Origin of the sequence: Microbacterium sp. Clip185 (assembly GCF_028743715.1) — a bacterium.
GTDB lineage: Bacteria > Actinomycetota > Actinomycetes > Actinomycetales > Microbacteriaceae > Microbacterium.
Map to the genome: position 1 here is coordinate 963,787 of NZ_CP117996.1, position 56,130 is coordinate 1,019,916.

General features: G+C 70.4%; 55 protein-coding genes, 1 tRNA gene and 1 riboswitch (2 of these 57 cut by a window edge). Of the genes, 31 read left to right on the forward strand and 25 right to left on the reverse strand.

Features of this window, described 5'->3' with window-relative positions:
- Positions 1-1,476, reverse strand: partial view of a multifunctional oxoglutarate decarboxylase/oxoglutarate dehydrogenase thiamine pyrophosphate-binding subunit/dihydrolipoyllysine-residue succinyltransferase subunit gene (locus PQV94_RS04535; protein ID WP_274287605.1) — the beginning only. The gene continues 2,208 nt to the left of window position 1, outside the view; only the first 1,476 of its 3,684 coding nucleotides appear in the window; it begins with the start codon at positions 1,474-1,476; its stop codon lies off the left edge, out of view.
- A gap of 157 nt (positions 1,477-1,633) precedes the next feature.
- On the opposite strand from PQV94_RS04535, the gene PQV94_RS04540 reads away from it, so the two are divergent.
- Complete coding sequence (locus tag PQV94_RS04540) at positions 1,634-3,091, forward strand: GuaB1 family IMP dehydrogenase-related protein (protein WP_274287606.1); 1,458 nt, start codon at positions 1,634-1,636, stop codon at positions 3,089-3,091.
- Positions 3,092-3,213: 122 nt separating this feature from the next.
- On the opposite strand, the gene PQV94_RS04545 is transcribed toward PQV94_RS04540, so the two are convergent.
- Positions 3,214-4,179: a hypothetical protein gene (locus PQV94_RS04545; RefSeq protein ID WP_274287607.1), complete on the reverse strand. Its 966-nt coding sequence runs from the start codon at positions 4,177-4,179 to the stop codon at positions 3,214-3,216.
- 372 nt (positions 4,180-4,551) lie between these two features.
- On the opposite strand from PQV94_RS04545, the gene PQV94_RS04550 reads away from it, so the two are divergent.
- The gene (locus tag PQV94_RS04550) at positions 4,552-5,883 is read left to right on the forward strand and encodes a hemolysin family protein (RefSeq protein ID WP_274287608.1); all 1,332 of its coding nucleotides are present in this window, start codon (positions 4,552-4,554) and stop codon (positions 5,881-5,883) included.
- Positions 5,880-6,932, forward strand: a complete 1,053-nt coding sequence (locus tag PQV94_RS04555) for a hemolysin family protein (protein WP_274287609.1) — start codon at positions 5,880-5,882, stop codon at positions 6,930-6,932. The genes PQV94_RS04550 and PQV94_RS04555 overlap by 4 nt, the downstream gene beginning before the upstream one ends.
- A gap of 7 nt (positions 6,933-6,939) precedes the next feature.
- Here the strand turns inward: PQV94_RS04555 and PQV94_RS04560 are convergent, their stop codons facing one another.
- Complete coding sequence (locus tag PQV94_RS04560; protein ID WP_274287610.1) at positions 6,940-8,004, reverse strand: NADH:flavin oxidoreductase/NADH oxidase; 1,065 nt, start codon at positions 8,002-8,004, stop codon at positions 6,940-6,942.
- A 28-nt stretch (positions 8,005-8,032) separates the two neighbouring features.
- On the opposite strand from PQV94_RS04560, the gene PQV94_RS04565 reads away from it, so the two are divergent.
- The 4 genes from PQV94_RS04565 to PQV94_RS04580 all read left to right on the forward strand — a co-directional run bounded on the left by PQV94_RS04565 (position 8,033) and on the right by PQV94_RS04580 (position 11,822).
- Entirely contained in the window at positions 8,033-8,872 is an 840-nt protein-coding gene (locus PQV94_RS04565; protein ID WP_274287611.1) for an NAD(P)H-hydrate dehydratase, read from the forward strand.
- Between the two features lie 38 nt (positions 8,873-8,910).
- A complete protein-coding gene (locus tag PQV94_RS04570; protein WP_274287612.1) occupies positions 8,911-10,179 on the forward strand; it encodes a hypothetical protein in 1,269 nt (422 codons plus the stop codon).
- 13 nt (positions 10,180-10,192) lie between these two features.
- Positions 10,193-10,522, forward strand: a complete 330-nt coding sequence (locus tag PQV94_RS04575) for a thiamine-binding protein (RefSeq protein ID WP_274287613.1) — start codon at positions 10,193-10,195, stop codon at positions 10,520-10,522.
- Positions 10,523-10,610: 88 nt separating this feature from the next.
- Positions 10,611-11,822 (forward strand): MFS transporter, encoded by a 1,212-nt coding sequence (locus PQV94_RS04580; RefSeq protein WP_274288218.1) that lies wholly within the window; start codon positions 10,611-10,613, stop codon positions 11,820-11,822.
- Positions 11,823-11,831: 9 nt separating this feature from the next.
- Here the strand turns inward: PQV94_RS04580 and metX are convergent, their stop codons facing one another.
- Entirely contained in the window at positions 11,832-13,037 is a 1,206-nt protein-coding gene (metX, locus tag PQV94_RS04585; protein ID WP_274287614.1) for a homoserine O-acetyltransferase MetX, read from the reverse strand.
- A 113-nt stretch (positions 13,038-13,150) separates the two neighbouring features.
- Complete coding sequence (locus PQV94_RS04590) at positions 13,151-14,473, reverse strand: bifunctional o-acetylhomoserine/o-acetylserine sulfhydrylase (protein WP_274287615.1); 1,323 nt, start codon at positions 14,471-14,473, stop codon at positions 13,151-13,153.
- Positions 14,474-14,631: 158 nt separating this feature from the next.
- On the opposite strand from PQV94_RS04590, the gene PQV94_RS04595 reads away from it, so the two are divergent.
- Positions 14,632-15,411 carry an SDR family oxidoreductase gene (locus PQV94_RS04595; protein ID WP_274287616.1) on the forward strand — a complete coding sequence of 260 codons (780 nt, stop codon included), beginning with the start codon at positions 14,632-14,634 and terminating at the stop codon, positions 15,409-15,411.
- A gap of 4 nt (positions 15,412-15,415) precedes the next feature.
- The gene (locus PQV94_RS04600; RefSeq protein ID WP_274287617.1) at positions 15,416-16,276 is read left to right on the forward strand and encodes a hypothetical protein; all 861 of its coding nucleotides are present in this window, start codon (positions 15,416-15,418) and stop codon (positions 16,274-16,276) included.
- 9 nt (positions 16,277-16,285) lie between these two features.
- Here the strand turns inward: PQV94_RS04600 and PQV94_RS04605 are convergent, their stop codons facing one another.
- Entirely contained in the window at positions 16,286-17,773 is a 1,488-nt protein-coding gene (locus PQV94_RS04605) for an MFS transporter (RefSeq protein ID WP_274287618.1), read from the reverse strand.
- A gap of 60 nt (positions 17,774-17,833) precedes the next feature.
- On the opposite strand from PQV94_RS04605, the gene PQV94_RS04610 reads away from it, so the two are divergent.
- From PQV94_RS04610 to PQV94_RS04620, 3 genes are read left to right on the forward strand one after another with little or no spacing between them, the layout of a single operon-like run.
- Entirely contained in the window at positions 17,834-18,334 is a 501-nt protein-coding gene (locus PQV94_RS04610) for a phosphoribosyltransferase (RefSeq protein WP_274288219.1), read from the forward strand.
- A gap of 3 nt (positions 18,335-18,337) precedes the next feature.
- Complete coding sequence (locus PQV94_RS04615) at positions 18,338-19,030, forward strand: uracil-DNA glycosylase (protein ID WP_274287619.1); 693 nt, start codon at positions 18,338-18,340, stop codon at positions 19,028-19,030.
- A gap of 10 nt (positions 19,031-19,040) precedes the next feature.
- A complete protein-coding gene (locus PQV94_RS04620; RefSeq protein ID WP_274287620.1) occupies positions 19,041-19,649 on the forward strand; it encodes a GNAT family N-acetyltransferase in 609 nt (202 codons plus the stop codon).
- 5 nt (positions 19,650-19,654) lie between these two features.
- Here PQV94_RS04620 and PQV94_RS04625 read toward each other — a convergent pair whose 3' ends face one another.
- The 6 genes from PQV94_RS04625 to PQV94_RS04650 all read right to left on the reverse strand — a co-directional run bounded on the left by PQV94_RS04625 (position 19,655) and on the right by PQV94_RS04650 (position 25,620).
- On the reverse strand, positions 19,655-20,446 hold the full coding sequence (locus tag PQV94_RS04625) for an ABC transporter ATP-binding protein (protein WP_274287621.1): 792 nt from the start codon (positions 20,444-20,446) through the stop codon (positions 19,655-19,657).
- Positions 20,443-21,237, reverse strand: a complete 795-nt coding sequence (locus tag PQV94_RS04630; RefSeq protein ID WP_274287622.1) for an ABC transporter ATP-binding protein — start codon at positions 21,235-21,237, stop codon at positions 20,443-20,445. Before PQV94_RS04630 ends, PQV94_RS04625 begins: the two co-directional genes overlap by 4 nt.
- Positions 21,234-22,127: an ABC transporter permease gene (locus PQV94_RS04635; protein ID WP_274287623.1), complete on the reverse strand. Its 894-nt coding sequence runs from the start codon at positions 22,125-22,127 to the stop codon at positions 21,234-21,236. The genes PQV94_RS04630 and PQV94_RS04635 overlap by 4 nt, the downstream gene beginning before the upstream one ends.
- Positions 22,124-23,077, reverse strand: a complete 954-nt coding sequence (locus tag PQV94_RS04640) for an ABC transporter permease (RefSeq protein WP_274287624.1) — start codon at positions 23,075-23,077, stop codon at positions 22,124-22,126. Before PQV94_RS04640 ends, PQV94_RS04635 begins: the two co-directional genes overlap by 4 nt.
- Positions 23,074-24,576, reverse strand: coding sequence for an ABC transporter substrate-binding protein (locus PQV94_RS04645; protein ID WP_274287625.1), 1,503 nt, complete (start codon positions 24,574-24,576; stop codon positions 23,074-23,076). Before PQV94_RS04645 ends, PQV94_RS04640 begins: the two co-directional genes overlap by 4 nt.
- A 117-nt stretch (positions 24,577-24,693) precedes the next feature.
- Positions 24,694-25,620 (reverse strand): alpha/beta fold hydrolase, encoded by a 927-nt coding sequence (locus PQV94_RS04650; protein WP_274287626.1) that lies wholly within the window; start codon positions 25,618-25,620, stop codon positions 24,694-24,696.
- A gap of 96 nt (positions 25,621-25,716) precedes the next feature.
- Here PQV94_RS04650 and PQV94_RS04655 point away from each other — a divergent pair, with 96 nt between their 5' ends.
- Genes PQV94_RS04655 through PQV94_RS04665 form a run of 3 tightly spaced genes read left to right on the forward strand, consistent with a single transcriptional unit; the run spans position 25,717 to position 27,428 of the window.
- Complete coding sequence (locus PQV94_RS04655) at positions 25,717-26,193, forward strand: carboxymuconolactone decarboxylase family protein (RefSeq protein WP_274287627.1); 477 nt, start codon at positions 25,717-25,719, stop codon at positions 26,191-26,193.
- The gene (locus PQV94_RS04660; RefSeq protein ID WP_274287628.1) at positions 26,190-26,909 is read left to right on the forward strand and encodes a tyrosine-protein phosphatase; all 720 of its coding nucleotides are present in this window, start codon (positions 26,190-26,192) and stop codon (positions 26,907-26,909) included. Before PQV94_RS04655 ends, PQV94_RS04660 begins: the two co-directional genes overlap by 4 nt.
- A gap of 54 nt (positions 26,910-26,963) precedes the next feature.
- The gene (locus PQV94_RS04665) at positions 26,964-27,428 is read left to right on the forward strand and encodes an SIP domain-containing protein (RefSeq protein WP_274287629.1); all 465 of its coding nucleotides are present in this window, start codon (positions 26,964-26,966) and stop codon (positions 27,426-27,428) included.
- Between the two features lie 159 nt (positions 27,429-27,587).
- Here PQV94_RS04665 and PQV94_RS04670 read toward each other — a convergent pair whose 3' ends face one another.
- From PQV94_RS04670 to PQV94_RS04690, 5 genes are all read right to left on the reverse strand, one after another.
- Positions 27,588-27,881 (reverse strand): GIY-YIG nuclease family protein, encoded by a 294-nt coding sequence (locus tag PQV94_RS04670; protein ID WP_274287630.1) that lies wholly within the window; start codon positions 27,879-27,881, stop codon positions 27,588-27,590.
- Between the two features lie 161 nt (positions 27,882-28,042).
- Entirely contained in the window at positions 28,043-28,489 is a 447-nt protein-coding gene (locus tag PQV94_RS04675; protein WP_274287631.1) for a Fe-S oxidoreductase, read from the reverse strand.
- A complete protein-coding gene (locus PQV94_RS04680) occupies positions 28,486-29,304 on the reverse strand; it encodes an arginase family protein (RefSeq protein ID WP_274287632.1) in 819 nt (272 codons plus the stop codon). Before PQV94_RS04680 ends, PQV94_RS04675 begins: the two co-directional genes overlap by 4 nt.
- Before the next feature lie 52 nt (positions 29,305-29,356).
- Positions 29,357-30,151, reverse strand: coding sequence for a PspA/IM30 family protein (locus PQV94_RS04685; RefSeq protein WP_274287633.1), 795 nt, complete (start codon positions 30,149-30,151; stop codon positions 29,357-29,359).
- Positions 30,152-30,184: 33 nt separating this feature from the next.
- Positions 30,185-32,206 carry a TPM domain-containing protein gene (locus PQV94_RS04690; protein WP_274287634.1) on the reverse strand — a complete coding sequence of 674 codons (2,022 nt, stop codon included), beginning with the start codon at positions 32,204-32,206 and terminating at the stop codon, positions 30,185-30,187.
- Positions 32,207-32,330: 124 nt separating this feature from the next.
- Here PQV94_RS04690 and PQV94_RS04695 point away from each other — a divergent pair, with 124 nt between their 5' ends.
- From PQV94_RS04695 to PQV94_RS04720, 6 genes are all read left to right on the forward strand, one after another.
- Positions 32,331-33,167 carry a DUF3097 family protein gene (locus PQV94_RS04695; RefSeq protein ID WP_274288220.1) on the forward strand — a complete coding sequence of 279 codons (837 nt, stop codon included), beginning with the start codon at positions 32,331-32,333 and terminating at the stop codon, positions 33,165-33,167.
- Between the two features lie 21 nt (positions 33,168-33,188).
- Positions 33,189-33,917, forward strand: coding sequence for a tRNA (guanosine(46)-N7)-methyltransferase TrmB (gene trmB, locus PQV94_RS04700; RefSeq protein ID WP_274287635.1), 729 nt, complete (start codon positions 33,189-33,191; stop codon positions 33,915-33,917).
- A complete protein-coding gene (locus tag PQV94_RS04705; protein ID WP_443192706.1) occupies positions 33,910-34,758 on the forward strand; it encodes a CPBP family intramembrane glutamic endopeptidase in 849 nt (282 codons plus the stop codon). The genes trmB and PQV94_RS04705 overlap by 8 nt, the downstream gene beginning before the upstream one ends.
- Before the next feature lie 31 nt (positions 34,759-34,789).
- Positions 34,790-34,853, forward strand: a riboswitch (guanidine-III (ykkC-III) riboswitch).
- 9 nt (positions 34,854-34,862) lie between these two features.
- Positions 34,863-35,186, forward strand: a complete 324-nt coding sequence (locus PQV94_RS04710) for a DMT family transporter (protein ID WP_274287636.1) — start codon at positions 34,863-34,865, stop codon at positions 35,184-35,186.
- Between the two features lie 103 nt (positions 35,187-35,289).
- Positions 35,290-36,576, forward strand: coding sequence for a hypothetical protein (locus PQV94_RS04715; protein WP_274287637.1), 1,287 nt, complete (start codon positions 35,290-35,292; stop codon positions 36,574-36,576).
- A gap of 47 nt (positions 36,577-36,623) precedes the next feature.
- A tRNA-Arg gene (locus tag PQV94_RS04720) sits at positions 36,624-36,696 on the forward strand.
- Between the two features lie 90 nt (positions 36,697-36,786).
- On the opposite strand, the gene PQV94_RS04725 is transcribed toward PQV94_RS04720, so the two are convergent.
- Both PQV94_RS04725 and PQV94_RS04730 read right to left on the reverse strand, forming a co-directional pair.
- Positions 36,787-37,347 (reverse strand): hypothetical protein, encoded by a 561-nt coding sequence (locus PQV94_RS04725; protein ID WP_274287638.1) that lies wholly within the window; start codon positions 37,345-37,347, stop codon positions 36,787-36,789.
- Between the two features lie 13 nt (positions 37,348-37,360).
- On the reverse strand, positions 37,361-38,509 hold the full coding sequence (locus PQV94_RS04730) for a zinc-dependent alcohol dehydrogenase (RefSeq protein WP_274287639.1): 1,149 nt from the start codon (positions 38,507-38,509) through the stop codon (positions 37,361-37,363).
- Positions 38,510-38,658: 149 nt separating this feature from the next.
- Here PQV94_RS04730 and PQV94_RS04735 point away from each other — a divergent pair, with 149 nt between their 5' ends.
- Positions 38,659-39,726, forward strand: coding sequence for an FUSC family protein (locus PQV94_RS04735; RefSeq protein ID WP_274287640.1), 1,068 nt, complete (start codon positions 38,659-38,661; stop codon positions 39,724-39,726).
- A gap of 31 nt (positions 39,727-39,757) precedes the next feature.
- On the opposite strand, the gene PQV94_RS04740 is transcribed toward PQV94_RS04735, so the two are convergent.
- From PQV94_RS04740 to PQV94_RS04755, 4 genes are all read right to left on the reverse strand, one after another.
- Complete coding sequence (locus tag PQV94_RS04740; protein WP_274287641.1) at positions 39,758-40,366, reverse strand: HD domain-containing protein; 609 nt, start codon at positions 40,364-40,366, stop codon at positions 39,758-39,760.
- Between the two features lie 105 nt (positions 40,367-40,471).
- Positions 40,472-41,812: a serine/threonine-protein kinase gene (locus tag PQV94_RS04745; protein ID WP_274287642.1), complete on the reverse strand. Its 1,341-nt coding sequence runs from the start codon at positions 41,810-41,812 to the stop codon at positions 40,472-40,474.
- 4 nt (positions 41,813-41,816) lie between these two features.
- Positions 41,817-42,080 carry a DUF6458 family protein gene (locus PQV94_RS04750; protein ID WP_274287643.1) on the reverse strand — a complete coding sequence of 88 codons (264 nt, stop codon included), beginning with the start codon at positions 42,078-42,080 and terminating at the stop codon, positions 41,817-41,819.
- Between the two features lie 191 nt (positions 42,081-42,271).
- The gene (locus PQV94_RS04755) at positions 42,272-43,036 is read right to left on the reverse strand and encodes an SGNH/GDSL hydrolase family protein (protein ID WP_274287644.1); all 765 of its coding nucleotides are present in this window, start codon (positions 43,034-43,036) and stop codon (positions 42,272-42,274) included.
- A gap of 90 nt (positions 43,037-43,126) precedes the next feature.
- Between PQV94_RS04755 and PQV94_RS04760 the strand changes: the two genes are divergently transcribed.
- The 9 genes from PQV94_RS04760 to prfA all read left to right on the forward strand — a co-directional run bounded on the left by PQV94_RS04760 (position 43,127) and on the right by prfA (position 54,564).
- A complete protein-coding gene (locus tag PQV94_RS04760; RefSeq protein ID WP_274287645.1) occupies positions 43,127-43,924 on the forward strand; it encodes a transglutaminase-like domain-containing protein in 798 nt (265 codons plus the stop codon).
- Positions 43,925-43,981: 57 nt separating this feature from the next.
- Positions 43,982-45,646 (forward strand): arginine--tRNA ligase, encoded by a 1,665-nt coding sequence (locus tag PQV94_RS04765; RefSeq protein ID WP_274287646.1) that lies wholly within the window; start codon positions 43,982-43,984, stop codon positions 45,644-45,646.
- 1 nt (position 45,647) lies between these two features.
- On the forward strand, positions 45,648-46,457 hold the full coding sequence (locus PQV94_RS04770) for an LmeA family phospholipid-binding protein (RefSeq protein ID WP_274287647.1): 810 nt from the start codon (positions 45,648-45,650) through the stop codon (positions 46,455-46,457).
- Positions 46,458-46,575: 118 nt separating this feature from the next.
- Complete coding sequence (lysA, locus tag PQV94_RS04775; protein WP_274287648.1) at positions 46,576-47,973, forward strand: diaminopimelate decarboxylase; 1,398 nt, start codon at positions 46,576-46,578, stop codon at positions 47,971-47,973.
- Positions 47,970-49,292: a homoserine dehydrogenase gene (locus PQV94_RS04780; protein ID WP_274287649.1), complete on the forward strand. Its 1,323-nt coding sequence runs from the start codon at positions 47,970-47,972 to the stop codon at positions 49,290-49,292. The genes lysA and PQV94_RS04780 overlap by 4 nt, the downstream gene beginning before the upstream one ends.
- Position 49,293: 1 nt before the next feature.
- On the forward strand, positions 49,294-50,379 hold the full coding sequence (gene thrC / locus PQV94_RS04785) for a threonine synthase (protein ID WP_274287650.1): 1,086 nt from the start codon (positions 49,294-49,296) through the stop codon (positions 50,377-50,379).
- A complete protein-coding gene (thrB, locus tag PQV94_RS04790) occupies positions 50,376-51,320 on the forward strand; it encodes a homoserine kinase (RefSeq protein WP_274287651.1) in 945 nt (314 codons plus the stop codon). Before thrC ends, thrB begins: the two co-directional genes overlap by 4 nt.
- Before the next feature lie 176 nt (positions 51,321-51,496).
- Positions 51,497-53,461 (forward strand): transcription termination factor Rho, encoded by a 1,965-nt coding sequence (gene rho, locus PQV94_RS04795; protein ID WP_337994364.1) that lies wholly within the window; start codon positions 51,497-51,499, stop codon positions 53,459-53,461.
- A 26-nt stretch (positions 53,462-53,487) separates the two neighbouring features.
- The gene (gene prfA / locus PQV94_RS04800; protein ID WP_274287652.1) at positions 53,488-54,564 is read left to right on the forward strand and encodes a peptide chain release factor 1; all 1,077 of its coding nucleotides are present in this window, start codon (positions 53,488-53,490) and stop codon (positions 54,562-54,564) included.
- A gap of 10 nt (positions 54,565-54,574) precedes the next feature.
- Here the strand turns inward: prfA and PQV94_RS04805 are convergent, their stop codons facing one another.
- Entirely contained in the window at positions 54,575-55,972 is a 1,398-nt protein-coding gene (locus PQV94_RS04805) for an amidase (RefSeq protein WP_274287653.1), read from the reverse strand.
- A 107-nt stretch (positions 55,973-56,079) separates the two neighbouring features.
- Positions 56,080-56,130: the final stretch of a serine O-acetyltransferase EpsC gene (gene epsC / locus PQV94_RS04810; RefSeq protein WP_274287654.1), read on the reverse strand. 525 nt of this gene lie beyond the right edge of the window; the window shows 51 of its 576 coding nt (coding positions 526-576); its start codon lies beyond the right edge, outside the window — the gene reads right to left on this strand; it ends in the stop codon at positions 56,080-56,082.

Below are 56,130 nucleotides of genomic sequence, written 5' to 3' on the forward strand. Positions count from 1 at the left end.
GGGCTTCTGGTACTTGACCTCGACGTTGTCCTGGAACCATTTGCGCTGCACCGGATCCTGGATGTGCATGTACTCGATGCCGAGCGTGCGGCAGTAGGAGTCCCGCAGCACGCCGAGGATGTCGCGGAGCTTCATCTGGCGCTTGCCGCCGAAGCCTCCGACCACGAACTCGCGGTCGAGGTCCCAGAAGGTGAGCCCGTGGCTCTCGATCTCGAGGTCGGGGTGCGTGCGCTGCACGTACTCGAGGGGGTCGATGTCGGCCATCAGATGGCCGCGCACCCGGTACGAGTTGATGAGCTCTTGAACGCGCGCGCCCTTGTCGATGCGCTCCGCCAGATCGACGTTGATGTCGCTGGCCCAGTGGATGGGGGCGTAGGGGATGCGCAGCGCCGCGAAGATGCCCTCGTAGAAGTCGCGCTGTCCGATCAGCAGCTCGTGGACCTTCTTGAGGAACTCGCCGGAGCCGGCGCCCTGGATCACGCGGTGGTCGTACGTGCTCGTGAGGGTGATGGTCTTGCCGATGCCGAGCTCGACGAGGGTCTTCTCGCTCGAGCCCTGGAACTCGGCGGGGTACTCGAGGGCGCCCGCGCCGATGATGCAGCCCTGGCCCTTCATGAGGCGGGGCACCGAGTGCACGGTGCCGATACCGCCCGGGTTGGTGAGCGAGAGCGTGGTGCCCTGGAAGTCGGCCGCGGTCAGCTTGTTCGTGCGGGCGCGCTTGACGAGGTCTTCGTACGAGGCGAGGAACTCGTTGAACGTGAGGGACTCGGCGCGCTTGATCGACGGCACCATGAGCGCGCGCGTGCCGTCGGGCTTGGGAAGATCGATCGCGATGCCCAGGTTGATGTGGGCCGGAGCGACGACCGAGGGCTTGCCGTCGACCTCGGCGTAGAAGACGTTCTGGCTCGGGAACTCCTTCAGAGCCTGGATGAGCGCCCAGCCGATCAGGTGCGTGAAGCTCACCTTGCCGCCGCGGGTGCGGGACATGTGGTTGTTGATGACGATGCGGTTGTCGATCATCAGCTTCGCCGGGACGGTGCGCACGCTCGTCGCCGTGGGCACCGTCAGCGACTCGTCCATATTGGCGGCGAGGGTCTTCGTCATCCCCTTGAGGGTCGTGACGACGTCTTCCTGCACCTCGCCCGCGGGGTCGGAGGGCTGGGCCTTGGGAGCCTGCGCCGGGATCGGCTGCGGCTTGGCGGGCTTGCCGGTGGTGCGCGCGACCGGCTGCGAGCCGATCACGGGGATCGGTGCGGTCACCGGATGGGGCTCGGATGCGGCGGGTGCCGCGGGTGCGGCCTTACCGGCGCCGCCCGATCCCGCCTGCGAGTGGTAGGCCTCCAAGACCGGCCACCAGGACTTGTCGACCGAGTTACGGTCGACAAGGAACTGTTCGTAGAGTTCCTCGACGAGCCATTCATTGGCTCCGAACTCTCCTTCGTTCGATACTCCGACGCCCGTCACCTGGCTCGACACTCTCGATCGCCCGCTTTCGTGAGATTCATTCGCAATGCGGGGCCGTCGTGGGCCCACACGCACGACACGCAAGCCTAGTCGAGTATCCGAGGGTTCGCTCCCGGCGCGTCGCGGTTGACAGCCTCGCCGGAGTGTGGGCGGCGTACGCTCTGCAGACATGGAGTTCTACGGCGCGCAACCCGAGACCGACCTCACCTACTCCGACGTCTTCCTGGTGCCTCGGCGCTCGGATGTGACGAGCCGCCTTGACGTGGATCTGTCGCCGCGCGACGGCACCGCGATGCGGATCCCCCTCGTCTCGGCCAACATGAACTCCGTCACCGGCGCGCGGCTCGCGGCGACACTCGCTCGGCGTGGCGGGCTGGGGGTGCTCCCGCAGGACATGCCGCTGCAAGAGCTCGACGCGGCCATCCGGTGGGTGAAGCGTCAGCCGGTGCGCTGGGACACCCCGATCGTTCTGCCTCCGACGGCGACCGCCGCGGACGCGGCCAAGCTCCTGCCGGCGACCGAGGGGTACGGCATCGTCGTGGCCGACCCCTCGGCCGCCTCCCTCGACCTCGCCGATGTCGCGGGCGTCGTGCCCGCCACGCGCCTGGCGACCGCGCTGCCGGATGCGACCCTGGGCGACCTCGTGCGCGCGCGCCCCGTCGCGATCGACGCGGACGATGTCTCCGACCCGCGGCAGGCGTTCGACCTGATCGTCGCGGCGGATGCGGAGACCGTGTGCGTGGTGGAGCGGGGCCATCTCGTCGGAACGCTCTCGCGGCGCAGCGCCCTGCGCTCGACGCTCTACAGCCCGGCGGTGGATGCGGACGGGCGTCTGATCGTCGCCGCGGCCATCGGCATCAACGGCGACGTCGCCGCCAAGGCGCGCGCCCTGGCGGCGGCCGGTGTCGACGTGCTCGTGCTCGACACCGCCCACGGACACCAGGAGGGGATGCTGCGCGCCCTGCGCGCGGTCGCGGATCTGGGCCTGGGACTTCCTCTCGTGGCGGGCAACATCGTCACCGCGGATGGCGTGCACGATCTCGTCACCGCGGGCGCGTCGATCCTCAAGGTCGGGGTCGGACCCGGCGCGATGTGCACGACGCGCATGATGACCGCCGTCGGACGTCCGCAGTTCTCGGCCGTGCTGGAGACCGCGTCGGCGGCGCGCGAGTTGGGCGCACACGTGTGGGCGGACGGCGGCGTGCGTTACCCGCGGGATGTGGCGCTCGCGCTGGCGGCGGGTGCCGCATCCGTCATGGTCGGCTCCTGGTTCGCCGGAACGATCGAGGCTCCTGGCGAGCTGTTCGCGGACGCGCAGGGGCGCGTGTACAAGGAGTCGTGGGGGATGGCCTCGACGAAGGCGGTGCACGCGCGGTTCGGTGGCCTGGACGCGTACGAGCTCGCGCGCAAGGAGCTGTTCGCCGAGGGCATCTCGTCGTCGAAGATCTACCTGGACCCGCTGCGTCCGGGGCTCGAGGATCTTCTCGACATGATCACCTCGGGTGTGCGCTCGTCGTTCACGTACGCGGGAGCCGCGACGGTGCCCGAGTTCCACGAGCGCGCGCTCGTGGGGCTGCAGTCGGCCGCCGGCTACGAGGAGGGCAAGGCCCTGCCCGTCAGCTGGTGACCCGTCTCGGGCTCGAGTCCTCCATGCCCGAGTTGCGTCGCATATGCGCAGATGCGCCACTTTTCCGCATCCGCCACATGTAATGACAGGCGCGGTTGCGCAGAAGTGTGGCGGCAGCGTGGCTAACCCAGCGGACGAGGCCGGGATGTCGGGAGTCCGGCGCCGCGGAGGATGTCGTACAGGCGCCGCGGGTCGTCGAGATCACCGGCGCGCCATCGCGAGAACCCGCTGACGAGACGCCGCAGAGCGTCCTCCCGATCCTTCTCCGCCGCGAGGGACTGCAGGGGCGTGCGTCCGGTCTCGCGAGCGCGGGTGAAGTACTTGCCGAGGCCGTCGAACTCGCCGATGTGGTCATGCTGCGGCCAGAAGAAGTCGGCGATGTACAGCGCGCCGTCGGCGAGGCGGATGCGGTGCTGGATCACCGGCTGCGGGAATCCGAGCTCCGCGATCAGCACTCTGCTCTGGCTCTCGCGGACGTTGGCCGCGCCGTCGCGCGCGAACGCGACCGCGCGATGGATGCGGGCCAGCCCGCGGCGCCGTCGTGCGGCCACACGTTCGCGCACCTGCGCGAGGGTGGCGAGCGCCCCACCGGGACGTCCGCTCCAGATCGCCTGGTCGATCGCGGCGACTCCCTGAAGGAACGGGCCGGATGCGGCGAGATCGACCGCGGTCTGCGCCGGGCTCGTCACGAAGCAGTCGCCCCACGGCAGAAGCTCCACCTCCGCCATCGCACGCGTGTGCCGCCGCATCAGACCGGTGGAGCGTCCTCCCGCATCCGCCTCGACGGAGGCGTCCAGCCGTGCAGGCCACTCGCCGAGCGTGTCGATGCCGTGCAGGGCTGCCGCGGCGTGGTGGCTGAAGACGGTGCCGGCCGCGACGCGCACCGATGCTTCCCAGACGCGCTGTGCGTGCCGCGCGATCGGCGTGAGATCGCGCCAGCGGGTGGCCTCGACGAAGACGCCGGGTGCGGCGCGCACGACGATTCCGGCCTCGATCTCGCGCCGCAGGCGGCGTTCGTCGAGCCGGTCGAAGGGCTCGTCACGCCGTCGGCGGAGGTCGGTGAGGGGAGGAGCGTCGCGCCAGGTCATCCGGCCATGGTGCGGCGCGCAGCGAGGGCGGCGGGTGCCGCATCCGTCCCCGTAGGAGGACGCGCCGCATCCGTAGGACGGGGGAGGAAGGGTCAGTACGTCTGGGGTGTTTCGCCCGCCGCCTCGGGCTACACATGTGCGCACTTGCGACAGCAATCATCTGTCGCAAGTGCGCAGAACTGTGGCGGTTGCGCACATGCGACGCAACTCGGGCATCTACGGGGGCAGGCGCGGGGCGGGCGGGCGCCCGGAGTACACAGGAACGGGACGTGGGGGGCGGGGCTCCCGTAGACTGTCCGGCACGATGGACGACCCTCCCAGTTGCAGACGATGGCCCCACCGACCCGCCTCCCCCGAGGGAGGTGACGTGTGATGGATTACGTCATGCTGGGCGTGGGGCTCTTGCTCACGATCGGAACCGGTCTGTTCGTCGCCAGCGAGTTCGCGCTGGTCAACCTCGATCGTGCCGACCTCGAAGCGCGCAGGGATGCGGGTGAGTCGCGGCTCGCGATGACCATCAGCGCACTGCGCATCACCTCGACCCATCTGTCGAGTGCGCAGCTGGGCATCACGCTGACGACGTTGCTCACCGGTTACACGATGGAGCCGGCGATCTCCAACCTCCTGCGCCCCGTGCTGGCGGGCTGGGGCGTGCCCGAGGCGGTGGTCGTGGGTCTCGCGGCCACGATCGGCATCGCCATTGCCACGGTCTTCTCGATGATTCTCGGCGAGCTGGTCCCCAAGAACTTCGCGCTCGCGATCCCGCGCCAGACGGCGAAGCTGGTCATGCCGTTCCAGGTCGCGTTCACGACCGTGTTCCGCCCCGCGGTGTCCGTGCTCAACGGCAGCGCGAACGGCATCCTGCGCTCCATCGGCATCGAACCGAAGGAGGAGCTCTCGGGAGCCCGCACCGCGGAAGAGCTCTCCAGCCTCGTGCGCCGATCGGCGAGCGCCGGCGTGCTCGAGGAGGACACAGCGTCGCTGCTGGATCGCAGCCTCACCTTCGCGCGACTGACCGCCGATGACGTGATGACGCCCCGCCCCCGCGTGCACGCGGTCGCCGCATCCGACTCGGCGAACGACGTCATCCAGCTCGCCCGCAAGACCGGGCACAGCCGCTTCCCCGTCTTCGGCGAGTCCATGGACGACATCGTCGGGATCGTGCACCTGAAGGCCGCCGTCGGTGTGCCGCGAGATCGCCGCACCGAGGTGCCGGCCGCCGCCCTCGCCACTGAGCCGCTGCGGGTGCCCGAGACGGTGCACCTGGATCAGCTCGTCGCCGAGCTTCGCGCCCGCGGCTACCAGATGGCCGTCGTGCTCGACGAGTACGGCGGGACGGCGGGCGTCGTCACCCTCGAAGACCTCGTCGAGGAGATCGTGGGCGAAGTGCTCGATGAGCACGACCGGCGCAGGGCCGAGATCGTGCGCGGTGCGGACTCGCTGACCGTGTCGGCGGCGCTGCGTCCCGACGAGGTTCTCGACCGCACCGGCATCCGCGTTCCCGAGGGCGAGGTCTACGACACGCTCGGCGGCTTCCTGATGGCCGAGCTCGGCCGCATCCCCGTCGTCGGTGACGAGGTCGAGATCGAAGACGGCACGCTCGCCGTCGTGCGCATGGACGGTCGACGCGTCGACCGTGTGCGCTTCACCCCCAGACCCGTCCCGGAGGATGCGGACATCGACGAGCAGGAGCGGACCCGATGAGCGACTGGGCAGGAATCCTCTGGCTGGTCGTGCTGCTGGTCTTCAACGCGTTCTTCGTCGGCGCGGAGTTCGCCGTGATCTCCGCGCGGCGCTCCCAGATCGAGCCGCTCGCAGAGAAAGGCTCCCGGTCGGCGAAGACGGCGTTGTGGGCCATGGAGCACGCGACGCTCATGCTCGCGACGTGTCAGCTGGGCATCACGATCTGCTCGCTGCTGATCCTGAACGTCTCGGAGCCGGCGATCCACCACCTGCTGGCCGTGCCGCTCGAGCTGACCGGATGGGGCGAGGCCGCGGTCGACGTGATCGCCTTCGTCGTCGCGCTCGTGCTGGTGTCTTACCTGCACGTCGTGTTCGGCGAGATGGTGCCGAAGAACCTGGCCTTCTCGGTGCCCGATCGCGCCGTGCTCATGCTCGCGCCGCCGCTCGTGTGGGTGTCGCGGGTGTTCCACCCCGTCATCGTCACGCTCAACTGGATCGCCAACCACGTCGTGCGCCTGTTCCGCGTGGAGCCGAAGGACGAGGCGGCCTCGACGTTCACGCTCGAAGAGGTGGCGACGATCGTCAACCAGTCCCGTATCGAGGGCGTCCTGGATGATGCGGCCGGAACGGTCTCGGCGGTCGTCGAGTTCACCGACAAGGATGCGGGCGACGTCGCCGTACCGCTCGCGGATCTGGTGACGCTGCCGCAGCTGACGACCCCGGACGAGATCGAACGCGCGGTCGCCCGACACGGCTTCTCGCGCTACGTGATCGTCGACGATCAGGGGATGCCGGTCGGGTACGTGCACCTGAAGGATGTGCTGCGCGTCGCCGAGGACGGCGTCGACCCCTCGGTCGATCGTCCGATCCCGGCCAAGCGGATCCACCACATGGTGCAGGTGCAGGAGACGACCGACCTCGAGGATGCGCTGGCGGCGATGCGCCGGGCGGGGCGTCACCTCGCGCAGGTGCGCGACGCTCAGGGCAACACGACCGCCGTCCTCTTCCTGGAAGACGTCATCGAGGAGCTGATCGGCGAAGTGCAGGACGCGACGCGCCGCGGCCGCTGAGCAGGTCTCAGCGGTGGCGCGCGGCGCGCTCGTACTGCGGCGGCCAGGGGCCGACGACACCGAGCTCGTCGGCGGCGCGGAGCGCGAAGTGCGGATCGCGGAGCCATTCCCGGGCTGCCATGATCGCGTCCGCGTCGCCGTCCTGCAGCACCTGCTCGGCCTGCGCGCCGGTCTCGATGAGCCCCACCGCGCTGACAGCGAGCCCCTCGTCTCGCACGCGCCGGGCGAGGGGCACCTGGTAGCCCGGGCCGACGGTGATGTCCTGGTGAGCGACGAGCCCGCCGGAGGAGATGTCGAAGAAGTCGGCACCGGCCTCCGCCGCCCAGACGGCGACCTGGGCGGTCTCTTCGATGTCCCAGCCCCCCTCGGCCCAGTCGGTGCCGGAGAAGCGGACGAACACAGGGAGATCGCCCGCCGCCTCGCGCACCGCGGCGACGACGCGCAGCAGAAGACGCGCGCGGTTCACGAGCGGGCCGCCGAACTCGTCGGTGCGGTGGTTCGACAGCGGCGAGAGGAACTCGTGCAGCAGGTAGCCGTGGGCGGCGTGCACCTCGAGGACGTCGAACCCGGCCTCGACCGCGCGGCGCGCGGCGGAGGCGAAGGAGGCGACGAGCGCGTCGATCTCGTCGAGTGTGAGTTCGCGGGGCGTGGCGTAGCCCTCGAAGGCGATCGCAGAGGGGGCGACAGCCTCCCACCCGCCGGCCTCGGCGGGGACCGTGCCGCGGTGCCCGGAGAAGGGGGAGTAGGTCGAGGCCTTGCGTCCGGCGTGGGCGAGTTGGACGCCGGCGGCCGCACCGCGGGCGTGGATCGCGGTCACGATGGGGGCCCAGGCGTCGCGCTGCTCGTCGGAGTAGATGCCGGTGTCCTGGGGGGAGATCCGGCCCTCGGGCGACACGGCGGTCGCCTCGCTGATGACCAGTCCCGCGCCGCCAGAGGCGAACTGGGCGAGGTGCACGTGGTGCCACTCGCCGGGGAATCCGTCCTGCGCGCTGTACTGGCACATGGGTGCCACCCACAGGCGGTTGCGGAACTCGACGCCTCGGATCGTGTAGGGGCTGAACAGCGCGGTCACGGTACTCCTTCGCGGATAGGGTGGCGCCATGACGGCGATCGAACAGGATGCGGCGCGCACCGCGCGCATCCTTCGCATGCCAACAGCGGACGATGACAAGTATTCCCGTGGTGTGGTGGGCCTGCGCACCGGCTCGGCGGACTATCCAGGGGCGGCCGTGCTCGGAGTGAGCGCCGCCTGGCACGCCGGATGCGGGATGGTGCGCTACATCGGCCCCTCTCGCGCCGCTGACATGGTGCTCGCACGCAGACCCGAGACGGTCACCGCGCCCGGTCGGGTCCAGGCCTGGGTGATCGGTTCGGGCACGGATGCCGCGTCTCGCTCCGCATCCGAGACCGAGGCGCTGCGCGAGGTGCTCGCCGGCGGCGAGCCCGTCGTCGTCGACGCCGGCGCGCTCGATCTCGCGCCCGACGCCACGGCGCCGATGATCCTCACCCCCCACGCCCGGGAGTTCGCGCGGCTTCGCGAGACGCTCGGCCTCGTTTCGACGGACGACCGCGAGGCGGAGGTGCTCCAGACGTCGCGCGAGCTGGGGGCCGTGGTGCTCCTGAAGGGTGCCGTCACGCTCGTCGCGGACCCCGATGGCGGGCTTCGCCGCATCCGCTCCGGGGTGCCGTGGCTCGCCACCGCCGGCACAGGGGACGTGCTCGCCGGTGCGATGGGTGCGATCGTCGCGGGGGTCGCGGCGGTGGGCGCTGCCACCCCGGAACGTCTCGCCGATGCGGCAGCCGCAGCGGCCTGGTTGCACGGACGTGCCGGCGCGCTTGCCGCCGCGCGCCGGGGGAGTCGGGGCGGTCCGATCACCGCGCTGGAGGTCGCCGAGCACCTGCCGCAGGCCGTCGGTGAGACGCTCGCGGCGCACCCCTGATCAGGAAGCTCCGTGGCGCGCCCCGTAGGATGAGGCGCGTGTCGAGACGGGCTCTGTTGTGGATCGCTTTCCTCGTCGTCCATATCGGGGTCTCCGTTCTCGGATGGGTCATGCCCAATGAGCCCATGGGCGACGTCTACCGGGTGTACGAGCCGTGGTCGGGTGCGTACCTGAACGGCGGATGGTGGCCGCAGACCGACACGGCGACGGGCCAGGAGGTCAGCGCCTACTACGGCTTCGTGGGGTTGACCGATGCCTGGGTCTATCCGCAGCTCGCGATGCTGCCGATGCTTGCGACGTGGCTGTTCGCCTGGGCGGTCTCGTACACGCCGGCGTGGGCGATCATGGTGGGCCTCGTCGATGCCGCGGCGTTCGCCGTGCTCGTGGGGCGCGCGCGCTCGCGCGGCCGTGTCACCGCTGCTTGGTTCTGGCTCGCCTTCATCGCGTTGATGGGGCCGGTTGCGCTGTACCGGCTGGATGCGGTCACCGTGCCGCTGGGCATCATGGGAGCGCTGTGGTTGGTCGGGCGTCCGTGGCTCGGCGCCGCTCTTCTTGCGGTGGCGACGTGGATCAAGGTGTGGCCGGCGGCCATTCTGGCGGCCGCGGTCATCGCCGTCCGTCGTCGCCTGGCGGTGATCGGCGCGGCCGCCGCGGTCAGCGGCGTGACGCTCGGGGCGGTCCTGCTGCTGGGCGGCGCTGCCTACGCCTTCGGATTCGTCAGCGACCAGACGGGGCGAGGACTGCAGGTGGAGTCGCCCGTCAGCACTTTCTACCTGTGGGACGCGATGCTCGGCGGTCCCTCGCAGATCTTCTACGACCCCGATCTGCTGACGTTCGAGGTATCGGGCCCCGCCGTCAACCCGGTGATCGCCGTGATGACACCGTTGCTGGCCGTCGGGGTTCTGGGCATCGCCGCGTTGGGTGCGTACAAGATGTGGCGTGGCGCTCATTTCAGCGCCGTCTTCCCCACCCTCTCGCTCGCGCTCGTCGCCGCGTTCATCGCTCTCAACAAGGTGGGCTCGCCCCAGTACATGGTGTGGCTGAGCGTGCCGCTGGTGATCGCGCTGGTGCTGGATCGCAGGCGCTGGGTCGGTCCCGCCGTCGTCGTGCTCGCGATCGCCGCAGCGACGCAGATCATCTACCCCATGGTGTACTTCGATCTGCTGGTGGCCCTGCCGTTCCCGGTGGTGGTCATCACGATCCGCAATATCCTGCTCGTCGTGATCGCCGCGTGGGCGGTGGTCAAGCTCGCCCGGGTGCGTACGCGCTCGAGCTTCACCCGCAAGGTCGGCGCGCTCGCCGCCTGACGAAAGGACCGGCATGCTCGTCGCCTTCTCCGTCGCCCCCAGCGGCACCGGCCGCGCGGACGGTTCCGTGCACGATGCCGTCGCCGCGGCCGTGAAGGTCGTGCGCGAATCGGGGCTTGCCCACCGCACGAGTTCGATGTTCACCGAGATCGAAGGGGAGTGGGACGAGGTGTTCGCCGTCGTGAAGGCGGCCACCGACGCTGTGCTGCCGTTCGGCTCGCGGGTCTCGCTGGTGCTGAAGGCCGACATCCGCCCCGGCTACACGGGCGAGCTGGACGGCAAGATCGAGCGTCTCGAGCGTGCGATAGAGGAAGCGGCCGCGGACGACGCCCCGTCGGCCTGAGGTCCGGTCAGCGAAACGATTCGGCGTCCTTACCCGGCGTGACTAACATGTTCCGGTGACCTCTTCGAACACGACGAAGGGGGCGGCGATGTGGGCGCTCCTCTCTCTCGCCATCGGCAGCTTCGGCATCGGTATGACCGAGTTCACGGTCATGGGGCTGCTGCCCGACATCGCCGGTGCGCTCTTACCGAACCAGACGGCGGCGGATCCGGATGCGGCCATCGCCCAGGCCGGCTGGCTGATCAGCCTGTACGCGCTCGGCGTCGTCGTCGGTGCGCCGACGATCGCGGGGCTCGTCGCGCGGTTTCCGCGCCACCGCGTGATGGTCCTTCTCGCCCTGGCGCTGACCGTGTTCAACGCCTTGACCGTGATCGCGCCGAACTTCGAGCTCGTCGCGGTGTCGCGCTTTCTGGCGGGGCTCCCGCACGGTGCGTACTTCGGCATCGGTGCGCTGGTCGCGGCCGACGTGCTCGGGCCGGGGCGTCGCGCGCAGGGTGTCGCCTTCGTGCTGACCGGACTCACCGTCGCGAACGTCGTCGGCGTGCCGGCGGGCACCTACCTGGGCCAGCAGTTCGGATGGCGGGTCGCGTTCGGCGTGGTCGCCGCGATCTTCGCGCTCGCCACGATCTGCATCCTGTTCTTCGTGCCGCGCGCGCCGGGTCGGCCGGGGCGCACGCTGCGGGCGGAGCTGGGCGTCTTCCGCATCCCGCAGGTGTGGTTCACCCTGGGTATCGGCTCTATCGGTTTCGGCGGCTTCTTCGCGGTCTACAGCTACGTGGCGCCCCTGGTGACGGAGGTCGCCGGCGCGCCGCAGGCGGTCGTGCCGCTCGTGCTCATCGGCATGGGGCTCGGCATGACGGTCGGGAACCTCCTGGGCGGACACCTCTCCGACGTCAATCTGCGCCGCACACTGCTGCTCGGCCTCGCGGTGCTGGCGGTGTCGTTGGCGGTTCTCGCGCTGACCGCCGCCTGGATCTGGGCGCTCGCGGTCATGGTGTTCGTGGTGGGTGCCGTCTCGTCCGCGCTCAGCCCCGCGATCCAGACGCGGCTCATGGATGTGGCGGGCGACAACCAGTCGATCGCCGCCGCCCTCAACCACTCGGCGCTCAACATCGGCAACAGCCTGGGTGCTGCCCTCGGCGGTGCCGTGATCGCCGCAGGTTGGGGCTTCGTCGCCCCGCCGTGGGTCGGGGCCGCCCTCGCCGCCGCGGGACTGGCGATCGCTTTCACGGCCTACGGCGTCGAGCGCCGCCGGGGCGTTCCGATCGTCTACGCGCACTCCTCGACCGCCGCCGAGTGACGGCGGTTCCTAGGCGTCGAGCAGTCGGCCCAGATGGTGGGCGACCGCATCCGTCTCGATGAGGAACCCGTCGTGGCCGTAGTCGCTCGTGATGACCGCTGCCCGGTCGCCGTCGAGCGTGTCGCGGATTCCGTGGGCGATGCGGTGCTGCCCCTCGACGGGGAAGAGTCGATCGCTGTCGATGCCGAGCACGAGGGTGCGCGCGGTGACGCGTCCCAGGGCGTCCTCGACGCCGCCGCGCTCGCGTCCGACGTCATGCGAATTCATCGCCTCGACGAGGGTGAGGTAGCTGTTGGCGTCGAAGCGCCGCGTGAACTTGTTGCCGTGGAAGTCCAGGTAGGACTCCACGGCGAAGCGCCCGCCCCGCCCGAGCGGGCTCACCTCTGACTGCCACGATCGCTGGAAGCGCAGGTTCAGTTCGGTGGGACTCCGGTAGTTCAGCAGCGCCATGCGGCGAGCGAGCGCCAGACCGCGGTGCGGGCCCTCTCCGGCGGGTGCGTCGTAGTAGTCGCCGCCGGCGTATCCCGGGTCGATGCGGATGGCCTCGAGCTGCACCGAGTTCAGAGCGATCTGGTCGGCAGTGGTCAGCGGAGGGGCCGCGAGAACCGCCAGGCGCTCGACCCGCTCGGGGTAGGTCGCCCCCCACTCGAGCGCGTGCATGCCGCCCATGGAGCCGCCGATCACGGCGCGCCAGCTGCCGACGCCGAGCTCGTCCGCGAGCAATGCCTGGGCGGCGATCTGGTCGCGGATCGTCAGGTACGGGAAGCGCGCACCCCACTCGGTGCCGTCGGGGGCGATGGTGGCGGGTCCGGTCGAGCCCTGGCAGCCGCCGAGCATGTTGGGGGCCACGACGAACCAGCGGTCGGTGTCGATCGCGGCGCCGGGCCCGACGATCTCGTCCCACCATCCGTCGGTGGGGTGGGCTCTGCCGGCCTCGCCGCGAACGTGACTGTCGCCGGTGAGCGCGTGCAGGATGAGGATCGCATTGTCGCCGGCGGGGGAGAGCTCGCCCCAGCTCTCGTAGGCGAGGCGCGCGGCGGGCAGCACGGCACCGTTCTCGGTGCGGAAGCCGCGGAAGGCTGCGAACCGGCGGTCGCCGGCCGGGTCGCCGTCGCGCCAGGCGCCGCTGGCGGGCGGGCGACCTCGGGCGAGGCGGGCGTCCGCCTCCGTGACGGGCGCGCTGGGCACCGTGTCCTCGGAGGTCTGCCAATCCATCCCTCCATTGTCCCGGGGTCCTCGCGCCTGCGCGTCCGTGTTACGTCACAGCGGAGTGCGGCTGACGCACGAACGCCCCGGATGCGGCATCCGGGGCGTTCGGGTCAGGCGGGTCAGGCGCGCGCGGCCTCCGAGGCGCGGCGTGCCGCGGCCAGCGCGCTCTCGAGGTCGGCCTTGAGATCGGCGACGTTCTCGAGGCCCACCGAGAGGCGCACGAGACCGGGCGTGACGCCGGCCGTGAGCTGCTGCTCCGGGGTCAGCTGCGAGTGCGTCGTGGATGCGGGGTGGATCACGAGCGAGCGCACGTCACCGATGTTGGCGAGGTGGCTGAACAGCGTGAGGTTGTCGACGAAGGCACGACCGGCACCCACCCCGCCCTTGAGCTCGAACGAGAGCACCGCGCCGACGCCCTTCGGCGCGTACTGGTTGGCGGCCGCGTACCACGGCGAGGTCGGAAGGCCCGAGTAGTTCACCGACGCCACGTCGTCCTGGTTCTCCAGCCACTCCGCGATCTCCTGCGCGTTCTGCACGTGGCGCTCCACGCGCAGCGACAGGGTCTCGATGCCCTGCAGCAGCAGCCAGGCGCTGATCGGGGCGATCGCGGCACCCAGGTCGCGCAGCAGCTGCACGCGGGCCTTGGTGACGTAGGCGACGCCGTCGCCCAGCGCGCCCGTGTAGCTGAGGCCGTGGTACGAGGGGTCGGGCTCGGTGAGCTCGGGGAAGCGGTCGACGTGCTGCGACCACGGGAACCGGCCGCCGTCGACGATGACGCCGCCGATCGTGGTGCCGTGTCCGCCGAGGAACTTCGTCGCCGAGTGCACGACGATGTCGGCACCGAACTCGAAGGGGCGGATGAGGTAGGGGGTGGCGATCGTGTTGTCGACGATCAGGGGAACGCCGGCCTCGTGCGCGACGTCGGAGACCGTGCGGATGTCGAGCACGTTGATCTTCGGGTTGCCGACCGTCTCAGCGAAGAAGAGCTTCGTGTTCGGGCGGACCGCGCGGCGCCACTCCTCGGGGTCGTCCTGGTTCTCGACGAACGTCGTGGTGATGCCGAGCTTGGCCAGCGTGTACTTGAAGAGGTTGTACGTGCCGCCGTAGATCGAGCTGGAGGAGACGATGTGGTCGCCCGCTCCGGCGATGTTGAGCACCGCGAACGTCTCGGCCGCCTGACCCGAGGCGACCAGCAGCGCTGCCGTGCCTCCCTCGAGCGCGGCGATGCGCTCCTCGACGACGCTCTGCGTGGGGTTGATGATGCGGGTGTAGACGTTGCCGGGCTCGGCGAGCGAGAAGAGGTTCGCGGCGTGGTCGGCGTTGTCGAACACATACGACGTGGTCTGGTAGATCGGGGTCGCACGCGCCTTGGTGGTGGGATCCGGTGCGGCGCCGGAGTGGATCTGCTTGGTCTCGAAGAGCCAGTTCTCGGGTGCGGACATCACGTGCTCCTAGGTCTGCGGGTGCCGCGGCGGCTGTCGCGAACATCACGAGGCTAGAGGGGCCCGGCGAGGGCGACAACGTCCGAGAAACGCGGGGTAACAACCGAGTCGGGTGCGTGCGTAACACCGGGTTCACCGCGAGGGCCTAGCGTGAGTGCATGGCGAACAGACGAGCAGTGGTGACGGGTGCGAGCACGGGGATCGGTGAGGCGACCGCGCGTCGCCTCCGCGCCGACGGTTGGGATGTGGTCGCGGTGGCCCGTCGCGCCGAGCGGCTGGCCGCCCTCGAGACGGCCACCGGTGCCGTGGCGTACGCGGCCGATCTGACCGTCGAGGCCGATGTGCAGGCGCTCGCCGACTGGCTCGCCGCATCCGGTCCCGTGCACGCGCTGGTGCAGGTCGCGGGCGGTGCGCGCGGCGTCGACGATGTCGCCGACGGTGACCCCGACGACTGGCGGTGGATGTACGAGGCCAACGTGCTGTCGACCCAGCGCCTGGTGGCGCTGTTGCTGCCCCAGTTGCGGAAGGCGGCCGCATCCGACGGCCACGCCGACACGCTCTTCGTGACCTCGACGGCCGCGCAGGTGGCCTACCAGGGCGGCGGCGGATACAACGCCGCGAAAGCGGCCGAGAGCATGCTCGTCAAGGCGCTGCGGCTCGAGCTCAACGGTGAGCCCATCCGAGTGAGCGAGGTGGCCCCGGGGATGGTCTACACCGAGGAGTTCTCCCTGAACCGTCTCGGCGGCGATCAGGAGGCGGCCGAGGCCGTTTATCGGGGCGTCGAGAACCCGCTGACCCCGGACGACGTCGCCGACGTCATCGCGTACGCGCTGAACGCGCCCGGCCACGTGAACCTCGACCTCGTGACGCTGCGGCCCGTCGCCCAATCCGCGCAGCACCTCGTCGCCCGCGAGCCGCTGCGAGTACGCGAGGGCTGAGCGCGTGCGCGCACCAGCGCTCGTCGTCGACGCGCTGACCGCGAGGCCCGGTGGGCGCGAGCTCCGTCGGTTCTGGCGAGCGTTCGTTGCCGAGCATCCGCAGGCGTGCGCTCCCCGCTCCCGAACTCGTGTCGTCGTCCTCCTGATAGCCGCGGTGCTGAGCGGCCTCGCCGCGCTGATCGCCGTTCTCGGAACGGTGTCGCTGCTGACCCGCAGACAAGGGGCGACGCCCGGCGAGCTCATCGGCGCGGTGGCGGCCGCGGTGCTGTTCGCCCTCGTGCTGATCGCGCTGGGACGCGCCGCTGTGCGAACCGGACGACGTCGGATGTGGCCTCGCCAGCACTGGGCGCTCGCCCGCTTCGCGGCCGACAACGGCTTCACCTATCACCCGGGCCCGTTCCCCGCTGACCTGCCGACCTGGAGCTACCGAGGGCGGCTGCTCCAGACCCGCGCGCTGCGCTGGGTCACGCCGGACGGATGTCGCATCGAGTGGTCGGACTTCGAGCAGGACTGGGGCACGAGCGCGTACCACACCACCCAGTTCGGCGGCTGGATCCGCATCGGTCTCGGCCGTCCCCTGCCGCCCATCGTGCTCCCGCCGGCGAACGGCGACGCGCGGGCCCTGGCGGAGGGATTCGGGTCCGCACAGCACGCGCCCGTCGATGAGGACGACCTCTCGTTCCGCCCCGCCGTCCTCGCGGAAATGAACGGGTGGGACGGCGAGGTCATCGACGATGAGCTGCTTCTGACCCGCTCGCTGGACGTCGTCACGACGGACCCCGCTGAGTGGCCTGAGATCCTGCGCACCACGATCCTCGTCATCGACGGGATCGAACAGTCGGGGGACCGCCCCGGCGCCGGTTGAGCCTCGGCGTCAGCGCGCGGTCGTGCCCCCGGATGCGGCCGCGTGCGCCGTGGCCTCGGTGTCGGTGTCGGCGAATGCCACTTTGGGCACCACGAGCAGCACCGCGGCGGCGGCGAACCCGCCGGCGGCGCACACGATCCACACCGTGATGTAACCGCCGAGGGACGCCGCGGTCGAGCTCGCGACGGCACCCGCGCCGACCGCGAGCACGACGCCGAACACCGCCGAGGCGAAGGTCCCGCCGATCGTCTTGGTCGTGTTGGTGAGTGCGGAGGCGATGCCGGTCTGTCCCCGCGGCGCCGCCGCGGCTGCTGCGGCGGGCAGGGCGGCCACGAGCGCGCCGGAGCCGAGACCCGCGATCGACAGGTTCATGAGCACCTGCCAGAGCTCGCGGTGCAGCGGCAGGAACAGCAGGTAGCCGATGCCCACGAGCAGAGCAGCCCCGATGAGCACCACGCGAGGGCTCGCCCGGCGGGAGGTGATCGAGAAGATCACGGCGCCGACGATGAGGGAGACCAGATACACGCCGATCACGTTGGAGCGACCGGTCGCATCGAGGCCCAGCCCGTAGCCGAGCGCGGAGTCGGTGCCGGCGTAGGTCGACAGGGGGCCTTGGGCGCCGAGCAGGCTGATGCCCACGAGAGCCGCCGTGGCCTGCACCGGCCACATCTCCGGACGGCGCAGGACCCGGATGTCGACGGCGGGGTCCTCCTGGCGTAGCTCGAACCGCACGAACCACACGAAGGCGGCCAGCCCCGCGGCCAACAGCAGCCACGTCCAGACGAAGCCGGGACCGTTGAGGCGGAGGAAAGTGAGGGCACCGGTCACGAGCAGCAGCGCGAGCGCGAGGATCACGAAGCCGCCCGCATCCAGTCGGCGTCCGGGGACGGGCTCGGACTCGGGGACGCCCAGCCAGATCACGACGCCGATCAGCGTCACGGCCACCGCGGGCAGCATGAGGGTCAGCGGCAGGTTCTCTCCGGTGATGCCGAAAAGACGCCCCGCCGCGAGCGCCCCCATGATCGCGCCCGCCTGCAACCCGACCACGAGAAGACCGGCTGCGCGGCGGGTGGCCGAGACACCGCGGCCCTGTCTGCGGCCGCGCTCGAAGATCAGCGCGATCTCGAGCGGCAGCCAGACCACGTAGAAGCCCTGCAGCGCCCACGCGATCAGGAAGCTCCAGAAGGTGCCCGCGAACGCGATCCACCATGTGGCACCGGCGGTGAGGATCGTGGCGATCAACAGGATGCGCTTGTGCCCGTACATGTCGCCGAGCTTCGCCATGACCGGTACGACGAGGGCCGACAACAGCAGTTGGGCCGCCTCGAACCAGTTGACGTCGGCGTCGTGGATGCCCAGATGCACCACGATGTCGCTGAACAGGGGAACGTAATAACCCTGCAGGATGCCGCTGACGATCTCGACGAGGATGAACCAGCCGATCAGACCCGCCGTGATGCCGAGCGCCGATCGACCGGGCGCACGGGTGCCGGTCATGGCGAAACGCTACACCTCGGCGCGCTCTAGGCTGGGACGGTGACGAACGAGCAGAGCGCTGTGGCGCCCGAACGCGAAACGCTGACCTGGGATCTGTTCGGGGAAGCCAGCCGTGACATCGCCCGTGACGTGATCGCCGCCGACTTCGTGCCCGAGGTCGTCGTCGCGATCGCCCGCGGCGGGCTGCTCCCGGCCGGCGCGATCGCGTACGGACTCGGAGTGAAGAACTGCGGCGCGATCAACGTCGAGTTCTACACCGGCATCGGCACGGTGCTCGACGCTCCAGAGCTGCTTCCGCCCGAGCTGGACATGACCTATCTGAACGGGCGCCGCGTGCTTCTGGTCGACGATGTCGCCGACAGCGGCCGCACGCTCGATCTCGCCGTGCGTCTGCTCGTCGAGCGCGGGGCGGACGTGCGTTCCGCCGTGATCTACACGAAGCCGACGACGATCATCCAGCCGGATTTCAGCTGGAAGAACACCGACCTGTGGATCGATTTCCCCTGGTCGTGGCAGGGCTCGGTCCTCGAAGAGGACCGCGGTCTTCCCGGCTCCGCCTGAACCATGGCAAAGACGCTGCCCGAGCTCGCCGCGGCGGGTCTCATGGATGCGGGCTGGGCCGAGGCTCTCGCTCCGGTCGCCGCGGACATCGCCGCACTGGGGGAGCGTCTGCGCCAGGAGGCGGCCGCGGGGCGTGCCTACCTGCCCGCCGGGGATCGAGTTCTGCGCGCCTTCCAACAACCGCTCGCGGACGTCAGAGTGCTCATCGTGGGGCAGGACCCCTATCCGACGCCCGGCCATCCGATCGGCCTGTCCTTCGCCGTCGACGCGCACGTGCGACCCATCCCGCGCAGCCTCGCCAACATCTACCGCGAGCTGAACGACGACCTCGGCATCCCGCCGGCGGTTCACGGCGACCTCTCCGCGTGGAGCGAGCAGGGCGTGATGCTGCTGAACCGGGTGCTGACCGTCGCGCCCGGCGCGCCCGCATCCCACCGCGGATGGGGATGGGAGAAGGTCACCGAGCACGCGATCCGTGTTCTCGCCGAGCGTGGCGGGCCTCTCGTCGCGGTTCTGTGGGGGCGGGATGCGGCGGGCCTCACCCCGCTTCTGGGCGAGGTGCCCTCGATCCGGTCGCCGCATCCGTCGCCGCTGTCTGCCAGCAGGGGCTTCTTCGGATCCCGTCCGTTCTCCCGCGTCAACGAGCTGCTGATCGCGCAGGGCGGCACGCAGATCGATTGGCGTCTGCCCGCGTAGGCTGGGCGCCATGCTCGAAGAGGAATACCAGCGCCGTCGGCGTCTGCCGCGGCACCTGCGTCGCCAGGCTCCGCCCGAGCGCGGCTTCGAGTTCCGCATCCGTGAGGCGACGACGGCGGACATCCCCGACATCCGCGAGATCTACAACTACTACGTGACCAACTCCGTGGTGACCTTCGACGAGAAGAAGTGGTCGCTGGCGAAGTGGCGGGAGAAGTTCGATCACCTGCGCAAGCTCGAGCTGCCGTTCCTCGTGGCCGAGAGTCCGTCGGGGCAGATCCTGGGATACGCGCTCGTGCAGCCCTGGGCAGGCAAATCCGCCTACCGCTACACGGTCGAGGACTCGATCTACCTCGGTCAGGCGGCCTCGGGCAAGGGTCTGGGCACCGCTCTGCTGTCGGCCCTGATCGAGGCGTGCGAGAACAAGGGCATCCGCGAGCTGGTCGCCGTCATCAGCGACAAAGGCGCCGAGGGATCCATCCGTCTTCACGAGAAGCTCGGATTCACGGAGGTCGGACGCATGGGGCGCGTCGGCTTCAAGTTCGGGCGTTGGCTCGGCACGGTCTACCTGCAGAAGTCGCTCAAGCCCAAGAAGAAGCGCGGTCTGTTCTCGCGCTGACGGGCTCAGGCCTCGGGGAGCGTCGGGACGGCGGCCAGCAATCGCTGCGTGTACTCGGCGCTCGGATGCCGCAGCACTCGCGAGGTCGGACCCTCTTCGACCACGCGTCCGTCCTTCAACACGATGACCCGGTCGCACAGCGCCTGCACCACTCCGATGTCGTGGGAGACCATCAGCAGGCTCAGGCCATCACGGCTGCGCAGCCGGTCGATCAGACCGATGATCTGCGCGCGCACCGTCACGTCGAGCGCGGACAGCGGTTCGTCACCGACGAGCAGGCGCGGGCGGTGCACGAGGGCGCGGGCAAGAGCGATCCGCTGGCGCTGGCCGCCCGAGAACTCGTGCGGATAGCGCCCGACAGCGTCGGCGGGAAGGTCCACATCCTCGAGCACCTCGGCGACCCGGGCCTCGCGATCGCCCGGGATCCCGAGCGCCCACAGCGGCTCTCCGACGATGCGGCCCACCCGCATCCGCGGGTCGAGCGACGCATACGGGTCCTGGAAGACGATGCCCGTCTGACGTCGGAGCCAGTGCAGTCGGCGCGCGGAAGCGGTCGGGTCCACCGGCTGGCCGTCGAAGCTCACCGTGCCGGCGCTCGGGGTGTCGAGCGCGAGCAGGAGACGGATGAGCGTCGACTTGCCCGAGCCGGACTCGCCGATGATGCCCAGCGACTCGCCTTCGTGCACGTCGAGGTCGACCCCGTCGAGCGCGTGCGTCAGCGCCCGCGGCGCAAGATGCGCGGTGCGCGGTGCCCGGTAGGTGCGCGAGAGACCGCGCCCGGAGAGCAGGGCGGTCATTGCTCCTCCTTCTTGTCGGGCCGCCACAGCGTCGCCCGTGCGTCGCGCAGCAGTCCCCGGGCCGTCGTCGAGCGCGGTGCGGTGAGCAGCGTCGCCACCGGACCCTGCTCGACGATGCGGCCGCTTTCCATCACGACGGCGTGCGTCGCGATCTGAGCGAGCACCGCAAGATCGTGCGTGATGAACACGAGCGACATCCCTGCATCCGTCACGAGCGCGCGCAGCAGCTCGAGGATCTCCGCCTGGATCGTCACGTCGAGCGCGGTCGTCGGCTCGTCTGCGATGAGCAGGCCCGGATCCATCGCGAGGGCCATCGCGATGGCGACCCGCTGGCGCTGGCCGCCCGAGAGCTGATGGGGATACCGGTCGACGATGCGCTCCGGCTCGGGAAGCCCCACGCGCCGCGCGCCGGCGACGGCGACCTCTCGTCGTGCTGCGCGGCCCAGTCGGCGATGGATGCGCGGTGCCTCGGCGATCTGGCGGCCGACCGTGCGGATCGGGTTCAGTGCGGTCTGCGGCTCCTGGAACACGATGCCCACCTCGTCGCCACGGATGCGGGCCAGCTCGCGTTCGGTGGCGCCGATCACCTCGCGGCCGTTGAGGCGGATGCTGCCGCCGGCGGTAGCACCCTCGGGGAGCAGCCCCAGGATCGCGAGCGCCGTCAGCGACTTGCCCGACCCGGACTCACCGATGATCCCGAGCCGCTCGCCGTCGGCCACGCGGAAGCTGAGTCCGTCGACGACGCGGACGCCGTCGATGTCGATGACGAGGTCGGTCACCTCGAGGCTCATGCGACGACCTCCGGGAGGTGCGTGCGCGCGCGGCGGGCCGAGCCGCTGCGGGTGCGCAGCGTCGGGTCGGTGGCGTCGCGGAGTCCATCGCCCAGCAGGTTGAACCCGAGCACGGTTGCGGTGATGGCGAGGCCGGGCCAGAGCACCGACAGCGGATAGACCGTGAGGTACTGCTGGAGCTGCGAGAGCAGCACGCCCCAGGACGGATCCGTGACGGGTGCTCCGAAGCCCAGATAGCTGAGCCCGGCCTCGGCGAGTACAGCGACGGCCATGGACCAGGACAGCTGCACGATGAACACGGGCGCGACGTTGGGCAGCAGGTGCCGGGTGAGGTTCTGCCATCCGGACAGCCCCGATGCGCGTGCGGCCACCACGAAGTCGCTGTGAAGCACCCGACGCAGCTCGGGCCGGCTCACCCTGGCGATGTTCACGCCGAAGCCGATCCCCACCGACCAGACCACGACGGCGAGGGACCCGCCCCACACCGCCGAGATCATCATGGCGATCAGCAGCACCGGGAAGGCGACGAGCATGTCGACCAGAACCGCGACGGACTCCCGCACCCAGCGGTGGGTGAGGGCGCCGAGAGCGGCGAGGGAGAGCCCCACGACCGTCGCGATGACACCCGCACCGGCGGCCACAACGACCGTCGTTCGCGCGCCCGCCATGAGAATGCTCAGGATGTCGCGTCCGGTGGCGTCGGTGCCCAGCAGATGCGCGGGCCCGGGCCCCGCCCACCGGCCCGCCACATCCGCGGCCTGCGGGTCGTACGGCGTCCAGAAGGTGGCGAGGGCCGCCACCGCCAGCAGCGCGAGGACGATGACCACGCCGGTCGCGCCGGCCGGCTCCGACAGCAGCCGGCGCCACCAGGAGCCGCGGGATGTGCTCATGCGGCCGACTCCCTCTGTCGCGGGTCGATCAGTCGGTGCACGAGGTCGACGACGAAGCCGACCAGCAGCACGAACGCCGTGAGGGCGAGCAGCTCGCCCTGCACCATGGGCAGGTCGCGCGCCGACACATCACGCACCAGCATCCGCCCGATGCCGGGCAGCGAGAACAGTTGCTCGATGACCACGGCGCCCACGATGATGCCGGCGACCTGCAGCCCCAGCACCGTCACGACCGAGAGCCCGACGTTGGGCAGGCCGTGCCGGACGAGTGCCCGGGTGCGGGTGAGTCCCTGCGAGGCGGCGGTGCGCACATAATCCTGCCCCATGGCCTGCAGCGTGGCGCTGCGCACGAATCTCAGGAGCATCGCGCCCTCCACGATGCCGATCGTCAGAGCCGGCAGCACGAGCGAACGCAGCGCCGCTCCAGGATCGCTCCAGCCGTCGCGGGGGAAGCCCTGCGCGGGAAGCACACCCCACCAGACCGCGAAAACGACCACGAGCATCATGCCCGCCCAGACCACGGGGACCGCCGCGAGCGTCTGCGCGCCCACACCGATGACGGTGCCGCCCAGCCGTGAGCGCCGGAGCGCCGACACGACGCCGAGAGGTCCGGCGAACAGCAGCGCGATGGTGAGCGAGAGGGCGCCGAGCGGAAGGGTGATCTGCGCCTTCTCTGCGAGCTCGGATGCCACCGGCGTTCCGGTCAGCAGTGAGGAGCCGAGGTCGCCGCGCAGGACCCCGCCGATCCAATCGAGGTACTGGGTCACGAGAGGCGCATCCAGATTCAGCCGATCACGGATCGCGGCGATCTGCTCGGGGGTGGAGTTCGTGCCGCCGATCAGCTGCGCGACATCTCCCGGCAGGATGCGCAGGGTGAAGAAGATGATCACGCTGGCCACGACCAGCCCCGCGGCGAGCAGGGCCAGTCGCATCAGCGCGTATCGGATCACCCGTCGCTCTTGCCGAGTTCGGTCACGTTGAGCCGCTCATTGACGTTCACCGAGGGGAAGCCCGAGACGTTCGTGCCGACGGCGACCACGCTGGCTCCGTTGTACAGCCAGTCCGCGGCGGCGTCGTCGGAGACGATGCGGGCGGCCTGCGCGAGCAGCTTCGCCGCCTCCTCATCGGTCGTGGCAGCCCGCGCCTGGGCGTAGAGCTCGGTCACCTGCGGGTTGTCGTAGGTGAAGTAGTACTCCGGGTTGGTCCAGTTGATGAAGTCGCGTGCCTCGGTGTGCAGCACGAAGCTCAACTCGTAGTCGTGGTTCATGTAGACGTTCTTGAGCCAGGTCGGGAAGTCCACCGAGTCGACCTTGAGCGTGATGCCGACCGCGTTCAGGTCCGAGACGAGCAGCTGCGAGATCGTCGCCGGATAGAAGGAGGGGATGGTGAGCGTCAGCGTCGTGTCTGAGGCGCCGGCATCCGCGAGGAGCTTCTTGGCGGCGTCGGGATCGTACGGGGCGACCTCCGAGAGGTCCTCGTAACCCGGGTCGAGGGACGGGATGGGGCCGTACATGGTCTTGCCCGCGCCCAACGCCTCGACGAACGCGTCGTGATCGATGGCCTGGCGGATGGCCTGACGCACCCGCTTGTCCGCGAGCGGTCCCGAGGTCTGATTGAAGGCGAGCGTGCCCTTGTCGGTCGAGTCGCCGACGACGAGGGAGAAGTCGCCGTTCGCCTCGATCTGCGTCTTCAGGTTCGCGTCGAAGCCCGTGACCACATCGACCTCGCCCGCCAGAGCGGCATTGAGCGCTGCCTGGTTGTCGGGAATGTAATCGAACACGACCTCTGCCGCCTTCGCGGGCGTGCCCCAGTAGGCGGGGTTGCGGGCGAACGTGATGTTGTCGCCGCGCGTCCAGCGCTCGAGCGTGAAGGGGCCGGTGCCGTTGGCCGCCGTCTGATAATCGACGCTGTCGCCCTCCTTGAGGACGATGCCGGCGCGGCCGCTGAGGTTCCACAGCAGCTGCGAGTCGGGCTGGGAGAGGGTGAGCGTGATCTTCTGGCCGTCCGCCGTCACGCCCGTGACGTTCGCGAGGGTCGAGGCGTCGACCCATCCGGCGTTGTCGCGGTGCTGTGTCAGAGAGTAGACGACGTCTTCGGGGGTCAGCGGCTGACCGTCGTGGAAGGTGACGCCCTCGCGCAGAGTGAAGGTGTAGGTCAGGCGGTCGTCCGAGACGGTCCAGTCGCTGGCCAGCGCCGGCACGATCTCCTGCTCGGGCGTGCGTGCGACGAGGCCCTGGTACAGGTTGTCGATGAGGATCTGATCCAGCGCCGAGCCCGAGGTCTGACGGATGTCGAGGTTCGTGGGCTCGAGCGCGAGCCGCACGACGACGGAGGAGTCCGCATCCGGGGAGCCCGTCGGCGTCGGCGTCGTCGTGGACGTGCACGCGGAGAGGGAGAGAACGGCGGCGGCCACGAGCGCTGTGAGGGCGAGGGGCTTTCGGCGGTGCATGGGGAGTCCTTTCCGCGGACGCGGGGGCATGGAGGGAGGACGGGGGTCGGTGCGGTGTACCAGCCTAGATCGCCGTCGGCGCTGCAGGAGCCTGCGTCATGTCACAATTCGACCGCGTCATCCGTGGTCGACGATCCGGCTCAGGAGCGCGGCGAGGTGCTCCGGTATCTGCTCGTGCACGTTGTGGTGCGCGGGCACGACGATCACGTCGGCATCCGGGCGATGCCGGCGGAACTCGTCTGCATCCGCCTCCGTCACGTATCCCGCGTCGCCGCGCACGAGGGTTATCGGGGCGTGCACGGCGGCGAGGTCGTCCCATCCGCTCGCGGCGAGAAGCTCGCGCACGGTGTCGGGTGCGCCGTCTTCGGTGTCGGATGCGGCCGCCGCCGCGAGGTGGGCGAAGTGGTGCTTCCACTCCACGCGCCCGTCGGGGCGTACGCGCGAGTTCAGATACACGCCGCGGGTGGCGGCCTCGCGCGAGCCTCCCAGGCCGAAGGACAGCGCGCGCTCGACGAGCTCCTCCCGGTCTGCCCAGTCGGTCGGGCCGGCGAAGAACGCCCGCATCTGCGCGGGACCCGCGGCGGGATCCACCCCGGGGGTGAGGTCGATGAGCACGAGGCTGCGCACCAGGTCGCCGCGCGCCGCCGCCACCGCGGTCGCAGTGAGCGCGCCGAGGGAATGCCCCACCAGCACCTGCGGGACCCGGGTCCACGATTCGAGGGCGGGTACCACATCCTGGGCGAGCGTGCGCGCGACGTAGCGCGCGTCGTCGCGCCAGGAGGAGTCGCCGTGACCCGCGAGATCGATCGCCAGGGCGGGCAGCCCGAGGGCGAGGATCGTCGTGTCCCAGGTGTGCGCGTTCAGGCCCGCGCCGTGGAGGAACGTCACGACCGGGGGGTCGTCGCCGTATCGGAGAGCGGAGAGGGTCCTGCCGTCCGGCAGGGTCAGAGCGCGCCGCTCGACCGGGGGAAGTGGCCGGGTGAGTCCGAGGCTCTCGGCCTGGAGGGGCAGGAAGGAGAACTCGTCGAAAGCGTCGTCGGTCACCCCCGAATGGTACGGCGCATGGAGCGGTCGCGGGCGTGGAACCGTCTCATTCCGCAACCGTGCCGCGTGGCACTCGCCGTGGGTAGTGTGGGCCGCATGGGCGATCAGCGGCGCGTGCACCTGTCGAAGGCGGCACCGGAGGTCTATCAGGCGATCGATGCGATGGCCAAGCAGGTGGGTGCGCTCGCCGCGGATGCCGGTGTCGATCCGCGTCTGAAAGAGCTGGTGCAGCTGCACGCCTCGCAACTCAACGGCTGCGCCTACTGCGTGCGGGTGCACCTCGAGCGGGGCATGAAGGCGGGTCTCGACGTCGACACCGTCGCACAGCTGCCGACATGGCGGGAGTCAGGTGTCTTCACCGAGCGCGAGCGTGCGGCCCTGGAGCTCACCGAGTCGCTGACGTTCATCCATGAGGAAGGCGTCTCGGACGAGGTCTACGACCGGGTCGGCTCCGTTCTCACCGAGGCCGAGTACGTCGCGCTGAGCTGGATCATCATCTCGATCAACGCGTTCAACCGTCTCGCCATCGCCGGCCGGTATCCGGTGCCGCCGCGCACCGCGTCGGCACCATGAGCGAACCCGGCGGTCTCATCACCGGAGCCGTCAACTTCCGCGACATCGGCGGGCTGCCCGCGCGCGGCAGGACGACCCGCAGTGGCGTGCTCTTCCGATCCGGTAACCTCGCCCGCCTGGACGAAGGCACCCGCCGTCGTATCGCGGGGCTCGGCCTGCGGCGAATCGTGGACCTGCGCGACGACGACGAGGTGCGCGCCGATCCCACATTCCTCGGACCGGATGAACCGGAGACCGTGCGCGTGCCGCTCTTCCTCGGATCCGTCGCCTCGTTCTTCGCCGAGGACGTGAGTCTCGCGGAGATGTACGACCGGCTCGTGGACGACTCCGCGCCCGCGCTCGCCACGGTCGTGCGAGCCGTGGTGGAGGAGCAGCCCGTCCTCGTGCACTGCACGGTGGGCAAGGACCGCACCGGTGTCTCGATCGCGCTGATCCTCGCAGCAGCGGGCGTCGACGAGGACGCCGTCGTCGCGGATTACGCCCGCACCGCAGCGTCCCTGCCCGCTACACGCAACCGTCAGGTGGTGGCGTGGCTCCGCGCGGCCCACCCCGAGGCCCGCCACGCCGTGGAACTGGCCACGGCGTCTCCGGCGCCCGTCATGCGGGCTGTGCTGCGTCGGCTGCGTGCACAATACGGATCGGTCGGCGAGTACCTCACCGCCGCGGGCGTCGGCGCTGCCGAGCTCGTCGAGCTGCGCCGCATCCTCATCGCGTAGCGATCCAGCCAAGGTGAGGCATACCTTCCTTGGTGGGCGTATACTCGCCTCATCATGTCCGAGAACGACGTCCACAACGCGAACGCGTGCCGTGCGTCTAAGCACACCCGCGCGCAGCACCTGGTGACCGCTGATGAGTCGTCGCTCGACGACCTCGAGATGCTGCTCGCGACGCTGCCGATGTGTTCGACCGGTCGGGTGTTCGTCGAGGTTCCGGATGCGGCTCATATCGCCGAGATCCGTGTCCCTGCCCGCATGACGATCACGTGGTTGACCCGCGACAGCCGCACTGGCGCTCCCGGCACCGGGCGTTCCTGCGCGCCGGGCGAGGCGCTGAGTCGGGCGGTCGTGGCGTGGGCCGACGAGATGCTGTGCGACGACGACGGATGCGGCACAGCGGTCACCCTGCTCGGGGGATACCTCGGCACCGCCGACATCTTCGACCACCTGGTGGAGCGCCGCGGTATCGATGCGGCACGTATCCACACCCCCGCGCGCTTCGGACTCGCGACCGCCTGAGCGCGTCACCCTCCGGTCGTTGAACCGGAGCGAGTCGAAACACGGCGTGGGTTCCGTTTCGTCTCCTCGCTGCGCTCGTCGCTCAACGACCGGCGCGTCCTTCCGGTCGTTGAGCGGGCGGAGCGAGACGAAACGCGGCGGGCGCCTCGGGCTCGCTCCTCACTCTGTAGCCGCCCGCCGCGAGCGGGCGCTCCAACCGATGACGGCGTCCAGGCCGCCTTCGGCGAAGGCGCGGCGTTTCGCGTGACTCCAGCCCTGGAGGCGCTTCTCCCATCCGAATGCCTCATCGATGCGTGCGAACTCCGTGCTCCAGAACAGCCGCACCGGCAGTCTCCGTCGTGTGTAGGCGGCGCCCGCACCGTTCTGATGCTGCGCGAGCTGCCTTTCGAGGTCTACCGTGCTGCCGACGTACAGCGAGCCGTCGGCGCATTCGAGCATGTACACGTGGGGCATGTGCAGACGCTAGGCCCGCAGTCGTGCGCGGATGCTGTTCCCACAGGCCGCGACGGTCATCCACAGTCCGCTGCGGACGTTTCTTCTCCTCGCTGCGCTCGTCGCTCAACGACCGGTGCGGCTTCCGGTCGTTGAGTGAGCGGAGCGAGTCGAAACGGGAGTCAGCGCGGGATGTAGTTGCCGTCGGCAAGCCCGGCTTCGATCTCGAACCGGTTCTGCAGCGGGTCACGGCCGGCGATGCTGTAGAGGATCGGCATCAGCATCCCGAACCGGCGCCATTGCCGCTCATGCACGGATTCGTGCGCGATGAGCCGATCATCGATGCGGCCGTCGCCGGTGAGGAAGCAGTGCCCCACGCACACCCCGCCCCGCGGAAACGCCCACGACGGCATCCCCCGGAACACGAACAGGCGGCCGCGCCGCTCGATGCGCCCTCGGCTCCAGAGCGTTCCCCATACCCACCCCACCGCGCACCCGTAGGCGTAGCCCAGCGCACTGATCGGGGAGTCGAGCAGGAACGATGGGATCCACCGCTCCAGTGAGCGCGACCGCGCCACGGCGCGGTCGGCGCGCTCCTGCCATCCTGCGGGAGGTCTTGCCGCGCTCACGCGAGGGCCCCGACCAGTCGCAGCAGAGTGCCCATGTCATCGCTCGCGGCGGCGGGGGATGCGGGCGCGAAACCCGCGAGGGAGGATCCGGCCAGCGGCACCGCTTCGCGCAGCGCCTTCAAGCCTGCGACCAGCTCCGGCAGCGAGGCGCCGAAGGGTTCGGAATCCTTCACGCCGGGCATTTCGGCGGGATCGAGCGCGTCGACATCGACGTGCACATGGACCGCATCGACACCGAGCCCCTGAACGGTCTGGGCGAGGACTGCCGCATCCGAAAGCGCTGCCGCATCGATCACGGTGATGCCGTGCGCATCGATGTACTCCTGCTCCGCCTCGTCCATGGCGCGAGCGGCGACGAGTACGACGTCTGCCGGCGAGACGGTGCCTGCCGCCAGCGCGAGATCGGGCGCACCGTCGCCGAGCACGGCGCGCAGCGCCATTCCGCCGAACGCGTGCGAGGAGGAGGACTCCGGTGTGTGCAGATCCGGATGCGCGTCGACCCAGACGACTGCGATCCGCCCGGCGCGTGCCGAGCGCTCCACGGCCGCGACGCCGACCGAGCAGTCGCCGCCGACAGTGAGCGCGCGCTCGTCGGATGCGGCGAGGGCCTCACGGAGGTCCTGCTGCACCTGGCGTAGCGCGCTGTAGCGGTGCACGCCGGTGCCGAGCGCCTCTCCCGCACCGAGCGGAACCGGCACGCTCGTGCACGCCGCGCGCGGCAGATCGCCCGCGATGGCCTCCGCGCCGTCCACGAGCTGCATGGCGCGCGCGGAGGGCGAGCCCTGCCACACGGGCGTGATGAGGAACCGTGTCATCTCGACCCCCGGATGGGGGAGGGGCCGCGCCTGGCGCGGCCCCTCCGTCTTCTCACTGCTGGTGCTGCTGGGGCAGCTGCTGCTGCTGGCCGAGCTCATCGCCCGTGGCGCCGGCGCCGAGCGCGCCCTGTGTCGACCCACCCGCCTTCAGTGCCGCCAGGCGCGCCTCGACCTCGGTCAGCTCACCCACGTCCTCGAGGCTCTCGAACTGCGCGTCGAGGCTGGATGCGGCGAGCTCCGCCTTGCCGGCGGCCAGCGCCTCCTGGCGACGGATCTTGTCTTCGAAGCGGCCGAGTTCGCTGGTGGGGTCGAGGACGTTGACGCTCTTGATGGCGTCGTGCACCTTGTTCTGGGCCTCGGCGACCTTGGCGCGCGCAAGGAGTTCGCTGCGCTTGGAGCGAAGCTGCTCGAGCTTCTGCTTCATGCCGTTGAGGCCGTCCTTGAGCTTGTCGACGACCTCGGTCTGCGCGGCGATCTGCGGAGCGGAGGCCTTCGCCTCGTTCTCCTCGGAGATCTGACGCTGCAGGGCGATCTTCGCGAGGTTGTCGAACTTGTCGGCGTCGGTCGTGTTGCCTGCGCGGCGCATCTCGTCTGCGCGGCGGCTCGCCGCGAGCGCCTTGCTTCCCCACTCCGCGGCCGCCTGGACGTCCTCCTGGTGGTCGCGCTCGAGCAGGCGCAGGTTGCCGATCGTCTCGGCGATCGCGGCTTCTGCGTCGGCGATGTTGTTGGTGTAGTCGCGCACGAGCTGGTCGAGCATCTTCTGCGGGTCCTCGGCCTGGTCGATCATCGCGTTGATGTTCGCCCGGACGAGGGTTGAGATGCGTCCGAAGATGGACTGCTTGGCCATCGTGTTTCCTTTCGTCGTGGTTCGTGAAGTCCGTCAGAATCTGCCGCCGCTGCCGCCTCGGGAACCGCCGCCGCCGAAGCCGCCGCCGCTCCCGCCGCGGAAGCCCCCGCCGCCGAAGCCCCCGCCGAAGCCCCCGCCGCCGAAGCCCCCGCCGAAGCCCCCGCCGCCGAAGCCCCCGCCGAAGCCGCCGCTGCGCCGGCGACCGCCGCCCAGCGCGGAGCCGATGAGGATGCCGCCGAGCATTGCGCCGAAATCGCCCCCGCCGCCGGATCCTCCGGAGAAGCCGGAGACGTCCGACTGGGCGGCGGAGATGGCGTCGGCCGCGAGACGGGCGGCGCGTGAGGCCGCATCCAGTGCCTGCTCGGGCGCCGCCTGAGCCTGCTGTTGTGCCAGGGCGAACGACGCGCGCGCATCTGCCAGGCGGGTGCGGGCTGTGGCGCCGACCGCGCCTCGGCGCGATGAGATGAAGTCCTCGGCGGCCCCGATCTGGGCCTGCGCGTGCGCGAGCGTCGGTGGCAGCACCTGACGTGCATGCTCGGCGCGGGCCGCCGCGTCGCGTGCAGAGCGCAGCAGGGCGTCGAGTTCGTCGTCGACCCGCTGCAGTGCCGCGAGGGTCGCCACCGGATCCTCGGCGGGCGCGTCGAGCTGCGCGCGAGCGGCCGCGGACGCGGCGGCGAGTGCCCCGTCGGGGTCGGGCAAGGGCCCGGCCGCGGCGAGGTCCCGCGTGAGTTCGGCGCGCAGCGCCGGGATCTGTGATGCGGCGGCGGCGATGCGGTCGCCGTGCGCGCCGACCGCATCGGCCAGTTGTCGCGCCTGCGCGATGGCCTGCTCGGCGGTGCGCAATGCGACGGCGGCCTTCCCGGTGTCGCCGGCGGCCACCGCGGCTTCGGCGGCGGCGAGCTGTGCATCGGCGAGAGCGAGCCGGTCAGCGGCCTGTGCCGTGTTGTCGCCGATGGTGCTCAGGGCCGCGGCCGGGTACGAGGCGGTCAGCTCGGTGAAGCGCTCCTGAGCGCTCTGGAGGGCTGGAGCCGCCTCGGCCCGGGACATGCGGAGCCGCTCCCGGGTCGCGGGAAGATGCTGTTCGATCCGTCGCAGATCGGCGAACGCCTCGAGCTGAGTCTGAACGCGCTGATCGGCCGAGGTGGCCAGCTGCAGAGTCTGCTCGTGCCACGCACGCACCTGCTCGTCGGTGTCGGGGATCTCGTCGTCCAGCTGCTGGCGCAGGGTGAACGCCTGATCCAGCTCTGTACGCGCCGTGGTCAGAGCCTCGCGGAGTCCTCTCGTGGCCTCTTCGCCGAACTGCGCGGCGGCGAAGCCGTGCTCCTGCTCTGCCTCGCGCAGGGCGTCGTCGGCGGCGACGAGGGCCGCGGCCGCGCGCTTGCCGAGATCCTCCGTGCTCTCCGCGGGGCGGGATGCGGCGCGCCGCCGAGCCGCGCGGATGACGAAGTACGTGCCGACCGCCAGCAGCGCCAGAACGGAGACGACGATGATGACGATGCCCACCGCCCCGCCGGAGTCAGAGGAGCCCGAGGATCCCGTGCCGGGCGCGCCGCCGCCGGCGGACCCACCGCCGGCGGCGGCCCCGCTACGGGCCGCGGACATGCCGTCGGCCGCGGCGATCGCGGCGCCCGCCCAGTCGCCGTCGCGAAGAGCCGGATACACCCAGTCCTGATCGACCGTCGTGATCTGATTCGCGTCGAGCGGACCCGAGGTGTCGCTCGAGATCCAGTACTGACGGGCGTCGACGGCGATGGCCAGCAGGTACTGGTTGGGGCCGAGCCCACCCTGCTCGGCCGTCTGGGTCGCCCACTCCTTCGCGTCGGACGGGTTGCTGAAGCGGTCGACGTACACGACCCACAGATTGAGGTTGTCGGCCTCGGCGAGCTGCTCGAGACGATCCTCCACCTGGGCGCGTTCCGCGTCGCCGAGGACCCCGGCCTCGTCGCTGACGTAGGAGGCGCCGAGCTGAACCGGAGGCGTCGCGGCGGCCGGGCTCGCAACCAGGAAGACCGCGGCCAGCGCGGCCACCAGTGCATATGCCCAGCGTGGTCGCATCGATGGCCTCCCTCGGGGGCGGACTCCGCCCTCGTCCGAGTCTATTGAGGGCGAGTCTGTGTGCGCCATGGATGCGGGTCGCTGCCGGATATGCATGCTCGCGCTGGTTACGCTGCTCGGCGTTATGGATGACCGGTACCCCACGGATGTGCTCGCCGCCGGATGGCGAGAGCGGAACACGAAGACCCTCGCCGAGGTCCCCGCCGAGCGCGACACGGTCGTCGAGGTCGCCGAGGACGGGTTCTGCGGCGCCGTGACCTCGGTCGAGGGCGGGCTCGTCGAGCTCGAGGATCGCGCCGGCCGGCGGCGCATGTTCCCCCTCGGCCCCGGCTTCCTCATCGACGGTGAGGCGGTCCGCCTCGCGGCGCCCCCCGTCGCTCCGGCAGCGGCCGGACGAGCGCGCACCGCATCCGGCTCGTTCGCCGTGGCCGACCAGCGCGCCCGCATCGCCCGCCCGAGCCGCATCCTCGTCGAGGGCAAGCACGACGCCGAGCTCGTCGAGAAGGTGTGGGGAGACGATCTGCGGGTCGAGGGCGTGGTCGTCGAGTACCTCGAGGGCGTCGACCTGCTCTCGGGCCTCCTCGAAGCGGAGCCGCCCACGGCCGAGCGCCGCTACGGCGTGCTCGTCGACCACCTGGTGCCGGGATCGAAGGAGGCGAGGATCGCGGCGGATGTCGCGCGCAGCCGGCACGGCGCCCACGTGCGGATCGTCGGTCACCCGTTCATCGACGTGTGGCAGTGCGTCACGCCGCGGGCCGTGGGAATCACCGCGTGGCCGGAGGTGCCTCGCGGCCTCGATTGGAAGACGGGCGTCTGTCGCGGCCTCGGCTGGCCGGCGCGCGACAAGGCCGATCTCGCCCGTGCGTGGCAGCGCATCCTCGCGAGCGTCCACAGCTATCGCGACCTCGAACCTGCGCTGCTGGGGCGCGTCGAAGAGCTCATCGACTTCGTGACCGCCTGAGGCCCTTCGTATCCTGGGAGGATGACCGATCCCGCATCCGGCGTCTTCCGCGATCGCCCCGTCTCCTTCGTGCGTCGCAGCGGAAGGATGTCCGAGGCGCAGGAGCGCGCATGGTCCGAGCTCGGTCCGCGTCTGCTGCTGCCCGTGGTGCGGGACAACGCCGCCACCTCTGTCGCCGCCGACGCGCGGATCGACCCGGCCGCGGTGTGGGGCCGACAGGCCCCGCTGATCGTCGAGATCGGCTCGGGGCAGGGTCACGCCATCGTGCACGCGGCGACCACGCGACCCGATACCGACTTCCTCGCGGTGGAGGTCTTCCGCGCGGGACTCGCGCGCACCATGCTCGACGCCGATCGCGCCGGTGTCCGCAACCTGCGCTTGGTCGAGGCGAACGCCCCCGAGGTGCTGGAACACCTGCTGCCGGCGGGGTCGGTCGATGAGGTGTGGATCTTCTTCCCCGACCCGTGGCACAAGAAGAAGCACACGAAGCGACGCTTGGTGAAGCCCGATGTCGTGCCCACGCTCTCACGCGCGCTCCGCCCCGGGGGGATGCTGCGCCTCGCCACCGACTGGGAGGACTACGCGCTGCAGATGCGCGCCGTGCTCGATGAGGCTCCGGTGTTCGACCGTGCGTTCGAGGGTGACTGGGCGTCGCGCTTCGAGGGTCGGGTGGTCACCGCGTTCGAGCGCAAGGGCGAGAGGGTCGGGCGCGCGATCCGCGACCTCGCCTACCGACGATCGGGTGATTGACGTGCCCGCCGCCGACACGATCGGTCGCATCCCGCTGCGGGCGCTGCCACTGGCGGCCTCACTGCTGGTGGCGCTCGCCGCGCCGGCGTTCTTCGTGCTGCTCACTCCGTGGCTGGGGTGGACCCTGCTCGCTGCGGGGCTTGTGACGGCCTGGTGGGCGGATCGGCGCCACGGGGGCGAAGCGTCGCTGCTGCGCGATCTATCGCTCATCTCGGCGGGGATGCTGATCGTCAGCGCCATCCCGCTCGCCGCCGAGCTCGACAACGCCGCGATGGTGCGATTCACCCTCGCGCTGGGCGGAGCCGTCGCGGTGCCGTACCTCGTGTCGCGGTTCGTCTACCGCGATCGTGCGATCCGCTTCCCGTGGCGCGGCGGCGGGCGATGGACCCGGTTCCAGTGGGTGTGGCTGGTGGCTGTGCTCGTGCTCGGCTGGCTCATCCTGCCCTTCTACTTCATCAGCTCCGGCGTCTATCAGAACTGGCCCGTCGTCGACACGCCCGATCTCATCGCCCGCTTGTTCATCGGCGTCGGGGCGGTCGGGATCTGGGACGAGCTGTTCTTCATCTGCACCGTCTTCGCGCTGCTGCGTCGCCATCTGCCCGATCTGACCGCCAACCTCGTGCAGGCGATCGTCTTCGTCTCGTTCCTGTGGGAGCTCGGTTATCGCGCGTGGGGGCCTGTTCTCACCATCCCCTTCGCCCTGCTGCAGGGGTACATCTTCTTGCGTACCCGTTCCCTCGCTTACGTCGTCACGGTGCACCTGCTGTTCGACGCGGTCGTGTTCGCCGTGCTGGTCCACGCACACAATCCCGGTCTGCTCGACGCCCTCTTCTTGCTCTGAGCCCCTGCTCAGACGGCACCGGTAGGCTCGCCCCGAGTCCCGACCGGACTCCCGGACGAGGGATCAGTACCCGGTGAGCGACAAGACTGGCCGGAAGGCACGTCATGTCGTGGATCGTCCTCATCGTCTCGGGAGTGCTGGAGGCCGTCTGGGCCAGCGCGCTCGGCCGGTCCGAGGGGCTGTCGAAGCCTCTGCCCAGCATCGTGTTCGCCGTGGCGCTCTTGTTGAGCATGGGCGGCCTGGCGTTCGCCATGCGGGAGATCCCCACCGGCACGGCGTACGCCGTGTGGGTCGGCATCGGAGCCGCGCTCACGGTGATCTGGGCGATGGCCACCGGCGCTGAACCGTTCACGATCGTGAGACTGCTGCTGATCGCCGGGCTGGTCGGCTGCGTGATCGGGCTGAAGCTTACCGGCGACGCATCCTGAGTTCCCAGGCTTTTGCTCCGCGCTCGAAGATGGGAGCATCCTGTGGGGGCCGGCATAGCCGCTTCGCCTAGGATCGCTCGCGCCACGCGGGGAGAGGAAAGTCGTGACGGTGACCGGTTCGCAACTGCATGCCGATTCGGAGAGCACGCGTACGCCGCGGTGGCGGCGCGCGGTGAAGGCTGTCCGAGGCTGGGTCGAGGATGCGTCCCGCCCCGATCCGGCCGTGCGCGCGGTCCGACGGATCGAGCTCGCGCAGGTTCTGGGCTACTGGGCGATCGCCCGCGGGATGAACCTGGCGTTCCTGCTCTTCTGGTACCTGGTGTCCACGGCCGCTGGATGGGGCTTCGGCGCGCAGGACCGACCGGTCGGCACGTTCGCCGCCTTCCTGACGGGATGGGACGCGGACCGTTACGGTCGCATCTCGCTGATCGGGTACCCGCCTGTCATCCCCATCGGCCCCAACGGCAACGTGCTCGAAAACGACTGGGCCTTCCTGCCGATCTATCCCTGGCTCGAACGATTGGTCGGCGATCTCGTCGGTTCCGACTGGCGTGCGGCCGGAATCGGGCTCAGCATCTTCTTCAGCGCCACCGCAACGGTGCTGCTGTTCCTGCTGCTGCGCGCCGTCACCTCGCCGCGCCAGGCGAAGTGGGCAGTGATCTTCTTCTCCTTCGCACCGCTGTCGTTCGTGTTCGTCATCGCCTACGCGGAATCTCTCGTACTGACGCTCACCTTCGCCGCACTCCTGCTGGCCGTGAAGCGGAAGTATGTGTGGATCACCCCGATCGCACTGGTGGCGGCGTTCACACGGCCAGGAGCCCTGGCTCTCGCCCTCGCGCTGGGCATCGTCTTCCTCGTGCGCTGGTGGCGCCGGAAGGTCGATCCGTTCCCTCGTGGCGAAGTCGTCGGACTGCTCGTCGCGGGCGGCGTCACCGCGATCGCCGGACTCGCATGGTCGTGGATCGCGGATGCGGCGACCGGAACCCCGCACGCCTACGTGCTCACGGAGACAGCCTGGTGGCGCCCGTTCGTCGGCAACGGCGATTTCCTGCCCCTCACTCCGTGGTTCCGATTCATGGGTGAGTACCTGAGCGTGTTCGGCTGGCTTCTGGTGATCGGGCTCATGGTGGGTTTTGCCCTGCTGATGTGGTCGCGACCCGTGCGCAAGCTCGGCATCGTGGTCGCGGCGTACGGCCTCAGCTACGGGCTCTACATCTTCGGCGTGTTCCTGCCCCAGGCCAGCACGTTCCGCCTGCTGATGCCGATGTCGCCGCTGCTCGCCCATGAGCGGCTGTCCTCATCGCGCCGAGTGCGCAACGGCATCCTGATCGCCCTCGTCGTGCTGCAGTTCTTCGCCGTCTACGGCCTGTGGACCCGCGGATACCCCTGACCTGTCGTCACGTCGCGGGAGCGGGCGGTGATAGTCTCGATCGGTACGCCTCCGTAGCTCAGGGGATAGAGCGCCGGTTTCCGGTACCGTAGGTCGGGGGTTCGAATCCCTCCGGGGGCACGGCGTACGAGAGGCCTCGATCCTTCAGCGGATCGGGGCCTTCTTCATGCCCCGAGATCGAGCTGAAGGCACCTCGGGTGCCCAGCGGGATCAGCGGCGGCGCAAGGCTCGGCGCGCGACCCAGACGACGGCAAGCCCTCCGGCGAGCCACGGTCCAGCGACGAGCAGGGGATCGATCCAGGCGTGCCGCGTGTCCACCCGCCCCTTGCGCGATGCCAGTGGGGAGCGCCGGATCTCGGCCGCGATCCCGGTCTCGGTGAGCGGATTGTCGGGGCGCGCGGTGCTGAGGGAGCGCAGGTGCGCGCCGGCTGCCTCGACCCGGTCTGCGCCGATCAGCAGCAGCCAGTGTGCGGCGCGCGCTTCGCTGAAACGGCCGTAGGCGTAACGCCGGATGGCGCCGGACAGCCCGTGCAGCGGTTGCGCCGTACCGAAGACCGCGGGCAGGTGTTCGTGCTCGAGCGAACGCTCCCGCGGTTCCTGCTCCTTCTGGCGCTCCGGCTCGTCCCACCAGGCTCCGCTCTCTGCCAGGGCGTCGATCTCCTGAGGGACGGAGGGGCGATCGGCATGGTCGAGATCGGCGCCCCATCCCGGGATGCGGTCGCGAAGCTCGTCGGAGGAGGGAACGGGCGGGTGAGCGGCGGTGTAGGGCATGGTGGTCGTCCTTTCACGAGGTGGGCGGCAGGATGACGGCCTTGATGAGACCGTCGAGCTTCGCCGAGACCATGTGGTATCCCTCGGCGATGTGCTCGAGGGGGATGCGGTGCGTGATCATGTCGCGAGGCGAGATCCGTCCGGCCTGGATGTGCTCGATAAGGCGCGGCCACTGGCGCTTCACGGGTGCCTGGTTCGTACGGATCGTCACGCCCTTGTTCATCGCGTCGCCGAACTTCACCGCGCTGAACATCGGACCGTATGCGCCCATGACGGAGACGCGTCCGCCCTTCCGGACGCTGTCGATGGCCCAGTTCAGCGCGATGGGGGAGCCGCCCTGAAGCTTCAGTTTGGCCGAGGTCACGTGCTGGACCAGGTGGCCGTCCGCTTCCGCGCCGACGGCGTCGATGACCACATCGGCGCCGAGTCCGTCGGTGAGCTTCTTGAGGGCGACGACGACGTCCTTGTGCTCGCGGAAGTCCACCGTCTCGGCGAAGGCGAACTGCTCGGCCTTCTCGAGGCGGAACGGAAGGTGGTCGACGACGATCACCCGTCCCGCGCCCATGAGCCAGGCCGAGCGCGCAGCCGCGAGTCCGATGGGACCTGCTCCGAAGACGACGACGACGTCACCCTCGGAGATGTCGCCGAGCTGGGCGCCGAAGTAGCCGGTGGCGAACGCATCCGTCAGCAGGAGCGCATCCTCGTCGTGCAGGCCTTCGGGGATGACTGCGGGACCCACGTCGGCGAAGGGGACGCGCACGAGCTCGGCCTGGCCGCCGTCGAAGCCTCCCGCGGTATGCGAATAGCCGTAGATCCCGCCGACGGCCGTCGCGTTCGCGTTCACGTTGTGGCAATTGGAGAAGAGGCCGCGCGCGCAGAAGAAGCAGGTGCCGCAGAAGATGTTGAACGGCACCATGACCCGGTCGCCGACCGAGATGTTGCGCACCGACGGTCCCACCTCTTCGACGCGTCCGATGAACTCGTGCCCGAACGTGTGCCCGATGCGTGTGTCGGGCAGCATGCCGTGGAAGAGATGGAGGTCCGACCCGCAGATCGCGGCGCGTTCCACGCGCACGATCGCATCATTGGGGTGCTCGATCCGCGGATCGGGCTTCTCTTCGACGCGGACCTTGTAGGGGCCCCGGTAGGTCATCGCTCGCATGGGCCCCACCCTGCGACCGGGTCCGGCCGGCGACGACGGGGTTGTCGACCGACGCAGGTCCTGGTAGCGCGTGCCCGAGCGCGTGCGCAGCGTGCGCCGCGCCCGTCAAGGCCCCTCCGCAGACCTCGGTGCTTGTTTACGGTCGGGGGATGCCCCGCCCCGCGCTCGATCTGAGCCGTCGGTTGTCCGAGCTGCTGGATCCACCGCGTCTGCTTCTCGCGGCGAAGGTGGCGGGCGCCGCCGCGATCGCCTGGATGCTGGCGCCCTTCGTGCCGTTCACCGACAGCGAGTACTCGTACTACGCCCCGTTGGGCGTGCTCATCAGCATGTACTCGACGCTGGCGGGCTCGGTGCGAGCCGGGTTGGAGACATTGGCCGGACTCGCCGTGGGAATCGCGTTGGGGTTCGTCGGCATCGCTCTGCTGATCGCGGGCGCCCCCAGTCTGATGGCGGTCGCGCTCGTGACCGGTGTGGGAACCATCTGCGCCGGGCTGAGCGTGCTCGGCAGCGGGCGGGACTGGATCCCCATCGCCGCACTGTTCGTCCTGCTCGTGGGTAACGCCGACGTTCAGAGCTATTCATCGTCGTACCTGATCACCACCGCCTTCGGCGTCCTCGTCGGTCTCGTGGTCAATCTGGTGGTCGTGCCGCCGCTCTACATCGGGCGAGCGACCGCACGCCTGAACGCACTGCGCGACGAGATCGGCGAGGTTCTCCGGGATGCGGCTCACGCGCTGGGCGAGCGCGCGGTGGACGCCGAGCGACTGCGGCATCGGATCGCCGAGCTGACGGCGACGGCCGACGCCGTGGCGGCCGAGGTGGCCGAGGCCGTCAGATCCCAACGCGGCAATCCCCGGGCGCGGCATGCCCGTGCGGATGTGGAGACGGGGCGACGGCGCCTCGACGCGCTGCGCGCCGTCGCCGCGGCGACCGGCGAGCTGGCCGAGAGTCTCACGCGACTGACCGTCGATGCCGAACTCGGGAATCGGCAGCGCCGTGCGCTGGCCGAGGCCGTCGCGGCGTGCGCGGAGCATACGTCGACTCCCATCGAGCATGCAGCGTTCGCCGAACGACTCCGAGCAGCGGATGCGGCGCTCGCCGCCTATCGCCGCCGCATCCGGCGTTCGTCGGATGCGAGGGCGCTCGATCGGTGGGAGGCGGCGGTGTCGTTGCGGCGCATCGTCGATGCCTCGCGCCCGTTCGCGCAGGCCGGGTGACCACCGGCGGACCGGGTCCGGGAGCGTCGGATCAGCGCACGAGGGAGAGCCAGGTACGTTCGCCGTCGGCGATGCGGCCGCTGTGCGCAAGCCGCGCCGCGGCGGAGGCGGGCTTGCGTTCGGCCTGATCCCGGATCGCCGTGTCGAACTCGAGGGCGAACTCCGCTCTCGGCAGTCGCTCGGTCACCGCGCGCAGCAGCCGCGCGTCCCACCTGGACGCGCCCACGCCCGCGACGTCCAGGCTCGTGGCCACCTCCAACAGATGTCCCTCGATGTCCAGGGTCGGGTCGACCTCGACCCACATGTGCCGTTCGATGACCTCCTGCAGCCGGACACGGCGCTCGGCCGGCCAACCCGCCCCTGTCGCGAACACCCACGCCGCGGCGCCTCCGGCGCCCTCGAACGCCGTCCGGTGCGCGTCGAAGGGCTCGGCCACGCCGATGTCGTGCAGCGCGGCGGCGGTGAACAGCAGCTCCGCGTCGTACTCCAGGCCGTCCGCATCCGCCAGTGCGCGGGCCCACGCCCACGAGCGCAGACTGTGTCGGAGCACGGCGGGGGAGCACCACCGTTCAGCCGCCTCGAGAGCGAGTGCGGCGGTGGCGGTGGGCGGACGCAGTAGTTCGTCGATGTCGTAGGGCACGGGGTTCCTCGTCTCTCACACCCAGTGTCGAGTGCCGCGATGTCCGCTATCGGCAACGGTGTCGAGGACGGCGGGAAGACGTCGGAATCTGGCGTTCCTGCGCTGTCAGGGCTTCTTGCCGCTTCCGGGCCCGTTGCCGTTCCCGTTGCCGTTGTTGTTGCCCGGGCCGCGATTGGCGCCGTTGTCCGACGCCGGCCCCGGCTGGGGATCGGTGGTCGGCGCCGGGGCGGGTGCATCGGTGCCGGCCGGCTGCCCGTTCTGACCCTCGGACTCCACCGTCTCGGCGGGCGTCTGGTCGGTTCCGTCGTCGGCAGGGACGGTGTCCAGCTGGGAGGGGACGACGGACTCCTCGGCGACCGGCGCCGGAGCGAGCAAGCCCGTCATGCCCACCGCGACGGCTCCGACGATGAGAACGCCGGCGGCCGCGCTCGCGACGAGCACTCCGCCGCGCCGCCGATTCCGAGGCCGGTGCGGCGTGGGCGCAGGCAGCGGGGCAGCGAGCGGTCGGGTGACCTGCCCGGAAGAAGCCGCGACGGTGATCGGTGAGGTCGCGACCAGCAGCGCGTCATCGAAAGGGCGGGTCGTGGTCGCGGACGCCGCGAGGCTACGCGTCCGCTCGAGCACCTCGCTCGCGCTCGGCCGCGCAGCGGGATCGTGCACCGTCATCGCGGTGAGCAGTGAGCGCCACGCGTAGCCGAGTCCGGCCGGCACGTCTGGCTGAAGGGTGAGGCGAGCCAACAGCATGCTCGCCGCGGGTGCGTCCGCGAAGGGGTGGTGACCCGTGACCGCCTCGATGAGAAGCAGTCCGAGCGAGTACACGTCAGATGCGGGAACCGGAGCGTGTCCGCGGACCTGCTCCGGAGCGAGGTAAGCGGCCGTGCCGATGACATCACCGGGGGTCGTCAGCCGCGTGGAGTCCACGAGATGCGCGACACCGAAATCGGCGAGCACGGCCTGATGGCCGCTACTGCTCGCCGTCCCGCGACCGCGGGCACGGAGCATGACGTTGGAGGGCTTCACATCGCGGTGCACGATGCCCGCAGCGTGAACGGCTTCCAGCGCGGCGGCGAGGTCGCCCGCCATGGCGGCGGCCTCATCGCGCTCGAGCGGCCCCTCCATCAGACGTTGACGCAGGGTCGGGCCGTCGATGTACTCCATGACCAGGTACGTCGGCGACTCGGTCCCGATGCACGCGTCGAAGAGCGTGACCAGACACGGGCGCGAGAGCGAGGCGAGCATGGTCGCCTCGCCGACCTTGCGACGTTCCTCGACGCCGTCCGTCTGCTCCGAGTGGAAGAGCTTGACCGCGACATCGCGGCCGAGCAGCTCGTCGCGGGCGCGGTACACCGTGCCCATGCCGCCGCTGCCGACGCGTTCGATCAGCCGGTAGCGGCCAGCGAGAAGTGAGCCGGTCCCGGCGGGAACGGCGTCGAGGATGTCGGACACGTACTCAGGCGAGGGGTTCGCCGTTGTCCGTGGTGCGACGCGTCGTGACGCGCTCGCCGCTGGCGGGGTCGACGGCGGTGCGCGAGGTGGACACGCTCGAGCGGCGACGCATGACGAGGATCAGACTGATCAGGAAGACGACGACACCCGCGCCCATCAGGATGTACCCGATGAGACTCAGGTTGACGTAACCGCCGAGGTCGACGTTGACGGCGAACGCGAGGATCGCTCCGATCACGAAAAGCGCGATTCCGCTTCCAATACCCATGTTCACGACTCCTGCCCCGGGACCAGCCCGATAGGTGGGTTCCCGGACGGCGACGGTGGGGCCGGCGCTCGGGCACGGGCGCGGCGGGTCGCCGTGCCCCCGGCGTTCACGTTAGCCAGGGGTCGGGTTCGCAGAGGTGCGGTGGTCGTGCCTCGCGAAAAGGTGCATAATGCCCGCCCGCATCCGCGGATTCAGTCGGCGCGCAGACCGTTCAGCGCCGTAGCGAGCCGCTCGGCCAGGTACGCGTGGCCCTCGGTGGTGGGGTGATGACGCCCGATCGGCCCGCTGTCGATGATCCACCCGTAGTTCTCTGGTGTGATCCACCGCTCTGCGACGGGGGACACGTACGCCCAGCCGCGCGCGGCTGCGGCACGGCTCAGCCGCTCATCGATCTCGGCCGTCGCCGCCTCTACGGGCAGGATCTGCGGTGCCGGCCCGAGAATGACGATCTGCGCCTCGGGGTACGTCGCCGCGAGCGAGTCCCACGCGGTGCGCACGGCCTCGTCGTAGCCGTCGAGCGGGACCTTCCGATCGTTGATCGAGCCCTGTACGACGATGAGATCCGGCGCGGCGGATGCATCCAGCTCGGCGATGCGTTCGGGGAAGGTGCCGCCGTCGATGCCGGGAACGAGGTAGCCGCTGCCTCGCGAACCGTTCACGCTCGACTCGCCATCCATGAGCGGACCGAGGAGATAGGCGTAGCCGAGTGTGGGCGTCGAGGCGGCGGAGCCGTACGTCCACGAGTCGCCGAGAACGAGGATGCGGGGATGCTCGGGCAGTGAGATGGTCGTCATCGCAGCGGGGGCGGTGCCGCCCGCATCCGCTCGGCTGACCGGCAGCGCGCCAGTCGCCCATGGGCGCGTCAACGCGAGTGCGCAGATGCACACGATCACCGCCGCAACCGCCGCCAGCATGGCGATCGTACGGCGCGGCGAAAGCCGGGCGGGTCGGGTCATGACACGAGCGTACGGCGCGACGGCCTACCGCGGGGGCGCGAGATGGATGAGGCGGGCCTCGGTGCTCGATCCTCGTGCGAGGATGGGCCGGTGCAGCGCCTTGTGAGAGCCGAACTCGACCTCGAACTGGGCTCCTCCGTCGACCTCATCCTGCAGATCGCCGTGGCGCGATCTGCAGGCGTTGTGAGCGAGCGGCTGAGCGTCGTGCAGGACGGGCATGAGGTGCGGCCGAAGGAGCTCGTGGATGCGGTCGGCAACCGCCTGCACCGTCTGACCGGTGAGGCGGGGCCCCTTCAGGTGAGGTACGAGGCGGTCGTCGGGGCGGGCACTGGGCCTGCGACGACGGAGATCGACACGATCGCGGCGCTGCGCCCGAGTCGCTACGCCCAGTCGGACGAGGTGTTCGCCACCGCCCGGCGACTGTTCCGGGGATTGAGCGGCCGCGGGCTCGTGGAGGCCGTCTCCGAGTTCGTGGCCACCAGCGTCACCTACACGCCCGGCATGAGCCTCGGCACCGACAGTGCGGTCACGACCCTCGCGAGCGGGCAAGGCGTCTGCCGTGATTACGCCCATCTCGTCATCGCCCTGCTGCGGGCCATGGACGTGCCGGCGCGGTACGTCGCCTGCTACGCGCCGCGCCTCGATCCCATGGACTTCCACGCCGTCGCCGAGGTGCTCGTCGAGGGCGAATGGTGCGTCGTGGATGCCACCCGGCTCGCCCCGCGAACCTCGCTCGTGCGGATCGGGACGGGGCGGGATGCGGCGGACTGCGCGTTCCTGAGCTACCACGGCGGATACGTCGGCTTGGAGCGCCTCGACGTGGACGCGACCGTGCAGGACTCGCCCGCCCTGATCGACGATCACGCGTCGCTCGTGGCGATGTCCTGAACGCCCTGCGGGCTGTGCCCGGGGCGCGGCTGCGGACGAACGTAGAATGGGACGCCTATGGATCCCGAACAGCTCTCCGCCGCCTTGCACGCCGTCGTCGCACCGATCATCGAGGCGCGACGTCCCGGCGTCGAGGTCGCGGTGTCGGACATCGTCCTCGAGCGCCCGAAGAATCGTGACCACGGCGACTGGGCATCCAACATCGCCCTCAAGCTCGCGAAGCAGGTGGGCGCGAACCCCCGTGAGCTGGCTGCGGAGATCGCGGGGCCGCTCGGTGAGGTCGCCGGAGTCGCCTCCGTCGAGATCGCCGGTCCGGGGTTCATCAACATCCGTCTGGATGCCGCTGCCGCCGGTGCGCTCGCGCGAGTGATCGTCGAGGCGGGGGCGGCGTTCGGCTCCAACACGACCCAGCGCGGCAACTCGATCAACCTGGAGTTCGTCAGCGCGAACCCGACCGGTCCGCTCCACATCGGCCACACCCGCTGGGCTGCCCTCGGCGACGCCATCGCGCGTCTTCTGCTGGCGAGCGGCGCGACCCTCGTGCGCGAGTTCTACATCAACGACGCGGGAGCGCAGATGGAGCGCTTCGGCCGCTCCGTGCTCGCCGCAGTGAAGGGCGAGCCCGCTCCGGAGGACGGCTACGTCGGCGCCTATATCCAGGACCTCGCCGAGCGCGTGCGCACGGCGGACTTCAACGGCGAGCCCGGCGGTGTGCTGTTCGCGTCGCCGGAGGAGCAGCTGGCTTTCACCACCGAACTCGCGTACGCCTTGCAGCTCGGTGAGATCCAGTCCTCTCTCGAGCAGTTCAACGTGCACTTCGACGTCTGGTACTCCGAGCGGGTGCTGCACGCCGGATCGCCCAGCCTCGTCGACGAGGCGGTCGAGCGCCTGCGGGAACAGGGGCACGTGTTCGAACAGGACGACGCGGTATGGGTGCGCACGACCGACTTCGGCGACGACAAAGACCGCGTGATCCGCCGCTCCAACGGCGAGTACACGTACTTCGCAGCGGATGCGGCGTACTACCTCAACAAGGGTGACCGCGGATTCGCGCACAAGATCTACCTGCTCGGCGCCGATCACCACGGCTACGTCCACCGGCTCAAGGCCCTTGCGGGCGCGGCGGGCGATGACCCGGAGAAGGACATCGAGGTGCTGATCGGGCAGCTCGTCTCGATCAACGGCGCCCGGCTCTCCAAGCGCGCGGGCAACATCATCGAGCTCGACGACCTGCGTGCCTGGCTAGGTACCGACGCCCTGCGCTACTCGCTGGCGCGATACCCCGCCGACTCTCCGCTCACGCTCGACCCCGAGATTCTGCAGAAGCGCACGAACGACAACCCCGTCTTCTACGTGCAGTACGCCCACGCGCGCACCCACAACGTCGCGCGCAATGCGGCTGCATCCGGAGTGGAGCGCACCGCGTTCGCGCCCGAGCTGCTCACGCACGAGACCGAGTCGGCGCTGCTGGGCGCCCTCCAGGAGTTCCCGCGACTGGTGGCCTTCGCCGCCGACCTGCGTGAACCGCACCGCATCGCCCGGTACCTGGAGGAACTCGCGGGCCTCTATCACCGCTGGTACGACAACTGCCGCGTGATCCCGCTCGGCGACGACGAGGTCACAGATCTCCACCGCACGCGCCTGTGGCTCAACGACGCGACCGGGCAGGTCCTGCGCAACGGCCTGGATCTGTTGGGTGTGAGCGCGCCCGAGCGGATGTGACATGAGCGAGGTGATGGGGCTGTTCGACGACCAGGACGACGCGCCCCGCACCGCGCGCCGGCGCCGCCGGTGGCCGTGGCTCGTCGCGGTGCTGGTGGTGCTGCTGCTCATCGTGGCAGCGTTCTTCGCGGGGGAGTGGGTGGCGCGCGACCTCGTCACGAAGGCCGTGAAGCAGCAGCTCGTCTCCCGGCTCGATCTCGCCGCCGACCAGCAGATCGACGTGGACATCGCCGACCCCTCTCTCCTGCTCGATCTCGCGTTGGGCGAGGTCGGCCACGTGCGTATCTCGGCCGACGACGTCACGATCGGGGATTTCACGGGTGACGTCTCGGTGACGCTGAACGACCTCGGCATCCGTGCCCCTTTCACGCTCAGCTCCGGTGAGGCGACGGTGGCCATGAACGCCGAGCAGCTGCGTCCCCTGCTGACCGAGGCGGCACCCGTGCCCGTCGACTCTCTCACGATCGCCGAACCCGCCGTGAGCGCCTCGACGCAGCTCTCGGTGTTCGGCATCGCGATACCGGTGGGCATCGCGCTCACCCCCTCATCGGCCGACGGCCAGCTCGTGCTGACCCCGGCCTCGCTGACCGTCGCCGGAGCCGAAGTGACCGCCGACGGGTTGCGTGCGCAGTTCGGCTCGGTCGCCGACCCGGTCCTGGCCGGATACCGGGTGTGCGTCGCGCAGTATCTGCCCCGGGGCCTCACACTCAGTCAGGTGGGCGTGCAGGGCGACCGGCTCGTGGCCGACTTCGCCATCTCGGGCGATCTGCTGACGGATGCGGGTGCGCGGGAGAAGGGCAGCTGCACCTGACGCATGGCGGGAGCGGCATAGGCGGTGCCCTAGACTTCAAGGGACTCGCGTCGGGTGTCGTGACGGCTCCGCCGCCGCTGAGAATCCCGCCGCCCTTCACCACCGATTGGGTCTCGTAGTGTCCTCCTCGCACGACCGCGCTGCCGCCGAAGAGTGGCTCCCCGTGCCGGATGACGCGAACGACCTCGCGCCCCTCGTGTGGCCCGCATCGGCCTCGCGTCGCGACGGCCGCCTGGAGATCGGGGGAATGGATGCGGGCGAGCTCGCGGCACGCTTCGGCACTCCGCTCTACGTCCTCGACGAGGACGAGGTGCGAGGTCGGGCCCGGCGCATCCTGACGGCGTTCCAGCAGGCCGCGGCCCGGCACGGAGCCGAGGCGCGCATCTACTACGCGGGCAAGGCCTTCCTGTCGGCCGCCGTCGCGCGGTGGGTGCTCGAGGAGGGGCTGCGCATCGACGTCGCGAGCCCCGGTGAGCTGGCCGTGGCGCTGGCCGCAGGCGCCGACCCGGCGATCCTGGGCCTGCACGGCAACAACAAGTCCGCGAGCCAGTTGGCGCGGGCCGTCGAGATCGGCATCGGCACGATCATCGTCGACAGCGTCGACGAGATCGTCCGGCTCGCGTCGGTGACCGACGGCATCTCGCGCCCTCAGCCGGTGCTGATCCGCGTGAACACGGGCATCCACGCCGAGACCCACGACTTCCTCGCCACGGCGCACGAGGACCAGAAGTTCGGCTTCTCCCTCGACGGCGCCCGGGAGGCGGCGGCTCTGCTGCGCGCCATCCCCGGCGTCGAGCTCGTCGGCCTGCACTGCCACATCGGCTCCCAGATCTTCGGGTCGGACGGCTTCGCCGCATCCGCCGAACGCCTCGTCGCCCTCCACGCGGAGCTCGGCGGTCTCGACGTCCTCAACCTCGGCGGCGGCTTCGGTATCGCCTACACGCGCGACCAGCAGCCCGCCGTGATCGAGGAGCTCGCGGATGCCATCGTGGATGCGGTCGCCGCGACCTGTGCGCGCCTGGACGTGCCGGTGCCGACGCTGGCCTTCGAGCCGGGGCGCGCCATCGTCGGAACCGCCGGTGTCACGCTGTACGAGGTCGGCACGGTCAAGCCCGTGGCTCTCGGCGACGGTGTCGTGCGCACCTACGTCAGCGTCGACGGGGGGATGAGCGACAACGCCCGTCCGGCGCTCTACGGCGCCGACTACTCCGCCCGCATCGCCTCCCGCGTCAGCGACGCGGCTCCCGCCCTCGTGCGCGTGGTCGGCTCGCACTGCGAGTCGGGCGACATCGTCGTCAACGCCGAGTACCTCCCCGCCGACGTCGCCCCCGGCGACCTGCTCGCGGTGCCGGCCACCGGCGCCTACTGCTTCTCGCTGTCGAGCAACTACAACTACATGCCGCGGCCCCCGGTGGTCGCGGTGCGTGACGCCGAGGCCCGTGTCATCGTGCACGGCGAGACGGTCGACGACCTCCTCGCCCGCGATGCGGTCCTCGCGCAGAAAGGTGATTCATGATCGACCATCGCCACCTCCGTGTCGCCCTGCTGGGAGCGGGCGCCGTCGGGTCGCAGGTCGCGGCTCTGCTGCTCAAGCACGGCGATGAGCTCGCCGATCGCGCTGGAGCCAGCCTCCAGCTGGCCGGGATCGCCGTGCGCGACGTCGACGCCCCGCGCGACGTCGACCTTCCGCGGGAACTGTTCACGACCGACGCCGAGTCGCTGATCGTCGGTGCCGACATCGTGATCGAGCTCATCGGCGGCATCGAGCCTGCGAAGACCCACCTCCTGCAGGCGATCAACTCGGGCGCGGATGTCGTGACGGCCAACAAGGCGCTGCTGGCGACCTACGGCTCCGAGATCTTCGACGCCGCCGACCAGGTCGGCGCGCAGGTCTACTACGAGGCGGCAGCGGCCGGCGCCATCCCCATCATCCGCCCGCTGCGCGACTCGCTCGCCGGCGACCGCGTGCAGCGCATCATGGGCATCGTCAACGGGACGACGAACTACATCCTCGACCGCATGGACACCGAGGGTGCGGAGTTCGCCGACGTCCTGGCGCAGGCGCAGGCGCTCGGGTACGCCGAGGCAGACCCGACCGCAGACGTCGAGGGCTACGACGCGGCGCAGAAGGCGGCCATCCTCGCGTCCCTCGCGTTCCACACGGCCGTTCCGCTCGAATCCGTCCATCGCGAGGGCATCACCGCGATCACCACCCAGATGATGGATGCGGCACGTCACGCCGGCTACGTCATCAAGCTGCTCGCGGTCTGCGAACGCTTGACCGGCCAGGACTCGCCGTCAGGTGAGGCGATCTCGGTGCGCGTCTACCCGGCCCTGGTGCCGCGCTCGCATCCTCTCGCCAGCGTCCACGGCGCCAACAACGCAGTCTTCGTCGAGGCGGAAGCAGCCGGCTCGCTCATGTTCTATGGCGCCGGCGCCGGCGGCGTGCAGACCGCATCCGCCGTGCTGGGCGATGTCGTCTCCGCGGCGCGTCGCCATATCGCCGGCGGCGTGGGGGTGGGGGAGTCCACGCGGGCGAACCTGCCGGTCCTGCCGATCGGCCACGCGCAGACGCGCTATCAGATCACGCTCGAGGTCAGCGACCAGGCGGGGGTCCTCGCCCACATCGCCGGCACCCTGAGCGAGGGTCACGTCTCGATCGCGACGGTCGAGCAGACAGTCATCGCCGAGGACGGCGCAGACTCGGGCCGGGCGCGCCTGGTCATCGGAACGCACAAAGCACGCGAGCAGGATCTCAGCGACACGGTCGATCGGCTCGCGGACAGCGACGTCGTCGAGCGGGTCGTCTCGGTCCTGCGGGTAGAAGGAGACTGACATGGCACACCTCTGGCGCGGAGTCCTCCGCGAATACGCCGACCGCCTCGGCGTGACCGACGCCTCCACGGTGGTCACCCTCGGCGAGGGCGGCACCCCGCTCATCCCGGCACCGGCGCTGTCGCACCGCACCGGTGCCGAGGTCTGGGTCAAGTTCGAGGGCATGAACCCCACGGGCTCGTTCAAGGACCGCGGCATGACCGTCGCGCTCTCGCGCGCGGTCGAGCACGGCGCCAAGGCCGTCATCTGCGCCTCCACGGGCAACACCTCGGCATCGGCCGCCGCCTACGCCGCGCACGCCGGCATCACCGCGGCCGTGCTCGTGCCCGAGGGCAAGATCGCCATGGGCAAGCTCAGCCAGGCGGTGGCGCACGGCGGCAAGCTCATCCAGATCCGCGGCAACTTCGACGACTGCCTGGAGATCGCGCGCGAGCTCGCCGCGAACTACCCGGTGCACCTCGTGAACTCGGTCAACCCCGACCGCATCGACGGTCAGAAGACCGCCGCTTACGAGGTCGTCTCCCAGCTCGGCGACGCCCCCGACTTCCACATCGTCCCCGTCGGCAACGCGGGCAACTACACCGCCTACACGCGCGGCTACACCGAGGAGGCCGAACGCGGCGTCTCCACCAAGGTGCCGCGGATGTTCGGACTCCAGGCCGCCGGCTCTGCGCCTCTCGTGCGCGGCGAGGTCGTGAAGAACCCCGAGACGGTCGCCAGCGCCATTCGCATCGGAAACCCCGCATCCTGGCAGTTCGCCCTCGAAGCGCGCGACGCCACGGACGGCTGGTTCGGTGCCATCGAGGACGACCGCATCCTCGCCGCGCAGAAGCTGCTGAGCGAGACGGTCGGTGTCTTCGTCGAGCCGGCCTCCGCGATCTCCGTCGCGGGCCTGCTGGATCGCGCCGAGGCCGGAGTGATCCCCGCGGGCGCCCGCGTCGTGCTCACCGTCACCGGTCACGGACTCAAGGACCCGCAGTGGGCCCTCCGCGACGCATCCGGCGGCGAGGTCGCTCCCACCGTCGTCGACAACTCCGTCTCGGAGGTCGCCTCGGTGCTGGAGCTCGCTCCCCAGGGCTCTCAGTGACGGTCGCCGTGGGGCGCGCGGTGACGGTGCGCGTGCCCGCCACGAGCGCCAACCTCGGCCCGGGCTTCGACACGCTGGGTCTGGCGCTGAGCGTCTACGACGAGCTCGAGGTCGAGGCCCTCGAGCCGGGACTGCTCGAGATCGAGGTCGAAGGTGCCGGCGCCGACCAGGTGCCGCGCGATGAGTCGCACCTCGTCGTGCGCGCCATCGCGTACGCGTTCGCGGATGCGGGTCGCCCCATGCCGGGCCTGCGCCTGCGCGCGCGCAACGTCATCCCCCACGGCCGGGGCATGGGCTCATCCGGCGCCGCCGTGGTCTCCGGACTGCTGGCCGCCAAGGGACTGCTCGAGGGCGAGGTGGACCTCGACGCCGACACCCTGCTGCGACTGGCCACGGAGCTCGAGGGGCATCCCGACAACGTCGCACCCGCCCTGTTCGGCGGGCTCACGATCGCGTGGGTCGACGAGAACGGCCCGCAGCACAAGAAGCTTCTCGTGCATCGCGGTGTGTCCCCGATCGTCTTCGTGCCCGAGTTCACGATGTCGACCTCGGTCGCGCGCGGTCTGCAGCCCGACCAGTTCTCACGCGCGGATGCGGTGTTCAACGTCTCGCGCTCGGCGCTGCTGATCGCGGCCCTGACGCAGAGCCCGGAACTGCTGATGGCCGCCACAGAGGACAAACTGCACCAGAGCTATCGCGCGGCGGCGATGCCGGAGACCGATCGCCTCGTGCAGGCGCTGCGTCGCGAGGGGTTCGCCGCCGTCGTCTCCGGGGCTGGGCCCTCCGTTCTCGTGCTCGCGGACGGTCCTGGACGCCGCCTTGAGGCCGCTCAGCTCGTCGCCTCGCACGCAGACACTCCGTGGGAGGCCCTCATGCTCGCGGTCGACTTCAAGGGTGGTACAGTGAGGGACAACGCGGAGGGTGCCACGTCACTGACGTGAATCTGGCCTCCGTCGCAATCTGCGAACCGGCCGCGTGACCCCTGCACTCATACCCGCGACACATCCCGCGATGTCGTCGCGCGTATCCCGAGCATGCGCTGGGTGTAGACGAATGCCTGTCTGTTGGGCCTTCTGTGCGGTCACGCGCTGACACACGTTTCATCAAGGGAGTACTCGTGGAGTCCATCTCCGAGATCCAGTCCACCGACGCCAACGTCGACGACACCGTCGCCGAGGCCGTCCCCGCCGCCGAGGCGCCCGCATCCGAGGCGTCCGCCGCGGATGCCGCCGTCGCCGAGGCCCCGGCCAAGGCGCCGCGCAAGCGCGCCCCCCGCCGCGCCAAGAGCGCCGAGGCGCCCGCCGCGGATGCCGCCGCTGCGGCCGAGGTCGCCGAGGAGGCGCCCGCCGCATCCGAGGCTCCGGCATCCGAGGCCCCCGCCGAGACCGCGCCCGCTGCCGCGGACGCAGCCGCAGACGAGGCCCCCGCCGCGAAGGCTCCGGCCAAGAAGGCTCCGCGCCGCGCCCGCAAGTCCGCTGCCGCTCCCGAGGAGACTCCGGCGGAGACGGCCACGGTCGCCGCAGAGACGACGGCTCCGGAAGCCGCAGCCGAGGTCGCGTCGACGGATGCGGCGCCGGCCGGGTCCGAGACCGCGCCCGCCGAGGCGGCCGACGCGGCACCCGCCGCCGACGCCTCCGGTGAGAGCGCCTCCAGTGCCGAGGGTGACCAGAACGCCGACGGCGAGCAGAGCGGCCGCGCCCGCAGCCGTAGCCGCAGCCGCAACCGCAACCGTCGCGAGAACGCTCAGGGCGCAGCCGGCCAGAACGGCCAGGGCAGCCAGCAGAACCAGGGCCAGAATGCCGCCGCCGTCGAAGACGACGAGCAGCAGTCCGGGCGCGGACGCCAGCGCAACAAGCGTCGCGGCCAGGGGCAGAACGACGAGTTCGAGACCGAGATCGGCGAGGACGACGTCCTCATCCCGATCGCGGGCGTGCTCGACGTGCTCGACAACTACGCGTTCGTGCGCACGACCGGCTACCTGCCGGGTGCGAGCGACGTCTACGTCTCCCTCGGCCAGGTCAAGAAGTACAACCTGCGCAAGGGCGACGCGGTGGTCGGCGCGATCAAGCAGCCGCGCGAGGGCGAGCAGTCGGGCCGCCAGAAGTACAACGCGCTGGTCAAGGTCGACGCGATCAACGGTCTCTCCGTCGAGGATGCGGCCGAGCGCGTCGAGTTCGGCAAGCTCACCCCGCTCTACCCGCAGGAGCGTCTGCGTCTGGAGACGGCCCCCGAGAAGCTGACGCAGCGCATCATCGATCTGGTCGCTCCCATCGGCAAGGGGCAGCGCGGGCTCATCGTCGCCCCGCCCAAGGCCGGCAAGACCATCGTGCTGCAGCAGATCGCCAACGCGATCGCACACAACAACCCCGAGGTCCACCTCATGGTCGTGCTCGTCGACGAGCGTCCCGAAGAGGTCACCGACATGCAGCGCACGGTGAAGGGCGAGGTCATCGCCTCCACCTTCGACCGCCCGGCCGAAGACCACACGACGGTCGCGGAGCTCGCCATCGAACGCGCCAAGCGTCTCGTGGAACTCGGTCGCGACGTCGTCGTGCTGCTCGACTCGATCACACGCCTCGGTCGCGCCTACAACGTGTCGGCGCCGACCAGCGGTCGCGTGCTCTCCGGCGGTGTCGACGCTGCCGCCCTCTACCCGCCCAAGCGTTTCTTCGGCGCCGCGCGCAACATCGAGAACGGCGGCTCGCTGACCATTCTCGCCACGGCGCTGGTGGAGACCGGCTCCAAGATGGACGACGTCATCTTCGAGGAGTTCAAGGGCACCGGCAACAGCGAGCTGCGGCTCAGCCGTCAGCTCGCCGACAAGCGCATCTTCCCCGCGGTCGACGTCAACGCGTCGAGCACGCGTCGCGAAGAGATGCTGCTGTCGGCCGATGAGGTCAAGATCACCTGGAAGCTCCGGCGTGCGCTGGCGGGCCTCGACCCGCAGCAGGCCCTCGAGGTCGTGCTCGGCAAGCTCAAGGAGACGTCCTCGAACGTCGAGTTCCTCGTGCAGATGCAGAAGTCCATCCCGGCTCCGGCCTCGGGTGGGCACTCGCACGGTCACGAGAACAACATCCGCTGATCCCGTCGGCCGTGTCCGATTCCGGCATGTTCGAGTCCGTCCGCGGACTCCTCGACGAGCACAGGGCGGTCCAGGAAGAGCTCTCCGACCCCGCCCTGCACGCCGATGCCGCGCGTGCGAAGCGGGTGAACCGGCGGTATGCAGAGCTCTCCCGCATCGTCCACGCGTATGAAGCGTGGCAGGGCGCTGTCGACGACCTCGCGGCCGCCCGCGAGCTCGCGGGCGAGGACGCGGCCTTCGCCGACGAGGTGCCGGCGCTCGAAGAGCAGCGCGACGCCGCCCAGGAGCGGCTGCGGCGCCTGCTCATCCCGCGCGACCCCGACGACGCGCGTGACGTGATCATGGAGATCAAGGCAGGCGAAGGCGGCGCCGAGAGCGCACTGTTCGCGGCCGATCTGCTGCGCATGTACGTGCAGTATGCGGCGTCGCAGGGGTGGAAGACCGAGCTGCTCGAACGCAACGAGTCGGACCTGGGCGGTTACAAGGACGTCCAGGTGGCGATCAAGGGTGCCAGCACCGACCCCGCGGCCGGTGTCTGGGCGCACCTGAAGTACGAGGGCGGTGTGCATCGTGTGCAGCGGGTGCCGGCGACCGAGTCGCAGGGCCGCATCCACACCTCGACCACCGGTGTCCTCGTCTTCCCCGAGGTCGATGAGCCGGAGGAGATCCAGATCGATCAGAACGATCTGAAGATCGACGTCTTCCGCTCCTCCGGGCCCGGTGGCCAGTCGGTGAACACGACCGACTCCGCCGTGCGCATCACCCACGTCCCCACGGGCATCGTGGTCTCGATGCAGAACGAGAAGAGCCAGCTGCAGAACCGTGAGGCCGCGATGCGCGTGCTGCGCGCTCGCCTGCTCGCCAAGCAGCAGGAAGAGCGCGACGCGGCCGCATCCGATGCTCGACGCTCGCAGATCCGCGGGATGGATCGCTCCGAGCGCATCCGCACGTACAACTTCCCCGAGAACCGCATCGCCGACCACCGCACCGGCTACAAGGCCTACAACCTCGATCAGGTCATGGACGGCGCCCTCGGACCGATCATCGAGTCCGCGATCGCCGCGGACGAAGAGGCACGATTGGCGGCGCTCGCGGGGGAGTGAGCGCGACCCGTCACCAGACGGGCGGATGCGCCAGCGCGCCGCGGTGGTCCTCCAGCTGCGCCGCGAGCGAGAGGACCGCGGCCTCGCCGCCGGGCCGCCCGACGAGCTGAACAGACACCGGGTGCCCCGATGCGGCGACCGACACCGGGAGCGTCACAGCGGGCAGCCCCGCGACGTTGACGAAGCTCGAGTAGGGCGCATACTCCACCTGGAGGGCGAAGGTGCGCAGCGGATCGTGTCCGTCGTACCAGCCCACCGGGTGCGGCGTCTGTGCGAGGGCGGGCATGAGAACCGCCTCGTAGGGTGCGAAGGCGGCGATGGTCTGACGCTCGAACGCGCGCGCGGCGCTCAGCGTCTCCAGCGCCTCGATACCCGACAGGGCGCGCCCCTCCCGCACGAGCCAGGCGGTCAGCGGTTCGACGAGGTCGCTGTCGGACTCCGACAGCGGGATGCGGGCGGCGCTGACACGCCACAGCCTGCGGAACATGTCGGCGTACCCGCGCGGGCGCCAGGCAGCATCCTCGATCTCGTGCCCATCGCGGGCGAGCCAGGATGCGGCACGCGCGACGGCCTCGCGCGCATCGGGATCCAGGCGGATGTCCTCGTCGTCGTCCCACGGAGAGACGGTGGTGACGCCGATGCGGGCGGGCTGCGGAATCCGTCGCACGGCATCGAGGAGGCTGCCCGAGCGGGGCGCCGCGGTCGCATACGGGTAGGGCGCGAGCTGCGCCAGGACGTCGAACAGGTAGGCCGCATCGGCGACGCTGCGCGCGAGGGGACCGGTGACCGCGAGCTGGTCGGGGGAGTCCATCCCCGATCCGATCGGCAGGCTTCCACGAGACGGCTTCAGTCCCACGATGCCGACGGTCGCGGCGGGGATGCGGATCGAGCCGCCGCCATCCGAGCCGACCGCCGCCGGCAGCAGACCCGCGGACACGGCGACGGCGGCGCCGCCGCTCGAGCCGCCGGCGCCGTTCGCCGGGTTCCAGGGATCGCGCGCCGGTGTCCCGGCGAGCGGCTCCGTGTAGCCGGTGAGGCCGAACTCGCTCGTCGACGTCTTGCCGACGTTCACGGCGCCCGCGGCATCGAGGGCGACAGCCAGCGGATCGGATTCGGACGGGACGTGATCCGCGCGGGAGCGGGAACCGTACCGGGTGGGCACGCCGGCACGCGCCACCAGGTCCTTGTCCGCGTGGGGGACGCCGTGGAGCGGGCCGCGTGCGGTGGCCCGGGAGAGCTGTCGCGCGCGCTCGAGCGCGGCGTCGGCGGTCACCTCGGCGAACGCCCCCAGGTCGGCGTGCGCCGCGATGCGCGCCAGATAGTGCCGGGTGACCTCGAGCGGGCCGAGGGCGTCGCCCTGCAGCATCTGCGCCAGCTCGACGAGGGACAACTCGTGCAGCTCGGTCATCCCCCGAGCGTACGACGCCGCGACATGTGCACGACCGGCGGTGCGGGAGTGTCCCGGTGGGGCGGATGCGGCGCCGAAACCCGAACGGGTCGTGCAGACATCGCGGGCTAGATCGAGTACTCGGGTGCCGTGAGCAGCGCGCGGGTGTCCTCGCCGCG

Coding starts and splice junctions, on each gene's coding strand:
- PQV94_RS04540 (WP_274287606.1), top strand. CDS start 1,634: ATGGAGTTCTACGGCGCGCAACCCGAGACCGACCTCACCTACTCCGAC.
- PQV94_RS04545 (WP_274287607.1), bottom strand. CDS start 4,179: ATGACCTGGCGCGACGCTCCTCCCCTCACCGACCTCCGCCGACGGCGT.
- PQV94_RS04550 (WP_274287608.1), top strand. CDS start 4,552: ATGGATTACGTCATGCTGGGCGTGGGGCTCTTGCTCACGATCGGAACC.
- PQV94_RS04555 (WP_274287609.1), top strand. CDS start 5,880: ATGAGCGACTGGGCAGGAATCCTCTGGCTGGTCGTGCTGCTGGTCTTC.
- PQV94_RS04565 (WP_274287611.1), top strand. CDS start 8,033: ATGACGGCGATCGAACAGGATGCGGCGCGCACCGCGCGCATCCTTCGC.
- PQV94_RS04575 (WP_274287613.1), top strand. CDS start 10,193: ATGCTCGTCGCCTTCTCCGTCGCCCCCAGCGGCACCGGCCGCGCGGAC.
- PQV94_RS04580 (WP_274288218.1), top strand. CDS start 10,611: ATGTGGGCGCTCCTCTCTCTCGCCATCGGCAGCTTCGGCATCGGTATG.
- metX (WP_274287614.1), bottom strand. CDS start 13,037: ATGGATTGGCAGACCTCCGAGGACACGGTGCCCAGCGCGCCCGTCACG.
- PQV94_RS04590 (WP_274287615.1), bottom strand. CDS start 14,473: ATGTCCGCACCCGAGAACTGGCTCTTCGAGACCAAGCAGATCCACTCC.
- PQV94_RS04595 (WP_274287616.1), top strand. CDS start 14,632: ATGGCGAACAGACGAGCAGTGGTGACGGGTGCGAGCACGGGGATCGGT.
- PQV94_RS04605 (WP_274287618.1), bottom strand. CDS start 17,773: ATGACCGGCACCCGTGCGCCCGGTCGATCGGCGCTCGGCATCACGGCG.
- PQV94_RS04615 (WP_274287619.1), top strand. CDS start 18,338: ATGGCAAAGACGCTGCCCGAGCTCGCCGCGGCGGGTCTCATGGATGCG.
- PQV94_RS04620 (WP_274287620.1), top strand. CDS start 19,041: ATGCTCGAAGAGGAATACCAGCGCCGTCGGCGTCTGCCGCGGCACCTG.
- PQV94_RS04625 (WP_274287621.1), bottom strand. CDS start 20,446: ATGACCGCCCTGCTCTCCGGGCGCGGTCTCTCGCGCACCTACCGGGCA.
- PQV94_RS04630 (WP_274287622.1), bottom strand. CDS start 21,237: ATGAGCCTCGAGGTGACCGACCTCGTCATCGACATCGACGGCGTCCGC.
- PQV94_RS04635 (WP_274287623.1), bottom strand. CDS start 22,127: ATGAGCACATCCCGCGGCTCCTGGTGGCGCCGGCTGCTGTCGGAGCCG.
- PQV94_RS04645 (WP_274287625.1), bottom strand. CDS start 24,576: ATGCACCGCCGAAAGCCCCTCGCCCTCACAGCGCTCGTGGCCGCCGCC.
- PQV94_RS04655 (WP_274287627.1), top strand. CDS start 25,717: ATGGGCGATCAGCGGCGCGTGCACCTGTCGAAGGCGGCACCGGAGGTC.
- PQV94_RS04660 (WP_274287628.1), top strand. CDS start 26,190: ATGAGCGAACCCGGCGGTCTCATCACCGGAGCCGTCAACTTCCGCGAC.
- PQV94_RS04665 (WP_274287629.1), top strand. CDS start 26,964: ATGTCCGAGAACGACGTCCACAACGCGAACGCGTGCCGTGCGTCTAAG.
- PQV94_RS04670 (WP_274287630.1), bottom strand. CDS start 27,881: ATGCCCCACGTGTACATGCTCGAATGCGCCGACGGCTCGCTGTACGTC.
- PQV94_RS04680 (WP_274287632.1), bottom strand. CDS start 29,304: ATGACACGGTTCCTCATCACGCCCGTGTGGCAGGGCTCGCCCTCCGCG.
- PQV94_RS04685 (WP_274287633.1), bottom strand. CDS start 30,151: ATGGCCAAGCAGTCCATCTTCGGACGCATCTCAACCCTCGTCCGGGCG.
- PQV94_RS04690 (WP_274287634.1), bottom strand. CDS start 32,206: ATGCGACCACGCTGGGCATATGCACTGGTGGCCGCGCTGGCCGCGGTC.
- PQV94_RS04695 (WP_274288220.1), top strand. CDS start 32,331: ATGGATGACCGGTACCCCACGGATGTGCTCGCCGCCGGATGGCGAGAG.
- trmB (WP_274287635.1), top strand. CDS start 33,189: ATGACCGATCCCGCATCCGGCGTCTTCCGCGATCGCCCCGTCTCCTTC.
- PQV94_RS04710 (WP_274287636.1), top strand. CDS start 34,863: ATGTCGTGGATCGTCCTCATCGTCTCGGGAGTGCTGGAGGCCGTCTGG.
- PQV94_RS04725 (WP_274287638.1), bottom strand. CDS start 37,347: ATGCCCTACACCGCCGCTCACCCGCCCGTTCCCTCCTCCGACGAGCTT.
- PQV94_RS04730 (WP_274287639.1), bottom strand. CDS start 38,509: ATGCGAGCGATGACCTACCGGGGCCCCTACAAGGTCCGCGTCGAAGAG.
- PQV94_RS04735 (WP_274287640.1), top strand. CDS start 38,659: ATGCCCCGCCCCGCGCTCGATCTGAGCCGTCGGTTGTCCGAGCTGCTG.
- PQV94_RS04750 (WP_274287643.1), bottom strand. CDS start 42,080: ATGGGTATTGGAAGCGGAATCGCGCTTTTCGTGATCGGAGCGATCCTC.
- PQV94_RS04755 (WP_274287644.1), bottom strand. CDS start 43,036: ATGACCCGACCCGCCCGGCTTTCGCCGCGCCGTACGATCGCCATGCTG.
- PQV94_RS04765 (WP_274287646.1), top strand. CDS start 43,982: ATGGATCCCGAACAGCTCTCCGCCGCCTTGCACGCCGTCGTCGCACCG.
- PQV94_RS04770 (WP_274287647.1), top strand. CDS start 45,648: ATGAGCGAGGTGATGGGGCTGTTCGACGACCAGGACGACGCGCCCCGC.
- PQV94_RS04780 (WP_274287649.1), top strand. CDS start 47,970: ATGATCGACCATCGCCACCTCCGTGTCGCCCTGCTGGGAGCGGGCGCC.
- thrC (WP_274287650.1), top strand. CDS start 49,294: ATGGCACACCTCTGGCGCGGAGTCCTCCGCGAATACGCCGACCGCCTC.
- prfA (WP_274287652.1), top strand. CDS start 53,488: ATGTTCGAGTCCGTCCGCGGACTCCTCGACGAGCACAGGGCGGTCCAG.
- PQV94_RS04805 (WP_274287653.1), bottom strand. CDS start 55,972: ATGACCGAGCTGCACGAGTTGTCCCTCGTCGAGCTGGCGCAGATGCTG.